The sequence below is a fragment of the Microbacterium sp. Leaf288 genome, assembly GCF_001422925.1.
Lineage (GTDB): Bacteria > Actinomycetota > Actinomycetes > Actinomycetales > Microbacteriaceae > Microbacterium.
This window is the reverse complement of the sequence record NZ_LMNI01000014.1, coordinates 115,344-172,390: the sequence shown is the minus strand read 5'-3', so window position 1 is coordinate 172,390 and position 57,047 is coordinate 115,344. Positions and strand designations below refer to the sequence as shown.

52 protein-coding genes (2 of these 52 cut by a window edge) are annotated in these 57,047 nt (G+C 70.9%); 28 read left to right on the top strand and 24 right to left on the bottom strand.

The genetic code is table 11. The features are described 5' to 3' along the window. Positions 1 to 358, bottom strand: partial view of a response regulator gene (locus ASF40_RS19705; protein WP_082497226.1) — the 5' portion only. It extends 299 nt beyond the left edge of the window; 358 of the gene's 657 nt are visible here — the first part of the coding sequence; it begins with the start codon at positions 356 to 358; the stop codon falls past the left edge of the window. Next, on the bottom strand, positions 355 to 1,545 hold the full coding sequence (locus tag ASF40_RS19700; protein WP_056372326.1) for a sensor histidine kinase: 1,191 nt from the start codon (positions 1,543 to 1,545) through the stop codon (positions 355 to 357). Before ASF40_RS19700 ends, ASF40_RS19705 begins: the two co-directional genes overlap by 4 nt. A gap of 178 nt (positions 1,546 to 1,723) precedes the next feature. On the opposite strand from ASF40_RS19700, the gene ASF40_RS19695 reads away from it, so the two are divergent. The 3 genes from ASF40_RS19695 to ASF40_RS19685 all read left to right on the top strand — a co-directional run bounded on the left by ASF40_RS19695 (position 1,724) and on the right by ASF40_RS19685 (position 5,501). After that, positions 1,724 to 2,452, top strand: coding sequence for a hypothetical protein (locus tag ASF40_RS19695; protein ID WP_056372324.1), 729 nt, complete (start codon positions 1,724 to 1,726; stop codon positions 2,450 to 2,452). A 150-nt stretch (positions 2,453 to 2,602) separates the two neighbouring features. Further along, positions 2,603 to 3,937 (top strand): aspartate aminotransferase family protein, encoded by a 1,335-nt coding sequence (locus ASF40_RS19690; RefSeq protein ID WP_056372322.1) that lies wholly within the window; start codon positions 2,603 to 2,605, stop codon positions 3,935 to 3,937. A 46-nt stretch (positions 3,938 to 3,983) separates the two neighbouring features. Further along, entirely contained in the window at positions 3,984 to 5,501 is a 1,518-nt protein-coding gene (locus tag ASF40_RS19685; protein ID WP_056372320.1) for a CoA-acylating methylmalonate-semialdehyde dehydrogenase, read from the top strand. Between the two features lie 96 nt (positions 5,502 to 5,597). Here the strand turns inward: ASF40_RS19685 and ASF40_RS19680 are convergent, their stop codons facing one another. After that, positions 5,598 to 6,557 (bottom strand): diacylglycerol/lipid kinase family protein, encoded by a 960-nt coding sequence (locus ASF40_RS19680; RefSeq protein WP_056372319.1) that lies wholly within the window; start codon positions 6,555 to 6,557, stop codon positions 5,598 to 5,600. An 84-nt stretch (positions 6,558 to 6,641) separates the two neighbouring features. Further along, positions 6,642 to 7,097, bottom strand: coding sequence for an Lrp/AsnC family transcriptional regulator (locus ASF40_RS19675; protein ID WP_082497223.1), 456 nt, complete (start codon positions 7,095 to 7,097; stop codon positions 6,642 to 6,644). Positions 7,098 to 7,205: 108 nt separating this feature from the next. Between ASF40_RS19675 and ASF40_RS19670 the strand changes: the two genes are divergently transcribed. From ASF40_RS19670 to ASF40_RS19660, 3 genes are all read left to right on the top strand, one after another. Then, positions 7,206 to 8,627 (top strand): DUF6421 family protein, encoded by a 1,422-nt coding sequence (locus ASF40_RS19670; protein WP_056372317.1) that lies wholly within the window; start codon positions 7,206 to 7,208, stop codon positions 8,625 to 8,627. A gap of 135 nt (positions 8,628 to 8,762) precedes the next feature. Further along, positions 8,763 to 9,494, top strand: coding sequence for an SDR family NAD(P)-dependent oxidoreductase (locus tag ASF40_RS19665; RefSeq protein ID WP_056372315.1), 732 nt, complete (start codon positions 8,763 to 8,765; stop codon positions 9,492 to 9,494). A gap of 114 nt (positions 9,495 to 9,608) precedes the next feature. Beyond that, positions 9,609 to 10,679 (top strand): threonine aldolase family protein, encoded by a 1,071-nt coding sequence (locus ASF40_RS19660; protein WP_056372313.1) that lies wholly within the window; start codon positions 9,609 to 9,611, stop codon positions 10,677 to 10,679. A 280-nt stretch (positions 10,680 to 10,959) separates the two neighbouring features. Here ASF40_RS19660 and ASF40_RS19655 read toward each other — a convergent pair whose 3' ends face one another. The 3 genes from ASF40_RS19655 to ASF40_RS19645 form a co-directional block, all read right to left on the bottom strand. Next, on the bottom strand, positions 10,960 to 12,543 hold the full coding sequence (locus ASF40_RS19655; RefSeq protein ID WP_235560299.1) for a hypothetical protein: 1,584 nt from the start codon (positions 12,541 to 12,543) through the stop codon (positions 10,960 to 10,962). Between the two features lie 215 nt (positions 12,544 to 12,758). Beyond that, complete coding sequence (locus tag ASF40_RS19650; RefSeq protein ID WP_056372311.1) at positions 12,759 to 14,672, bottom strand: M3 family metallopeptidase; 1,914 nt, start codon at positions 14,670 to 14,672, stop codon at positions 12,759 to 12,761. A 62-nt stretch (positions 14,673 to 14,734) separates the two neighbouring features. Next, entirely contained in the window at positions 14,735 to 15,322 is a 588-nt protein-coding gene (locus tag ASF40_RS19645) for an NUDIX hydrolase family protein (protein ID WP_056372309.1), read from the bottom strand. Positions 15,323 to 15,413: 91 nt separating this feature from the next. Here ASF40_RS19645 and ASF40_RS19640 point away from each other — a divergent pair, with 91 nt between their 5' ends. From ASF40_RS19640 to ASF40_RS19625, 4 genes are all read left to right on the top strand, one after another. Further along, entirely contained in the window at positions 15,414 to 16,085 is a 672-nt protein-coding gene (locus ASF40_RS19640; protein ID WP_056372307.1) for an alpha/beta hydrolase, read from the top strand. Positions 16,086 to 16,349: 264 nt separating this feature from the next. Continuing rightward, positions 16,350 to 18,098 carry an ABC-F family ATP-binding cassette domain-containing protein gene (locus tag ASF40_RS19635; RefSeq protein WP_056372306.1) on the top strand — a complete coding sequence of 583 codons (1,749 nt, stop codon included), beginning with the start codon at positions 16,350 to 16,352 and terminating at the stop codon, positions 18,096 to 18,098. Positions 18,099 to 18,215: 117 nt separating this feature from the next. Further along, positions 18,216 to 18,398: a PspC domain-containing protein gene (locus ASF40_RS19630; protein WP_056372304.1), complete on the top strand. Its 183-nt coding sequence runs from the start codon at positions 18,216 to 18,218 to the stop codon at positions 18,396 to 18,398. Positions 18,399 to 18,437: 39 nt separating this feature from the next. Further along, positions 18,438 to 18,620, top strand: a complete 183-nt coding sequence (locus tag ASF40_RS19625) for a PspC domain-containing protein (RefSeq protein WP_056372302.1) — start codon at positions 18,438 to 18,440, stop codon at positions 18,618 to 18,620. A gap of 15 nt (positions 18,621 to 18,635) precedes the next feature. On the opposite strand, the gene ASF40_RS19620 is transcribed toward ASF40_RS19625, so the two are convergent. Beyond that, on the bottom strand, positions 18,636 to 19,646 hold the full coding sequence (locus ASF40_RS19620) for a hypothetical protein (protein ID WP_157549832.1): 1,011 nt from the start codon (positions 19,644 to 19,646) through the stop codon (positions 18,636 to 18,638). Between the two features lie 119 nt (positions 19,647 to 19,765). Beyond that, a complete protein-coding gene (locus ASF40_RS19615) occupies positions 19,766 to 20,230 on the bottom strand; it encodes a hypothetical protein (protein WP_056372298.1) in 465 nt (154 codons plus the stop codon). Positions 20,231 to 20,341: 111 nt separating this feature from the next. Here ASF40_RS19615 and ASF40_RS19610 point away from each other — a divergent pair, with 111 nt between their 5' ends. The 9 genes from ASF40_RS19610 (at position 20,342) to ASF40_RS19570 (ending at position 33,175) form a co-directional block, all read left to right on the top strand. Continuing rightward, positions 20,342 to 25,252: an Lhr family ATP-dependent helicase gene (locus tag ASF40_RS19610; protein ID WP_056372296.1), complete on the top strand. Its 4,911-nt coding sequence runs from the start codon at positions 20,342 to 20,344 to the stop codon at positions 25,250 to 25,252. Further along, positions 25,245 to 26,033 (top strand): DNA-formamidopyrimidine glycosylase family protein, encoded by a 789-nt coding sequence (locus ASF40_RS19605; protein ID WP_056372294.1) that lies wholly within the window; start codon positions 25,245 to 25,247, stop codon positions 26,031 to 26,033. The genes ASF40_RS19610 and ASF40_RS19605 overlap by 8 nt, the downstream gene beginning before the upstream one ends. Before the next feature lie 308 nt (positions 26,034 to 26,341). Next, positions 26,342 to 27,547: an ABC transporter ATP-binding protein gene (locus ASF40_RS19600; RefSeq protein WP_056372291.1), complete on the top strand. Its 1,206-nt coding sequence runs from the start codon at positions 26,342 to 26,344 to the stop codon at positions 27,545 to 27,547. 110 nt (positions 27,548 to 27,657) lie between these two features. Further along, complete coding sequence (locus tag ASF40_RS19595) at positions 27,658 to 28,842, top strand: polyamine ABC transporter substrate-binding protein (protein ID WP_056372289.1); 1,185 nt, start codon at positions 27,658 to 27,660, stop codon at positions 28,840 to 28,842. Further along, positions 28,835 to 29,785 (top strand): ABC transporter permease, encoded by a 951-nt coding sequence (locus ASF40_RS19590; protein WP_056372287.1) that lies wholly within the window; start codon positions 28,835 to 28,837, stop codon positions 29,783 to 29,785. The genes ASF40_RS19595 and ASF40_RS19590 overlap by 8 nt, the downstream gene beginning before the upstream one ends. Then, positions 29,782 to 30,708 carry an ABC transporter permease gene (locus ASF40_RS19585; RefSeq protein ID WP_327037413.1) on the top strand — a complete coding sequence of 309 codons (927 nt, stop codon included), beginning with the start codon at positions 29,782 to 29,784 and terminating at the stop codon, positions 30,706 to 30,708. Before ASF40_RS19590 ends, ASF40_RS19585 begins: the two co-directional genes overlap by 4 nt. Before the next feature lie 28 nt (positions 30,709 to 30,736). Beyond that, complete coding sequence (locus ASF40_RS19580; protein ID WP_056372284.1) at positions 30,737 to 31,294, top strand: cysteine hydrolase family protein; 558 nt, start codon at positions 30,737 to 30,739, stop codon at positions 31,292 to 31,294. Positions 31,295 to 31,406: 112 nt separating this feature from the next. Continuing rightward, a complete protein-coding gene (locus ASF40_RS19575; protein WP_056372282.1) occupies positions 31,407 to 32,837 on the top strand; it encodes an NAD(P)/FAD-dependent oxidoreductase in 1,431 nt (476 codons plus the stop codon). Further along, positions 32,834 to 33,175, top strand: a complete 342-nt coding sequence (locus ASF40_RS19570; protein WP_235560298.1) for a cupin domain-containing protein — start codon at positions 32,834 to 32,836, stop codon at positions 33,173 to 33,175. Before ASF40_RS19575 ends, ASF40_RS19570 begins: the two co-directional genes overlap by 4 nt. An 8-nt stretch (positions 33,176 to 33,183) precedes the next feature. Here ASF40_RS19570 and ASF40_RS19565 read toward each other — a convergent pair whose 3' ends face one another. Further along, the gene (locus ASF40_RS19565; RefSeq protein WP_056372281.1) at positions 33,184 to 33,534 is read right to left on the bottom strand and encodes a DUF2695 domain-containing protein; all 351 of its coding nucleotides are present in this window, start codon (positions 33,532 to 33,534) and stop codon (positions 33,184 to 33,186) included. 67 nt (positions 33,535 to 33,601) lie between these two features. Here ASF40_RS19565 and ASF40_RS19560 point away from each other — a divergent pair, with 67 nt between their 5' ends. Further along, complete coding sequence (locus tag ASF40_RS19560) at positions 33,602 to 33,826, top strand: FitA-like ribbon-helix-helix domain-containing protein (protein ID WP_045301358.1); 225 nt, start codon at positions 33,602 to 33,604, stop codon at positions 33,824 to 33,826. Continuing rightward, a complete protein-coding gene (locus tag ASF40_RS19555) occupies positions 33,823 to 34,236 on the top strand; it encodes a type II toxin-antitoxin system VapC family toxin (protein ID WP_056372279.1) in 414 nt (137 codons plus the stop codon). Before ASF40_RS19560 ends, ASF40_RS19555 begins: the two co-directional genes overlap by 4 nt. A 5-nt stretch (positions 34,237 to 34,241) precedes the next feature. Here the strand turns inward: ASF40_RS19555 and ASF40_RS19550 are convergent, their stop codons facing one another. Continuing rightward, positions 34,242 to 35,825: a PucR family transcriptional regulator gene (locus ASF40_RS19550; RefSeq protein ID WP_056372405.1), complete on the bottom strand. Its 1,584-nt coding sequence runs from the start codon at positions 35,823 to 35,825 to the stop codon at positions 34,242 to 34,244. Between the two features lie 168 nt (positions 35,826 to 35,993). Between ASF40_RS19550 and ASF40_RS19545 the strand changes: the two genes are divergently transcribed. From ASF40_RS19545 to ASF40_RS19530, 4 genes are all read left to right on the top strand, one after another. Then, positions 35,994 to 37,562 carry a CoA-acylating methylmalonate-semialdehyde dehydrogenase gene (locus tag ASF40_RS19545; protein ID WP_056372277.1) on the top strand — a complete coding sequence of 523 codons (1,569 nt, stop codon included), beginning with the start codon at positions 35,994 to 35,996 and terminating at the stop codon, positions 37,560 to 37,562. A 111-nt stretch (positions 37,563 to 37,673) separates the two neighbouring features. Continuing rightward, a complete protein-coding gene (locus ASF40_RS19540; RefSeq protein WP_056372275.1) occupies positions 37,674 to 39,056 on the top strand; it encodes an aspartate aminotransferase family protein in 1,383 nt (460 codons plus the stop codon). Between the two features lie 146 nt (positions 39,057 to 39,202). After that, entirely contained in the window at positions 39,203 to 39,610 is a 408-nt protein-coding gene (locus ASF40_RS19535; RefSeq protein WP_056372272.1) for a transferase, read from the top strand. Between the two features lie 42 nt (positions 39,611 to 39,652). Continuing rightward, positions 39,653 to 40,219 carry a thermonuclease family protein gene (locus tag ASF40_RS19530; protein WP_056372271.1) on the top strand — a complete coding sequence of 189 codons (567 nt, stop codon included), beginning with the start codon at positions 39,653 to 39,655 and terminating at the stop codon, positions 40,217 to 40,219. Between the two features lie 21 nt (positions 40,220 to 40,240). On the opposite strand, the gene ASF40_RS19525 is transcribed toward ASF40_RS19530, so the two are convergent. Then, positions 40,241 to 40,639, bottom strand: coding sequence for a DUF1304 domain-containing protein (locus ASF40_RS19525; RefSeq protein WP_200919538.1), 399 nt, complete (start codon positions 40,637 to 40,639; stop codon positions 40,241 to 40,243). On the opposite strand from ASF40_RS19525, the gene ASF40_RS19520 reads away from it, so the two are divergent. Next, a complete protein-coding gene (locus ASF40_RS19520; RefSeq protein ID WP_235560297.1) occupies positions 40,638 to 41,432 on the top strand; it encodes a LysR substrate-binding domain-containing protein in 795 nt (264 codons plus the stop codon). The genes ASF40_RS19525 and ASF40_RS19520 overlap by 2 nt on opposite strands. Positions 41,433 to 41,641: 209 nt before the next feature. On the opposite strand, the gene ASF40_RS19515 is transcribed toward ASF40_RS19520, so the two are convergent. The 4 genes from ASF40_RS19515 to ASF40_RS19500 form a co-directional block, all read right to left on the bottom strand. Next, complete coding sequence (locus ASF40_RS19515) at positions 41,642 to 44,131, bottom strand: CHAT domain-containing protein (protein ID WP_056372268.1); 2,490 nt, start codon at positions 44,129 to 44,131, stop codon at positions 41,642 to 41,644. A gap of 73 nt (positions 44,132 to 44,204) precedes the next feature. Further along, the gene (locus ASF40_RS19510; RefSeq protein ID WP_056372264.1) at positions 44,205 to 46,172 is read right to left on the bottom strand and encodes a S8 family peptidase; all 1,968 of its coding nucleotides are present in this window, start codon (positions 46,170 to 46,172) and stop codon (positions 44,205 to 44,207) included. A 73-nt stretch (positions 46,173 to 46,245) separates the two neighbouring features. Then, positions 46,246 to 46,713 carry a hypothetical protein gene (locus tag ASF40_RS19505; RefSeq protein WP_056372401.1) on the bottom strand — a complete coding sequence of 156 codons (468 nt, stop codon included), beginning with the start codon at positions 46,711 to 46,713 and terminating at the stop codon, positions 46,246 to 46,248. After that, on the bottom strand, positions 46,703 to 47,320 hold the full coding sequence (locus ASF40_RS19500; protein ID WP_056372262.1) for an RNA polymerase sigma factor: 618 nt from the start codon (positions 47,318 to 47,320) through the stop codon (positions 46,703 to 46,705). The genes ASF40_RS19505 and ASF40_RS19500 overlap by 11 nt, the downstream gene beginning before the upstream one ends. 124 nt (positions 47,321 to 47,444) lie before the next feature. Here ASF40_RS19500 and ASF40_RS19495 point away from each other — a divergent pair, with 124 nt between their 5' ends. Then, positions 47,445 to 48,188, top strand: a complete 744-nt coding sequence (locus tag ASF40_RS19495; protein WP_056372261.1) for a glutamine amidotransferase-related protein — start codon at positions 47,445 to 47,447, stop codon at positions 48,186 to 48,188. Here the strand turns inward: ASF40_RS19495 and ASF40_RS19490 are convergent, their stop codons facing one another. The 4 genes from ASF40_RS19490 to ASF40_RS19475 all read right to left on the bottom strand — a co-directional run bounded on the left by ASF40_RS19490 (position 48,189) and on the right by ASF40_RS19475 (position 51,999). Continuing rightward, on the bottom strand, positions 48,189 to 48,989 hold the full coding sequence (locus tag ASF40_RS19490; protein ID WP_082497221.1) for a tryptophan-rich sensory protein: 801 nt from the start codon (positions 48,987 to 48,989) through the stop codon (positions 48,189 to 48,191). It lies immediately after the preceding gene. A 76-nt stretch (positions 48,990 to 49,065) separates the two neighbouring features. After that, positions 49,066 to 49,551 (bottom strand): hypothetical protein, encoded by a 486-nt coding sequence (locus ASF40_RS19485; protein ID WP_056372259.1) that lies wholly within the window; start codon positions 49,549 to 49,551, stop codon positions 49,066 to 49,068. Then, positions 49,548 to 50,750, bottom strand: coding sequence for a cation:proton antiporter (locus tag ASF40_RS19480; protein ID WP_056372257.1), 1,203 nt, complete (start codon positions 50,748 to 50,750; stop codon positions 49,548 to 49,550). Before ASF40_RS19480 ends, ASF40_RS19485 begins: the two co-directional genes overlap by 4 nt. A 118-nt stretch (positions 50,751 to 50,868) precedes the next feature. After that, a complete protein-coding gene (locus tag ASF40_RS19475; protein ID WP_056372254.1) occupies positions 50,869 to 51,999 on the bottom strand; it encodes a hypothetical protein in 1,131 nt (376 codons plus the stop codon). Positions 52,000 to 52,063: 64 nt separating this feature from the next. Here ASF40_RS19475 and ASF40_RS19470 point away from each other — a divergent pair, with 64 nt between their 5' ends. Next, positions 52,064 to 52,672: a TetR/AcrR family transcriptional regulator gene (locus ASF40_RS19470; protein ID WP_056372253.1), complete on the top strand. Its 609-nt coding sequence runs from the start codon at positions 52,064 to 52,066 to the stop codon at positions 52,670 to 52,672. On the opposite strand, the gene ASF40_RS19465 is transcribed toward ASF40_RS19470, so the two are convergent. The 4 genes from ASF40_RS19465 to ASF40_RS19450 form a co-directional block, all read right to left on the bottom strand. Further along, on the bottom strand, positions 52,669 to 53,466 hold the full coding sequence (locus ASF40_RS19465; RefSeq protein WP_056372252.1) for a GTP pyrophosphokinase: 798 nt from the start codon (positions 53,464 to 53,466) through the stop codon (positions 52,669 to 52,671). The genes ASF40_RS19470 and ASF40_RS19465 overlap by 4 nt on opposite strands. A gap of 104 nt (positions 53,467 to 53,570) precedes the next feature. After that, positions 53,571 to 54,410, bottom strand: coding sequence for a hypothetical protein (locus ASF40_RS19460; protein ID WP_056372251.1), 840 nt, complete (start codon positions 54,408 to 54,410; stop codon positions 53,571 to 53,573). A 184-nt stretch (positions 54,411 to 54,594) separates the two neighbouring features. Continuing rightward, positions 54,595 to 55,692, bottom strand: a complete 1,098-nt coding sequence (locus ASF40_RS19455) for an SAM-dependent methyltransferase (protein WP_056372399.1) — start codon at positions 55,690 to 55,692, stop codon at positions 54,595 to 54,597. A 127-nt stretch (positions 55,693 to 55,819) separates the two neighbouring features. Next, positions 55,820 to 57,047, bottom strand: partial view of a helix-turn-helix transcriptional regulator gene (locus ASF40_RS19450; protein WP_056372246.1) — the 3' portion only. It continues 395 nt past the right edge of the window; the window shows 1,228 of its 1,623 coding nt (coding positions 396-1,623); the start codon falls outside the window, past its right edge — the gene reads right to left on this strand; its stop codon occupies positions 55,820 to 55,822.

Sequence of the window (57,047 nt, the reverse complement as noted above, 5' to 3'; positions counted from 1 at the left end):
CCGCCACCGCGCGCACCGCGTCGACCAGCTGCTCGGGGGAAGAGGCCTTGAGGAGGAACCCGGCGACCCCGGTCGAGAGCGCCTCGTCGACGATCTCGTGCTCGTCGAACGTCGTGAGCATGAGGATGCCGGGGCCGGCGGCATCCTGACTCATCCGGCGTGCCGCTTCGAGGCCGTCCATGCCGGGCATCCGCACGTCGAGCAGCACGACGTCCGGAGAGTGGCGTGCCACGAGTCGCAGGGCATCCGCGCCGTCCGACGCCTCGCCCACGACCTCCACGTCGGACTCAGCGCTGAGCACCATGCGCAGGCCCGCCCGCACCATGGCCTGGTCGTCGACCAGCAGCACACGGATCACGGCGCGACCGTGCTCTCGGTCAGCGGCGTCGAGCTCTCGCGCACCGGCACCTCGGCGACGACGCGCCAGCCGCTGCCGAGCGGTCCGGCGGTGAGCGAGCCCCCGGCGACCGTCATGCGCTCCCGCATGATGCGGACGCCGTGACCACTGACGGCACCGGCGACGTCCGCAGACCGGAACACGCCGTCGTCGGTCACCGTGACCCGGACCCTCCCGTCGAGGTATGCCACCTCGATGGCGGTCGCGGCAGCGCCGGCATGACGCACGACGTTGGACAGCGACTCCTGGATCACCCGCACGAGCGCGGTGTCCTGCAAGGGCGGGAGCGCGACCGCGTCCCCCATCACGTCGAGGGTGATCGGCATGCCGGATTCCCGCAGCGGCGCGAGGATCTTCTCGAGGCGGCTGAGCGACGGGTGCTCGTCGGGGGCAGGCTCGCGCATCAGCCCGACGACCCGGCGCATCTCGTCGACAGCCTCGCGACCGACGCCTTCGAGGCCGCGCAGCACCTCCTGCGCATCCGGGCGCTCGGGCAGGAGGCGGCGGAGGCCACCGATCTGCAGCACCATGACGCTGACCTGGTGCGCGACCGAGTCGTGCACGTCCCGCGCGATCCGCGCCCGCTCGGCCATCACCGCCGCGGCCGCGGCCGCCTCCCTCTGCTCGGTGAGCTCGACGGCGAGCTCGCGCAGGCGCTGCGCCTGGCTGCGTTCGCGACGCACGAGCAGGCCGACACCGAAACCGGCGACGTACACCGACACCGTGAAGAGACCTTCCCAGAGGGCCGCCGAACCGAGCACGCCCGCGGCGAGCGCGGCGGCGGCACCGATGACGAGCGCCCACACCGCGCGGCGGGTGGGCAGCACGGCGGCGGCGCGCCCGATGAGCAGGATGATCGCGAGCAGCTGCACGCCGCCCGGGCCGGGCGCCCCCAGCAGGAGGTTGAACGGCGGCGACAGCGCCGCGACGATCGCGGCGGTGAGGGGCAGCCGCGGCGCCAGCATGACGACCACCCCGACCGCGATCGGAGGGATGAGCGCCTGCTGCGGCACCACCACACGGTCGTCGAGCAGGAACTCCATCACCGAGAGCGCGATCACGAGGGACCCGCCCGCGATGTAGAGCAGCGCTGAGCCGTACCGCGACAGCCATGAGGCAGAGGACAGGGCGGGATCGCGCGGCGTCATGCCCGAAATGCTAGGCCCCGCTCGGGGACGCCCGCGTCCGTCGTGAGACGGAACGCGCCGGCGACGCTTTCCACCGCGCGGCGCGGCGGAACGATACGGGCGGGCGATCCGCCGCGGGGTCGCCCGCCCGTAGCTTCGGTGACGGCTCGCAGCGAGCCCCTGAACCGGAAGGACCGATATGACCACCCACGACACTCCGCCCACCGCCGCACCGGTGCCGGCAGCGCCGGCCACCCTGCCCGCCACGGCGCCGGCCTCGGTGCCCGGCCGCCGCCTCGCCGCCCTCGGCGGGCTCGCCCTCATCGCAGGCGCGGCCCTGTACACCGCAGGCATTGCGACGTCGCCGCCGCAGGCCTCGGAGTCGACCGCGGACTACATCGCCTCCCTGGCCGCCGACCCGGCCCTCACCCAGCTGTCGGCCACGCTGCTGCACTTCGGGAATCTGTTCCTCGCGCTCGGCTTCCTCGCCGTCCCCGGACTCGTCCGTGGCGCCCGCGGCGGCTGGCTCGCGCTGGTCGGCGCATTGCTCGCGACGCTCAGCCACGCCTTGGTCTCGGGCTGGGTGCTCTTCGACTTCTGGACGATGACGATCGGCCTCGAGCTCGACCCCGCCACCGCGGTCGCCGTCTCGGAGGCGGTGCAGGGCGGTCCGGTCTTCGGTGTCCTGTCGATGCTCCCGATGCTCAACCTCATCGCCACCCCGCTCGTCACGGTCGGGCTCGCACGCGCCGGGGTCGTGCCGTGGTGGCTGCTCGCGTTCGCGATCGTGCCGACGCTCGTCATGTTCGTGGTGCCCTTCACGCCCGCACTGTTCGCCTCCGTCGCTGCGGTCGGGTTCGTGCCGGCCGTGTGGTTCGGTGTCGCGATCCTGCGGCGGGTCCGCGCGGAGCGCAGCATGGGGGTCTGAGCGCCTCGCGCCGAACCAGGGCATCTCCGCCGAGACCGGGGGCATCATCCTCGGTTTCGGCGGAAACCCTTTGTCCCGGCGCCGTCGCGGGGGCGTCGGGCGGGCCTCGCGGGTCTTGCGCCGACCGGCGCGATCCAGCAACGTGGCCGCATGACCGAAGACCTCGACGCCCTCGCGAAAGAACTCGACCGCGAGTTCGTGTTCCACTCGTGGTCCGCGCAGGCGGGCCTGGACCTCCCCGTGATCGCGGGCGGCTCGGGCACCGTCGTGTGGGACCACGCCGGCAACCGCCTGCTCGATTTCTCGAGCCAGCTGGTCAACGTCAACATCGGGCATCAGCATCCCGCTGTCGTCGCCGCCATCCGCGAGCAGGCCGGGCGTCTCGCGACCATCGGCCCCGCCACGGCGAACCTGCACCGCGGGCAGGCGGCCGAGCGAATCCTCGACAAGGCGCCCGACGGGTTCGCCAAGGTCTTCTTCACCAACGGCGGCGCCGACGCCATCGAGAACGCGATCCGCATGGCGCGCCTTCACTGTGCTGCTCGAGGAGACGTGGGCCGTGAGACGGTGCTCTCGACGTACCGCTCGTACCACGGCAACACCGGCGCGGCGATCGTCGCGACGGGCGACTGGCGACGGATGCCGAACCAGTTCGCCCGCGGACACGTGCACTTCTTCGGGCCGTTCCTCTATCGCACCGAGTTCTGGGCGACGACCCCCGAGGAGGAGTCCGAGCGGGCGCTGCAGCACCTCGAGCGCGTCATCCAGTCCGAGGGGCCGTCCACGATCGCGGCACTGCTGCTCGAGTCGATCCCCGGCACGGCCGGCATCATGCTGCCGCCGCCGGGCTACCTCGCAGGTGTGCGGGCGCTGGCCGACAAGTACGGGATCGTCCTGATCCTCGACGAGGTGATGGCGGGGTTCGGCCGCACCGGCCGCTGGTTCGCGTTCCAGGGCTACGACGTCGTGCCCGACCTCATCACCTTCGCCAAGGGCGTGAACTCCGGCTACGTCCCGGTGGGCGGCGTCATCATCTCGCCCGCGATCTCGGCGACCTTCGACGACCGCGTCTTCCCCGGCGGGCTCACGTACTCCGGTCATCCCCTGGCCGCAGCATCCATCATCGCCGCCATCGACGCGATGGAGTCGGAGGGGATCGTCGACAACGCCCGCCGCGTGGGCGACGACGCGATCGGACCCGGCCTCGCGGAACTGGCCGAGAAGCACCCGCTCATCGGCGAAGTGCGGGGCGAGGGCGTGTTCTGGGCGCTCGACCTCGTCTCGGACCGCGAGACCCGCGAACCGGTCGGCGCCGACGTGATCGGACGCCTCAAGAAGGAGCTCACCTCGCGGGGTCTGCTGCCCTTCGCCGCGGAGAACCGCATCCACGTCGTACCGCCCTGCGTGGTGACCGATGGGGAGGTGCAGGAGGCGATGTCGATCTACGATGAAGCCTTGACGAGAGTCGAAGACGACCTCGCGTGACACGTGCACGCCCTCTCACGAGGAGGGCTTCCGAAGGAGGAACACGATGACTGACACCCTGCCGCGCACCGAGACGGCGGTTCTCGACCACTGGGTGAACGGGGCCCCCTGGGCCGGGGCATCCGAGCGCACCGGCCAGGTGTTCAACCCCGCGCTGGGGACGGTCCAGAAGGAGGTGCGGTTCGCGTCGCGCGAAGACGTCGGAGAGGCGGTGGATGCTGCGTCAGCGGCGTGGCTGCAGTGGCGCGACGCGTCGATCGCCAAGCGCCAGGGCGTGCTCTTCGCGTTCCGCGAGCTGCTCAACGCCCGCAAGGAGGAGCTCGCCGAGATCCTCACCGCCGAGCACGGCAAGGTGCTCTCCGACGCGCGCGGCGAGATCGCCCGCGGCATGGAGGTCGTCGAGTTCGCGTGCGGCCTCGGGCACCTGACCAAGGGCGCGTACTCCGAGAACGTCTCGACCGGCATCGACGTGTACACGCTGCGCCAGCCGCTGGGCGTCGTGGGCATCATCAGCCCGTTCAACTTCCCGGCCATGGTGCCGCTGTGGTTCTTCTCCATCGCGCTCGCCGCCGGCAACGCCGTGGTCTTGAAGCCGTCCGAGAAGGACCCGACGGCGGCGAACTGGCTCGCCGGCCTGCTCACGGAGGCGGGACTGCCCGACGGCGTCTTCAACGTCGTGCACGGCGACAAGGAGGCGGTCGACGCGCTCCTCGAGCACCCCGACGTGCGGGCGATCTCGTTCGTCGGCTCGACGCCGATCGCCAAGTACGTCTACGAGACCGCGACCTCGCACGGCAAGCGCGTGCAGGCGCTGGGCGGCGCGAAGAACCACATGCTGGTGCTCCCGGACGCCGACCTCGACCTCGCCGCCGACGCCGCCGTGAACGCCGGCTTCGGCTCGGCCGGCGAGCGCTGCATGGCGATCTCGGTCGTGCTCGCGGTCGACACCGTCGCCGACGCGTTCGTCGCGAAGGTCGCCGAGCGCATGGCCGGCCTCAAGGTCGGCGACGGCACGCGCGGCTGCGACATGGGCCCGCTCATCACGGGCCAGCACCGCGACAAGGTCACGTCGTACCTCGACGTCGCCGGAGCCGACGGCGCCTCGGTCGTGGTCGACGGACGCGACGTCGAGATCGACGGCGACGAGAACGGCTTCTGGCTCGGACCGACCCTGATCGACAACGTGCCGACGACCTCCACGGTCTACACCGACGAGATCTTCGGACCCGTGCTGTCGGTCGTGCGGGTCGAGGGCTACGAAGAGGGCCTCGACATCATCAACTCGAGCCGCTACGGCAACGGCACCGCGATCTTCACGAACGACGGCGGCGCTGCCCGGCGCTTCCAGCGCGAGGCGACCGTCGGCATGATCGGCATCAACGTGCCGATCCCCGTCCCGGTGGCGTACCACTCGTTCGGCGGCTGGAAGGCGTCGCTGTTCGGCGACGCGAAGGCGTACGGCCCGCACGGCTTCGAGTTCTTCACGGCCGAGAAGGCGATCACCTCGCGGTGGCTCGACCCCTCGCACGGCGGCATCAACCTGGGCTTCCCCCAGCACGACTGACCCCGCTCACCCGGACAGCCCGCCGGAGTCCGTGAGACGACAGTTGCGGGACGAGACCCTGGGGTTCGCCCAGGGTCTCGTCCCGCGGCTGACGTCTCACCGCGGGGACGAGGGAGCGCCCGGCGTGCCGGGCGGCGCGAACACCGTCAGCGCCCGCGGCACGGCGACGCACCGGAGGGTGAAGCCGCCGGGAGCCCGCTCCTCGAGTTCGCCGTCATGGACGAAGACAGACGGATGCCCCGGCTCGGGGCGCACCTGGAGTTCGAGCTCTCGCACCACGAGCCGCTCGATGTCGGCGTCCCGGGGGAACAGCCCGATCGCGCGCAGCACGGCCGCGGACCGCTTGCCGAACGCGAGTGACGCGAAGGCGCGGACCTTGGATCCGCGTGCGTGGTGGATGCGCACATCCAGCACGGCGGCATCCGTCTCCTGCCGCTGCATCGTCGCGACACGGTCGGGATCGTTTCGGCCGACGCTCACGAAGACCGACCAGACCCGGGCCCGCCTGCCGTCCCGGACGATCGTCAGCGGCTCGGCGCGACGCAGCGCGACCGCCGTGGCCACTGCACCGCCGATCCACTTGCCCAGGCTGCTGCGACGCTCGCGCTCCTCGATGAGTTCGGGGTACGCACCGATCGACACCGCGTTGAGCACCGTCACCGGTTCGCCGGCGTCGGCCGTCGCCTCCACCACACCGACGGCCACGGCGGAATCCGCGTCGTAGGCATCGATCGCATCGTCGACGCCCTCGACGCCGAGCGCCCGGACGAAGTGGTTGAACGTCCCGCCGGGCATCGCCAGCAGCCTGCGGTCGTGCTGCCGGGCAAGGTGCGCCATGCGCGACACCGAGCCGTCGCCGCCGTAGATCCCCAGCACGTCGGGAGCGGCATCCGACTTCATCGCCTCCGCGACGACCTCCGCGAGGTCCTCCCCCTCCGCGAGCTCGTGCACGACGGCGCCCGGCAGGCGCTCGGCGAACGTCGTCGCCGGATCCGACCGGATCACCGCCGTGCCGGATTGCGCGTTCCGCACGATGAGCACTCCACGGCCGTCCATGGGCAGAGGCTACCGACGCTCACCGGCTGCAGCAGAGGTCTTGCGCTGAACCACGATCTGCCGAAGCCGCGAGCCGGTGCCCATTCAGGCGGGCAGGATGGGGCGGTTCTCGTAGAACGTCTGCAGCACGACCGTCGTCCGGGTGTTGACCGACGCGGCGGCACGGATGTCGCGGATCAGCGACTCCAGGTGGCGCGGCGACGCGACCCGCACGAGCAGGATGTAGCTCGCGTCGCCGGCGATCGAATGGCACGCCTCGATCTCGGTGAGGTGCTCGAGCAGCTCGGGCGCGTTGTCGGGCTGGGCGGGGTCGAGCGGCGTGATCTCGACGAAGGCCGCGAGCGGCTTTCCGACGGCCTCGGCGTCGACGAGCGTGCGGTAGCCGGTGATGACGCCGCGGCTCTCGAGGCGACGCAGTCGTGCCTGCACGGCGGACACCGACAGCCCGACGGCTGCAGACAGGTCGGCGAGGGTGGCGCGGGCGTCCTGCGACACCTCGCGCACGATGGCGGCATCGATCGCGTCATCCAGTGCAGGCATGACTCGACTCTAGGTGCGCGAGCAGGAACTTTTCCTGTCGAATCCTGGAATGAAGGGAAGTTCTCTAGAATCAGGAGTGAAACCGCACTCGAAGATCGGAGGTTCACCATGTCCAGCAGCACCCTTCACACGTCGAAGGCGATCGTCGGCGAACCCGAGGTCGTCGAGGACGCCCGCATGGCCGAGACGAGCGACGCCTGGCTGCGGCTCAAGGCCGCGGCGACCGCGATCCAGAGCCTCCAGGTTCAGGACGGATCGATTCCGGATGCTGGGGCTCACACCGAGGCCCGCGCTCTGGTCGCCGAGATCACCGCCGGCATCCGCGCCCTCTCCCCTGCTTTCCCGCACGACGCCGAGTACCTCTCCGCATCGGTGCGCGACTTCGAGCGCTGGATGGACCAGGGGTTCGGCGTCCCCGACTTCCTCGAGTCGCTCGAAGCCTTCCAGCCGCAGCAGCAGCGGGCCGACGGCATCCGTCATCTCGTCGTGTTCCCGATGTACACGCAGAACGGCTCGAGCGACCGCCACGTCGAGGCCGTGCTCGTCGAGGTGATCTGGCCGGAGTTCATCGCGCAGCTCGAGGCCGGCGACTACGGCAACAAGCTGTTCGTGTCGCTGCGGTTCGTCGACTTCACGCCCGGGTACGACACGAACTCCGCGGTGCTGTTCCCCGAGACCGTCGCGATGCGCGAGGTCCCGACGTTCACGTGGGGCGCGATCTTCCAGGACCGCGAAGCCGCGCGCTATCGCCGCGTCGTCCGTGCCGCCGCCGACATCACGAAGCTCGACCTCCCCGCCGACGCCGCGCGCATGCTCGACGACCAGGAGCTGACCGAGAAGACGTTCGTGATGTGGGACATCATCCACGACCGCACGCACATGCGCGGCGATCTGCCGTTCGATCCGTTCATGATCAAGCAGCGCATGCCGTACTTCCTGTACTCGCTCGAAGAGCTGCGGTGCGACCTCACCGCGTTCCGCGAGTGCGTCGCGATCGAGAAGCGACTGTCGGCGCAGGAGTCGCTCACCGCGGCCGAAGCCGAGATGCTCGAGCACGCGAAGCTCGTGCAGTACGCGGTGATCTTCGACCGCATCTTCCGCTTCTCGATCACGGGCTCGCGCGTGCGCAACTATGACGGGCTCGGCGGCCAGCTGCTCTTCGCGTGGCTGCACCAGCGCGACGTGCTGCACTGGACCGACACCGCGCTCGCCTTCGACTGGGACGACGTGCCCGCGGCCGTGATCGCGCTCGGCGAGGCGATCGACGAGCTGTACTGGCGCTCGATCGATCGCCCGAAGACGGCGCACTGGCTCGCGGTCTACGACCTGGTGCGCTCGACGCTGACGCCCAACCCCGCTTCGCGGTGGGCGCGGGGCCTCCCCGACGAGATCCTCGCCGGCGCCCCGAAGGGCTACACCGACGCGGTCCTGGACGACGAGTTCCCGCTGTCGATGTTCTTCGAGGCGCTCGACAAGAAGATGAAGCCGGTCATCGAGTCGACCGCCGGGATCACCGGGCGCGATTCCTGACGCGCGACGTGCTGTTCTCGGCGACATCACGTGATCTCGCCGAGAACACACGCCAGGTGCGGCCACAGCGTGTGCGTTCGGCGAGATCATGTGAACTCGACGGAAACGCACGCCATCGACGGAAGGAGGGGGAGCATGAGCGTCTCAGGCAGGCTCGTGATCATCGCCGGCGCGACCAGCGCGTCGGGCCTCGCGGCCGCGCGCGTGCTCCGCGACGCGGGTGCGCGCGTGGTCGCCGTCGGGCGCGACGCCGGCCGGCTGCGCGATCTCCTCGATTCGCTCGAGACGGTCCCCACGTCCTCTCGGCGCGGGGCTCCCGCTTCACCCCTCGCCGCCGCGGCCGGAAGCGTGCGCACCGACGTCTGCGACCTGGGCGACGAGACCGCGGTCGCTGCGCTCGCAGAGCGCATCCACGCGACGGACGGACCCGTCGACGGCGTGCTGCACCTCGTCGGAGGCTGGCGCGGCGGAGGCGGGCTCGCGGGCCAGACCGACGCCGACTTCCGCTTCCTGGAGGGCTCCCTCACGGCCCTGCGCCACGTCAGCCGGGCCTTCGACGGCGATCTGCGCGCCTCCGGGGCCGGTCGCCTCGCAGTGGTGTCGTCCACGGCGGTGGCGCGTCCGCTCGCCGGCGCCGCGAACTACGCCGCGGTGAAGGCCGCGACCGAGGCGTGGGCGCGCGCGGTCGCGCAGGGCTTCGCGAAAGACGCCCGGGATGCCGGCAGGCCGGTGGCCGCGGCATCCGTCATCTTCCGTGTGAAGAGCCTCGACGGACTCGAAGAGGCGCTCGCGCACCGGTTCGCCGACCTCTGGCTCGCCGATGCCGCCGACATCAACGACACCATCATCGACCTCGGCGGTGCATGACTCAGGCAATTCGCGGTCGCACAGCGACCTCGGCGCCGGAATCCCGAGGGCGGCACCCGGTTGACGCCTCCCGCAGCCTGAGTCATGCGCCGCCGCGAACTAGATTGGACACCCGTGACCACGATCCACGACCCGAACCTGCGCGGCTTCGCCAGCGACAACTACTCCGGCATCCACCCCGAGGTGCTCGCGGCGATCGCCGCTGCCAACGACGGCCACCAGGTCGCGTATGGCGACGACGTCTACACCGAGCGTCTGCGGCAGGTGATGGCCCGCCACTTCGGCGAGGGCGTCGAGGCGTACCCGGTGTTCAACGGCACCGGTGCGAACGTCGTCGGGCTGCAGTCGATGCTCCCCCGCTGGGGCGCGGTGGTCACGGCCGGGACGGCGCACATCAACGTCGACGAGGGCGGCGCCCCCGAGCGCGTGGCCGGCATCAAGCTCCTGACGGTGCCGACCGACGACGGCAAGCTCACCCCCGAGCTCATCGACAGGGAGGCGTGGGGCTGGGGCGACGAGCACCGTGCGCAGCCGCTGGTGGTGTCGATCACGCAGTCGACCGAGCTCGGCACGCTGTACACGGTCGACGAGATCACCGCGATCGCGGACCACGCGCACGGCCTCGGCATGCACGTGCACATGGACGGCTCGCGCATCTCCAACGCCGCGGCATCCCTCGACGTGCCGTTCCGCGCGTTCACGCGCGACGCGGGCGTCGACGTGCTGAGCTTCGGCGGCACCAAGAACGGCGCGATGCTCGGCGAGGCCGTGGTCGTGCTCAACCCGTCGGCGTCGGAAGGGCTCAAGTTCCTCCGCAAGCTCGACATGCAGCTCGCGTCGAAGATGCGCTTCGTGTCGGCGCAGCTGCTCGCCCTCCTCGAGGGCGACCTGTGGCACCGCAACGCCTCGCACTCCAACGCCATGGCGCAGCGCCTGCGCGCCGGCATCGAGGCGGGGCTCGCCGACGGCTCGATCTCGGGCATCGAGTTCACGCAGCCGACGCAGGCGAACGGCGTCTTCGCGACCCTGCCCGAGGGTGTGGCGGAGCGCCTGCGCGCCCACTTCCGCTTCTACGACTGGGATGCCGCGAAGAACGAGGTGCGCTGGATGTGCAGCTTCGACACCTCCGAGAACGACATCGACGCCTTCCTCGCGGCGATCGCCCGCGAGACCTCGGCCGCCTGACTCCGCGCGCCGACGCCGCTCAACAGGTCAACCGGGCTTCTGCAGGAGAATGCGCCGTAGGACGCTCCTGCAGAACCGCGGTTGACCTGTTGAAGCCGTGGGACGGATGCCGCACACCCGGGCATCCTCGGTCGCCTCAGCGAGCGAGGAACGCGGTCGAGCGAGCTTGCGCGTCGAGACGCAGAGACGAAACGCCTCGAACCCGGCGCAAGCCGCGGGTTCGAGGCGTTTCGACTTCGCGCGCCAGAGCGCGCTTCGCTCAACGAGCGGGGAGAAGGGGTCAGCCTTCGTGCTGCTCGCGGCCGTGCTCGTCCTCGGCCTGCGCGTCCTCAGACTGCCCGCCGGCCTCGCCGGCCTCGGCCTCGGCGACCTCGGCTTCGACGTCCACAGCAGCGGCAGCATCCGTGTCGTCTGTCTCGATGTCGTCGCTCGCGGCAGCGTCTTCGGCTGACGTGAGGGGGGTCTCGGGGCGGATGAGCTCCTTGACCTCGGCCATGAAGCTCATGAGCTGGTGCTGCTGCCAGCGCAGCTGACGCGTGCGGTCCTCGGCGTCGCGGAGCACGGACTGCGAGTGGGTCGTCACGAGGTCGATGATGCGCTCGGCCTTCACGTGGGCGCGGTCGAGGTGCTCGCGCGCGCGCAGCTGCGCGTCGGCCTCGATCTGCTGCGACTGGGCCCGCATGAGGCGCTCGAAGTCCTCGGCCTTCACCGACACGCGCTGGGCGTGCTCGAGCGATGCGGTGACCTGCTCGTTGGCGTCCTGCGTGATGCGCTCGGCGTGGGCGACCGCCTGGTTGTGCAGCACGAGGAACTCCTGGTGCGCGTCGTCCTGGCGGCGGGTGAGGGATGCCTCGAACTCGAGGGCGCGCAGACGCAGCTCGCGCACCGTCTCCTCGGCCTCCGCGCGGTCGCGGGCGGTCTCGCGCGCCACGGTCGAGCGCAGCACGGCCGCGCCCTTCTCGGCCTCGGAGCGGATCGCGGCGGCCTCGCGCTCGGCCTGCGACACCTTCTCGACCGCGTGCGCGGCTTCGCGCTCGAGGCGCGCCTCGTGCGCAGTGAGCTCGGTGTCGATCTTCAGCCGGATCTGCTGCGCGTCGTGCTGGGCCTGCGAGACGATGCCGTCGGCCTCGGCCTGCGCGGATGCGCGGCGGTTCGCGATCTCTTCGCGCGCGGCCTCGAGCAGGCGGTCGCCCTGGATCGTGGCGTTGCGGATGAGCAGGCTCGCCTGGTCCTCGGCGACGCGCAGCACCTCTTCGAACTGCTGACGGTTGGGCGACTCCGTGGTCGCGCCGACGAGCTCGTCGCTCAGGGTCTGCACGCGCTGCTCGGCGTCGGCGATCTTCGCGTTCGCGAGTTCGAGCTCGCCCCGCAGCCGCTGGACGGCGTCGCCCTCTTCCTCGCGGGCGGCCGATGCCTCGGCCGCGACGCGCTCGAGGTCGGCCTGGCGCGTCTGCTCGGCTTCGGCGAGCGCGGCTTCGAGGCGCTCGACCTCTTCCTGCCGAGCGACGAGGGTGGCGTCGATCTCGGCCTGACGTTCGGCGATCGCGGCATCGATCTCGGCCTGGCGGCGCTCGTTCGCCGCCTGGAGCTCGGCCTCGAGCCGCTCGGCCTTGGCGCGGCTCTGCGCTACAGCGGCACCGGCGCGGCGCTGGTGCTGCTTGAGCTGCGCGACCTCGTCGCTGGCGGCGCGCATGCGCGCGTCGAGCCCGGCGATGGCGGCGTCGACCTCTTCCTTGTCGTAGCCGCGGAAGGTCGTCGTGAAGCCCGATCCGAACGCGGTGGTCGCCGTGTCGCCGATCAGGTTGTCGAACGGGGTCGGGTCGTCCTGACCCGTGTTTGCGGCACTCTGGGCGTGGTCGGACATCGGTATCTCCGCTTTCTGTGGCGAGGTTGGTGCAGCTTCGGCGAGTGCTCGCGGCGGAGGCGTGCGGTACCGGGCTCGACGCGCCGGCGAACGGATCGCCGCGCGCGCGGGCAGCGGTGGCCGCACCGTCCTCGACGACACCGGGGGGTGTGTCGCGGGTGACTGCGCTTCGGGGGTAGGTGAACCCTACAACGCCGCGCTGTGCGCGAGAAACGTCACTCGCCGGCGAGCCACTCGCGGTACGCGTCGAACGACGACGGGCGCCCCAGGAACGCTTCGACGAGGTCTCGCGCGTCCCGCGATCCGCCCCGTTCCAGCACCTCCGTGCGGTAGCGACGTGCGGCTTCCGGGTCCATCAGTCCCGCGCCGAAGCCGCTCAGCAGGTCGCGCGCGATCACCAGGCTCCACTGGTACGTGTAGTAGCAGGCGCCGTACCCCGTGAGGTGCCCGAAGCCGGCGTACGAATGGAGTCCGCTCAGCGGCTGGACGGGACTGGATGCCGCGTACAGCCGCTCCGTCTCGGCCTGCAGGTCGGCGGGCCGGTCGACGTGCAGGTGGTACGACACATTGGCGTGCCCCAGCTGGCGGCGCACCTCGAGCGCGCGGCCGAAGGCGTCGGCGGTGCGCATGCGCTCGACGAGATCGGCCGGGATCGGCTCGCCGTCGGCGTTCGCGCTGAACGAGGCCAGGACCTCGGCGTCCCACGCCCACTCCTCGAGGAGCTGGCTCGGTGCCTCGACGAAGTCCCACTCGGTCGCGACACCGCTGAAGCGGGCGAAGCGCTGCCGGCCGCCCAGGATGTCGTGCACGAGATGCCCGAACTCGTGGAAGAACGTCACGACCTCGTCGTGCTCGAGCAGTCCGCGTGAGAAGTTGCACAGCAGCGCCGCCTCCGCAAGCACGCGTCCGGAGACGCCCGGCGCGAGCGGGAAGCACGCGGCATGGCTGAACTTGCCCTCGCGCGGATGCAGGTCGAGGTGGATGCGCCCGAGGCGATCGGCGCCCCGCATCACATCGAACGACTGCACGTCGCTGTGCCACGCCGGCACGTCCACGGGCACGTACTCGACATCGAGCAGGCGTCCGGTGACGTCGAGCACACCCGCGACGACGCGCTCGAACGGGAAGTACGACCGCACGAGCTGTGCGTCGACGTCGTACTGCTCGCGCTTGATCGCCCCGAGCAGGTACCAGAAGTCGGCGATCGACACGACGTCGGCAGCGGGGATGTCGCGGCGCAGGCGTTCCAGCAGGATCGGGTACTCGGCATCGGTCGCCGCCCGTGATGCGTCGTCGAGCCGCGAGAGGAATGCCGGGATCTCGGCCCCGGACCCGATCATGCGGGTCTCGGTCTCGTAGTCGGCCCAGTCCGGGTAGCCGAGGAGGCGGGCGCGCTCGGCGCGCACGTCGAGCAGCTCGGCGAGGATCGCGTCGTTCTCGGGCCACGCGAGGTCGTTGTAGGCGCTCACCAGCGCGACGCGGGTCGCACGGTCGTGCGCGTAGTCGCGGACCGGCATGAGGTCGGGGTAGTCGGTCGACAGCGTCACGCGTCCCTGCGCGTCGGCAGGGTGGGCGTCGATGAAGTCCTGCGGCATTCCGGCGAGGCCCTCGGCCGGGACGGTGATCTCGCGGCGGCCGTCGCGGATGTTGCGCGAGAACGCCAGCGACAGCTCGGTGTCGCGGTCGGCCAGCTGCCGGGCACGCTCGCGGTCGGCTTCGTCCAGTTCGACGCCACCGCGGCGGAAGTCGCGCAGCAGGTGCGTGAGCAGGCGCGCCTGGTCTTCGTCGAGACCGTCGGTCGAGGCATCCGCGAACGAGTTCCACAGATCGCGGTTCAGAAGGCGCCCCGCCGACAGCGACTCGACCGCCTGCACCTGCGACTCCGCGGTCTCGCGCACCTCGGCGTCGGGGTGCGCCTCGCTCACGACGTAGGCCTCGCTGAGCGCCTCGGCGAGGGCGATGTCGGCGTCGTTCCAGAGGTCGAGGCGTGCCGCGGTCGTCAGCTCCGCGTCGGAGGTCAGGCGTGCGTCGATCTCATGCACGCGGGCGATGCGCTCGGCAGGACGCTCGGTCGCGAAGGCCGCCCAGCCGGCGGCGTCGGACGGGAAGGGCAGGGGTGCGAGAGTCACCCTGTGAGCCTATGCGCGGGCGGCGACACCGCGCGAGGGCGGGATCCGGGCGGGCGCGAGCGTCAGCGCAGGGCGCCCACGCTCGCGAGCGCCATGCGCACGAGGGTGCCGCGTCCGCCCTCCATCTCGGCGGAGAGGGCATCGGATGCCGCCTCCTCCGGTGTCAGCCAGGTCACCTCGAGCGCGTCCTGACGCGGCTCGCACGTGCCGGTGACGGGGACGACGAACGCGAGCGACACCGCGTGCTGCCGGTCGTCGTGGTAGGCGCTGACGCCCGGGAGCGGGAAGTACTCGGCGACGGTGAAGGGCGTCGGCTGCGGCGGCAGCATCGGGAAGGCCATCGGTCCGAGGTCGTTCTCGAGGTGCCGGAACAGCGCGTCGCGGACGGTCTCGCCGTAGCGCACGCGACCCGACACGATGGTGCGCGAGATCTCCCCGATGGGGGTCGCCCGCAGCAGGATGCCGACTTGTGTGACCTGCCCCATGCCGTCGGTGCGCACCGGAACGCCCTCGACGTAGAGCATGGGCAGCCGTCGACGAGCCTCTTCGAGCTCGATGTCGCTCAGCCACGCGGGGTTCGAGACATTGCCGGCCGGCGGGCCGAACGGCTCGTCGCCCGCAGGTTCGGGGTCGGGAGTGCGCACGGACATGCCTCTTGTATACCCCGCGCGACCCACCCGCGACGAGGACCGCACCCGTTCGGGCCTCGGCCGTGTCGGCGCCGCATGTCAGGATGAGGGCATGCCGGAAGCGCTCGTCCTCGACGCCGACGCCGTGCTGTGGTCGACCGAGCGGTCGGCCCTCGCAGGACGCCACCTCCTCCTGCTCCTGCACGGCTACGGTGCCGACGAGCACGACCTCTATCCCCTGCGCGGCTACCTTCCCGACGCCTTCGTGGTCGCGAGCCTCGCTGCCCCCCTGGTTCCGCCGTGGCCGGCGCCCGGTCGCTCCTGGTACCCGATCGACGGCCTCGACGGCCGCGATCCCTCGCACGTCACGCGCGCGGCAGAGGCCGTCATCGCCTGGGTCGATGCGCACGCGGCGGGCGCAGCATCCGTCGGCCTTCTCGGTTTCTCGCAAGGCGGCGCGGTGTCGCTGCAGGCGATGCGTCTCGACCCTCAGCGGTTCGCGTTCGCCGTGAACCTGTCGGGCTACGTGACTCCCGGGGAGCTGGCGAAGGATGCCGAGCTCGCCGAGCGGAAGCCCCCGGTGTTCTGGGGCCGGGGCACCAACGACGACGTCATCCCCGGCTTTCTCGTCGAGCACACCACGCAGTGGCTGCCCGAACGCGTCGACCTGAGCGGCCGCGTGTACCCGGGCCTCACGCACAGCGTCTCCGAGCAGGAGCTCGACGACGTGCGCATCTTCCTCGACAAGCAGCTCGAGGAGCTCACGACAACCCCAGGTGGTTGAGCGAGCCTGCGAGCCGAAGCCCTGGCCCTGTCCAGGGATGTCGGCTATGGTGGCTGACGGCCTTGTCCCCTCCGTGAGGAACTCCCTTGAAGCTGATCGACGCGACCGCGCTGTAATCGCGCTGCTCCGTCGACTCTCGACGCGCCAGCGCTTGAACCACTTCGCGCTGCCGTCGATCCGCCGCTTCCTCATCCCGCTCCGGCATGCCCGGACGCCGGTCCTGCGGCCCCTCGGTGTCAGCGCACGTCTGACACAGGAGGCCTCATGCCCGCTCACACCCTCACCCCTGCCATCGTCCTCGACCGGGTCTCGTTCGCCTGGCCCGACGGCTCCGCCGCGCTCACGGATGTCTCCGGATCGTTCGGCACCGGCCGCACCGGTCTCGTCGGCCGGAACGGCTCCGGCAAGTCCACGCTCATGCGGCTCATCGCCGGCGAGCTCACGCCCTCGGGCGGTCACATCGCTGGGGCGACGGATGCTGCGTACCTTCCGCAGCGCCTGACGCTCGACGTCGACCGGCCCGTCGCCGACCTGCTCGGCGTGGGCGACACGCTCCGGGCGCTGCGCGCCATCGAGTCCGGCGACGCCGACCCGCGTCACTTCGACGCGGTCGGCTCCGACTGGGACATCGAGGCGCGCGCACACGCGGCCCTCGCCGAAGCCGGTCTGGTCCCCGACATGCTCGACCGCAGCGTCGGGCAGTTGTCGGGCGGCGAGGCGGTGCTCACCGCGATCGCCGGCATCCGCCTGCTGGGCGGAGCTGGGCCCACGCGCCCGGAGGCTCCGCGCGGCGCGCCAGCGCCGCGTGGAGGGGGCGTGGGGACCATCGCGCTGCTCGACGAGCCCACCAACAACCTCGACCGCGAGGCGCGGGCACGCCTGCACGACATGGTGCGCTCGTGGCGCGGTGCCCTCGTCGTGGTGAGCCACGACACGGCCCTGCTCGACCTGATGGACGACACCGCCGAGCTGTACGCGAACGAGCTGTCGACCTTCGGCGGGCCCTACTCCGAGTGGCGCGCGTGGCTGGATGCCGAGCAGGGCGCCGCGCGCGACGCCGAGCGTGCCGCCCGCCAGGCGTTGAAGCGCGAGAAGCGCCAGCGCATCGAGGCCGAGACCACCATCTCGCGCCGAGCCGCGATGGGACAGAAGGCGCAGCTCGAGAAGCGGGTGCCGCCGATCGTCGCGGGCAACCTCAAGCGGGCGGCTCAGGTCTCGGCGGGCAAGCTGCGCGGCGAGAAGGCCGACCGCGAGGCATCCGCTCGGGAAGCCCTCGATACCGCGGAGCGCCGCGTGCGCGACGACGACATCGTGAAGATCGACCTGCCCGACCCGGGTGTTCCGGCCGGGCGCCGCATCGCCACCCTCGGCGACGGCGAGCGCTCGTGGATCATCCAGGGACCCGAGCGGGTCGCGCTGATCGGCCCGAACGGCGCCGGCAAGACGACTCTGCTCGAGAAGCTGGTCGGCTCCGACACCGACCCCGAACCGTTCGCAGGACCACCCACGGACGACGAAGGACAGGGGCCCGAGGATCCGGGCTCGACCGCCGGCCGGTCCCCGACGGTCCTGCAAACGGCGCGCGCCGAGCTGCACACCGACCGTGTCGGGTACCTGCCGCAGCGTGTGGACGGGCTCGACGACGCGGCATCCGTGCTCGACAACGTCGCCCCGTCCGCGCCGAGCGTCACGATCGTGGAGCTGCGCAACCGGCTCGCGCGGTTCCTCATCCGAGGGGCTGCGGTGGAACGCCCGGTGGGGACGCTGTCGGGCGGCGAGCGGTTCCGGGTCGCGCTCGCGCGGCTCATGCTCGCCGACCCGCCGCCGCAGCTGCTGGTGTTCGACGAGCCGACGAACAACCTCGACCTCGACACGGTCGACCAGCTCGTCGACGCGATCGCGGCCTACCGCGGCGCGGTGCTCATCGTGAGCCACGACGACGCGTTCCTCGAACGCCTCGGCGTGAGCCTCGTCCTCGAGCTGGACCGCGACGGCACGCTGACCGAGCGCTGACGCCGGGTCGCGGCATCCCTCTCTCCGGAAGGGGAGACGGATGCCGCGGCCCGGCCCCGCGCGAAGCCGGGGGCTCGCACCCGTGCGGGCACTCACCGACGCGAGCAGGATGGAGCCATGAACGCACTCGTCAGACCTCAGCAGGGCCGATGGATCGCCGGCGTCTGCGCCGCCATCGCAAACCGCTTCGGGTGGAACGTCACCCTCGTGCGCATCCTCACCCTGATCGCGGTCGTCTTCTTCGGCCTGTCGCTGTGGATCTACATCCTGCTGTGGATCGTGGTCCCCTCCGACCGCTGACCCCTGGTGCGGTCGGGCGCGTGAGGCCATGATGAACGCATGCATCGCCTGGTCCGCCCGCTGAAAGGGCGCATGATCGCGGGAGTCTGCCAGGGCATCGCCGACCGCTTCGGCTGCAGCGTGGTGCCTGTGCGTGTGCTCTGGATCGGCTCGACCGTGTTCTTCGGCGTCTCGATCCTGATGTACCTGCTGTTCTGGATCCTCATGCCCGACGAGCGCTGAGTTCGCGTCCGCCTCTCACTGCCAGTCGGCCACAGCACGAGCAAGCGCGCGGACCGCGTCCTCCGCAGACCACGGCGCATCCGTCGGGACGTATGCCGAGAGCATGTTGACCCCGTCGGTCATCGTGTACCCCGCAGCGGTCGTCGACCAGAATCCCGAATCGATCCACGCGGTGATCCCGGGGACCCCGGTTTCAAAAGCCTCGTCGTCGGGGCTGCTCGGCAGAGCCCACGCTCCGCCGGAAGACGAGGAGATCTCCAGCGCTCGAGTTTCGTCTTGCAGGTAGCAGTTCGACCACTTCGACGCTTCGGCTGCCAGCAGGACCCCGGGCAGCGGGGGATCGATGTATCCGCCCTTCGCGCCCGTCAGCTCCGCGCCGAGCTCGCGAGACATGACGCCCGCCAGCGCCTCGCAGTCGAGATCGCCCCACCAACCGGTTCGATCGCGTGTCCAGGGGCGGGATTCTGTCGCCGCAGCGTTTGCGAAGACGACCCCGGCCAGGTCCGACGTCCACGCGTCGATCTGCGCGCGATCCGTCCCAGGGAAGTACTGGAACGATGCGCTCAGCCAGAGCTCAACCGTCTCGGTGCGGCCGGAGCACACCCACTCCGCGACGCAATCGTCGAAGTAGTAGGCCGCCTGATCGACGGGGAACTGAGCGTCGCCCAGCCCTGCGCGTGGGAGGATCTCGATCCGCACCGCGGTGCCCTCTGCCTCCCAGCTGCAGGCGAGTCCACCAACGTTGCCCACCTGTCCCGCGCTGTCAGAACTTGCGAGGGAGAGTTCAGCGCCGGTGACTCTGCGCACATCCTCCGGTGATAGCGCGGAGCCGCAGTCCTCGCCGAACAACGTTGGCGGCTTGTCCCCAGGGCCGACGAGCAGCGCCTCGACAGTGGGGGTGGGCGTGGGGGTGGGTGCCTTCGGGGTCGGCGTCGAAGCCGCCTCGGGCTCGGCCTGCGGTGTGCACGCGGTGAGCGCGCCGAAGGCGACCAGCGCAGCGAGGGCGAGGGAAATTGGTCGTCGCACGTCGTCTCCATCGGGGGGGGTGCAGCGACTCTATCGACAGTGTGCGGGCCTCCCCTCGCGCGTCCCGCAACGATTCGGATACGGACCCTGAACCGCAGGTCTGCCCGGCGGCGGGGCGGTCAGGGCTGCTTCTTCTGGCGGCCCGGGGCGTTGTCGCTGTTGCCGGGGCTGTCCGTGGACTCGTCGGCCGGAGGCTGGGTCTGGGTGGGCTCGGGCGCCGGCGCAGGGACCGCGACCACCGGCTGCTCGGCGGGTGCTTCCGGCTCGGTGGCGGCATCCGTCTCCTCCGCCGGCCCGGTCGTCGGCGTGGAGGACGGCGACGGCGTGGCGGGGATGGATGCCGAGGGCCGCGGCTCCGAGACGGGCGCCGGGTCGGCGGGCACCAGCGGCGCCTGGTTCTGCGATGCTCCGAGGATCGTGGTGACGACCACCAGCAGCGAGAGCCCCAGCGCACCGCAGAGCGCGCCGAGCCCGAACGTCTGCACGCGCCGTGAGCGCATCCACGACCGGTCGGCGAGTGCCGGGTCGGTGCGGCGGGTGAGCGGAGCCGGGGCCGTGGGCTCGCTCGAGGGCATCGGTTCCATCACGGTCCTCGGCGGTGAGCGCGTGCCGGGGGTGCACGCACGGAGGGAGCCTACGCGACGGTCCTGGACGGAACCTGGCCCGATGTCGGCGATCACGACGAAGATGGAGTGATGGGCGACGTCCTCGAGCGATTCGGTCCTGCCACGCAGGACTGGTTCCGCGGCGCCTTCCATGCTCCGACCGACGCCCAGAAGGGCGCGTGGGAGGCGATCTCCGCCGGCAAGCATGCGCTCGTCGTCGCGCCGACCGGTTCGGGCAAGACGCTGTCGGCCTTCCTGTGGGCGATCGACCGCGTCTTCCACGACAAGGCCCCGGCGTCGCCGGCACCCGAGGGCAAGAAGAAGCGACGGGATGCTACGGCCCCCGCCACGCGGATCCTCTACATCTCCCCTCTCAAGGCGCTCGGCGTCGACGTCGAGCGCAACCTCCGGTCGCCGCTCGTCGGGATCGGGCAATCGGCACGGCGCCTCGGCCTCAGCGTCCCCGATGTCACCGTCGGCGTGCGGTCGGGCGACACCCCCGCGGGCGACCGGCGCAAGCTCGTGCAGGCGCCGCCCGACATCCTCATCACGACCCCCGAGTCGCTGTACCTCATGCTCACGAGCCGCGCGGGCGAGACGCTGCGCGACGTCCACACCGTGATCGTCGACGAGGTGCACGCTGTCGCGGCCACGAAGCGCGGAGCGCACCTGGCGGTGAGCATGGAGCGTCTCGATGCGCTGCGACGCTCGTTCGCACCAGATGCTCCGCCCGCGCAGCGCATCGGCTTGTCGGCGACCGTGCGTCCGATCGACGAGGTGGCGCGGTTCCTCGGCGGTGCGGAGCCCGTCGAGATCGTGGCGCCGCGCGCGAGCAAGGCCTTCGACATGAAGGTCGTCGTGCCCATCGGCGACATGCTGAACCCGCCTCCGCCGCCGAGCCCGTTCACCTCCGACGAGCCTGACCCCCGGTCGTTGAGCGAGCGAAGAACGAGCGAGTCGAAACGCCCTGGACCGACGGACGACCTCGATGACGAGCCCATCGACGAGGACTGGTTCGCCGACGGACAGTCCTCGAGCGCGCCACCGCGAGCCTCCGGAGCCGGCGAGACGGAGATGACGGGGTCGGTCTGGCCGCACGTCGAGGAGGCGATCGTCGATCGCATCCTGCTGCACCGCTCGACCATCGTGTTCTGCAACTCCCGTCGCCTCGCCGAACGGCTGACCGGCCGGCTGAACGAGATCTACTCCGAACGCCTCGGACTCGACCTGCCGGATCCGGCGGTGCCCGCCGCGATGATGGCGCAGGCCGGTGCGACGGCGGGGGCAGATCCCGTCCTCGCGAAGGCGCACCATGGATCGGTCTCGAAGGAGCAGCGGGCGCAGGTCGAGGAAGAGCTGAAGTCCGGCATCCTGCGCTGCGTGGTCGCGACCTCGAGTCTCGAGCTCGGCATCGACATGGGGGCGGTCGACCTCGTGATCCAGGTCGAGGCACCGCCGAGTGCGGCTTCGGGACTCCAGCGCATCGGCCGCGCCGGTCACCAGGTCGGCGAGGTGAGCCGCGCCGCCCTCTTCCCGAAGCACCGCGGCGACGTGCTGCACACCGCGATCGTCACCGAGCGCATGCTCGCGGGTCAGATCGAGGCGATCGCGATCCCCCAGAACCCGCTCGACATCCTCGCCCAGCAGACGGTGGCCGCCGCCGCGATCGGTCCCGTCGACGTCGAGGGCTGGTACGAGACGCTCAAGCGCAGTGCGCCCTTCCGTTCCCTCCCCCGCTCCGCCTATGAGGCGACGCTCGACCTCATCGCCGGCAGGTTCCCGTCCGACGAGTTCGCCGAGCTGCGTCCCCGCGTCATCTGGGACCGCGACCTCGGCGTGCTGACCGGTCGCCCGGGGGCACAGCACATCGCCGTGACGAGCGGCGGCACGATCCCCGACCGCGGCCTCTTCGGCGTCTTCATCGCGGGCGAATCCCAGAACGCGCGGGTCGGCGAACTCGACGAGGAGATGGTCTACGAGTCGCGCGTCAACGACGTCTTCACCCTGGGCACCACGAGCTGGCGCATCGTCGAGATCACCCACGATCGCGTCAACGTGCTGCCCGCGTTCGGGCAGCCCGGCAAGGTGCCGTTCTGGCACGGCGACGGCATCGGCCGTCCGGCCGAGCTCGGCGAGGCGCTCGGCAGGTTCTCGCGCGAGGTGTCGGCGGCGGCGCCTGCCAAGGCCGAGTCGCGGCTGCGCGAGGCGGGCCTCGACGAGTTCGCGCAAGACAACCTGCTGGCGTACCTGGCCGAGCAGCGCGAGGCCACCGGCACGCTGCCGACCGACCGTCAGCTCACTGTCGAGCGCGGCAGGGACGAGGTCGGCGACTGGCGCGTGATCCTGCACTCGCCGTACGGCATGCAGGTGCACGCGCCGTGGGCCCTCGCGGTGAACGCCCGCATCCGTGAGCGACTCGGAGTCGACGGATCGGCGGTGGCGAGCGACGACGGGATCATCGCGCGGATTCCGGATGCTGCGGCCGAGCCGCCGGGCGCGGACCTCTTCGTCTTCGATCCCGACGAGCTCGACCAGATCGTCACCGAGGAGGTCGGCGGCTCAGCGCTGTTCGCCTCCCGGTTTCGCGAGTGCGCAGCGCGCGCGCTCCTGATGCCGCGCCGCAACCCCGGCAAGCGCACGCCGCTGTGGCAGCAGCGGCAGCGATCGGCGCAGCTCCTCGAGGTCGCGCGGCGCTATCCGACCTTCCCGATCATCCTCGAGACGCTCCGCGAGGTCCTGCAGGACGTCTACGACGTGCCGTCGCTGCTGCGTCTCATGCGCGGGATCGGCGAGCGGCGCATCCGGCTCATCGAGACCGAACCCGCGCAGCCCTCGCCGTTCGCGCGCGACCTCCTCTTCGGCTACGTCGGCGCGTTCATGTACGAGGGCGACTCGCCGCTCGCCGAGCGCCGCGCCGCGGCGCTCGCCGTCGACCCCGCTCTCCTCTCCGAGCTGCTCGGCAAGGTCGAGATGCGGGAGCTGCTCGACCCTGACGTGATCGCGCAATTCGAGCGCGAGGCTCAGCGCCTCGACCCCGAGCGCCGCGCGCGGGGGCTCGAGGGCGTTGCCGATCTGCTCCGCCTCCTCGGCCCGCTCGACGCGTCGGAGGTGGCGGAGCGCCTCGACCCGGACACCGCCCCCCGCTCGTCGAGCGAGCGAGGAACGAGCGAGACGAAACGCCCCGACCCGACGGGCAACCTCGACCACGCGACCGAGGCCGAGGCATCCGCTCTCCTCGACGCCCTCGTCTCGGCGCGGCGCGCGATCCCGGTGACCATCGCCGGCATCACGCGTATCGCCGCGATCGAAGACGCGGGGCGACTGCGCGATGCCCTCGGCGCGGCGCTGCCTGTCGGCATCCCGACCGCGTTCCTCGAACCTGTGGCCGATCCCCTCGGCGACCTGGTGGCGCGGTACGCGCGCACCCACGCACCCTTCCCGGCGGATGCCGCGGCCGACCGCCTCGGCATCGGCGTGGCCGTCGCCCGGCTGACGCTGCAACGCCTCGAGTCGCAGGGACGCGTCACCAGCGGCTTCTTCCTTCCCGCCCCTTCGACGGGCTCGGGAGCGTCGGGGGCGACGCGCGCGGATGAGACGGAGTGGTGCGACACCGAGGTGCTCCGCCGCCTCCGCATGCGCTCGCTCGCGGCGATCCGCGGCAGCGTCGAGCCGGTGCCGCAGCATGCGTACGCCCGGTTCCTCCCGGTGTGGCAGCACGTGACGCGGCCGCTCGAGGGGATCGACGGCGTCGCCGCGGTCGTCGAGCAGCTCGCGGGCGTGCCGATCCCCGCGAGCGCGTGGGAGTCGCTGGTGCTCCCCGCCCGTGTCGCGGACTACACGTCCGGCATGCTCGACGAGCTCACGGCCACCGGCGAAGTGGTGTGGTCGGGCCACGGCAGTCTCCCCGGCCGCGACGGCTGGATCGCCCTGCACCCCGCTGACGCGGTGCCGCTCACGCTGGCACTCCCGGATGAGGCCGAAGAGGTCGCACCGGGCTCTCTCGACGCGCAGCTGCTCGCGGCGCTCGGCGGCGGGGGGGCGTACTTCGCCGCGCAGCTGCGGCAGACCACCGGCGCCGAGAACGAGCAGTCCGTCGTCGACGCGCTGTGGCGTCTGACATGGGCGGGCCTCGTGACCAACGACACCTTCGCGCCGGTCCGGGCGCTCGTGTCCGGCGGCTCGCAGGCCCATCGGGTGAGCCGCCGCACACCGCGGGCGCGGCTCTACCGGGGTGCGGCGGTGCGAGCGGTGGCAGCATCCGTCCCCGCTCGTCCACCGGCGATCGGCGGCCGGTGGTCGCTGCTTCCGGCGGCCGAACCCGACGCCGCCTTGCGGGCGACCGCGACGGCGAGCCAGCTGCTCGACCGGTACGGTGTGGTGACGCGCGGCGCGGTGCAGTCGGAGGGCGTGCCCGGCGGGTTCGCCCAGACCTATCGCGTGCTGGCGGGCTTCGAGGAAGCGGGCCACTGCCGCCGCGGCTACGTGATCGAGAAGCTGGGCGCCGCGCAGTTCGCGGCCTCGGCCACCGTCGACCGGCTGCGCGAGTTCGCCGGACTCTCCGACCCGCCACCGCTGCGGGCGGTCACGCTGGCGGCGACCGATCCCGCGAACCCCTACGGGGCCGCGCTCGCGTGGCCGGCCCTGGAGGGCGTCTCGCACCGCCCCGGTCGCAAGGCGGGCGCCCTGGTCGTACTGGTCGACGGCGCGCTCACGCTCTACCTCGAGCGGGGCGGCAAGTCGGCCCTCGCCTTCACGGACGACGAAGCGGCGCTGGCCGCCGCCACGCGCGACCTCGCGGCGACCGCTCGCGCACGGCGCCTCGACACCCTCACGATCGAGCAGGTGAACGGCGCGTTCGTCTACGGCACCTCTGTGGGCAGGACGCTTCGCGATGCCGGCTTCGTGGAGTCGCCGCGCGGTCTCACGCTGCGCCGCCTCACCGCGGGCGACGCCCTTCGACAGGCTCAGGGACCGGAGGACAGGGCAGGCGCACGTGCCTGAAGGTGACACCGTCTACCGCGCTGCTCGGCGGCTCGACGCAGCGCTCGCAGGGGCGACGGTGACGCGTTTCGAGCTGCGGGTCCCGCAGCTGGCCACCGCGGACCTGCGCGGCGAGGTGGTGCACGAGGTCGTCTCGCGCGGCAAGCACCTGCTCCACCGCATCGGGTCCTGGACGCTCCACACGCACCTCAAGATGGAGGGCGAATGGCATGTCTACCGGCGCGGCGAACGCTGGCACGCCCCGGCCTTCCGCGCGCGGGCGATCATCGGGGCGACGGCGCCCGACGGCGTCGAGTGGGAGACCGTCGGATTCGACCTCGCCGACATCAAGCTCGTCCCGACCAGCGACGAAGACGATCTCGTCGGCTATCTGGGCCCCGATCCGCTGTCCGACTCGTGGGATCACGAGGAGGCCGTCCGCCGCCTTGCCGCCGACACCCGCGCGGTGCATGTCGCCGTGCAGGACCAGCGCAACATCGCGGGCTTCGGCAACGAGTATGCGAACGAGATCCTGTTCGTGCGCGGCGTCCTGCCCACGACGCCCGCGAATGAGACGGATGCTGCGGCCATCGTGGACCTCGGAGCCCGCATGATCCGCGCGAACCGCAACCGTTCGGGACGCACCTTCACGGGTGACGCGCGCGCCGGCCGATCGACGTGGGTGTATCGGCGAGAAGGGCGCCCGTGCCGCCGATGCGGCACTCTCATCCTGGGCGGCAGCCTCGGGGCGGATCCGACGCGCGAGCGCATCGTGTTCTGGTGCCCGACCTGCCAGCGCTGAGTCTCGGTGCCAACCCACCTGAACCCCGGTTCCCGCACGGTTTGATCACGATCCCCGGCGGACGAAGTGTCGCACGGGGGCGAGGCATCCGTTTCCCCCACGTCGTGCCACCGCGGAAACGCCGCGGTTTCCTGACCGTCACACAAGCCCGGACGATCTGTCCCACTGGGCGGCGGCACCGGCCCGGATCGTCCGGTTCGGCCGCGGCTCCGTTGCGGGCGCCTACGTCGCCATATTGAATACCTCCACACCCGATAGGCCGTGCATCGTCGCGCGGCCCGCACCAGAAGGACCCTCACGAGGTGACGATGTCCACAGGCACGGCGACCGCAGCGCAGGCTTCGGCGGAGCAGGTTCCCCCCGACGGCGACGGCGCACGCGGGGCCGTCACCCTGTCGGGAATCACGAAGTACTACGGCGAGCAGCTCGCGGTCGACGACCTGTCACTCGAGATCCAGCCCGGCGAGTTCATCTCGCTGCTCGGGCCCTCGGGCTGCGGCAAGACCACCACACTGCGGATGATCGCGGGGTTCGAACACCCCGATGCCGGTGACATCCGCATCTCCGGCCGCTCGGTGCTCGCCGCGCCGCCGTACAGGCGCGACGTCAACACGGTCTTCCAGGCCTACGCACTCTTTCCGCACCTGTCGGTCGCGGAGAACGTCGCCTACGGGCTGCAGCAGCGGCGCACGCCGAAGGCGGAGGTGCGCGATCGCGTCACCCAGGCCCTCGACATGGTGCAGATGCGGCAGTACGGCGACCGCAAGCCGACGCAGCTGTCAGGCGGACAGCAGCAGCGCATCGCGCTGGCCCGCGCCCTGGTGAACCGGCCTGCGGTGCTCCTGCTCGACGAGCCGCTCGGGGCGCTGGACCGCCAGCTGCGCGAGGAGATGCAGCTCGAGCTGAAGCTGCTGCAGTCCCGCCTGGGCATCACGTTCGTCTTCGTCACGCACGACCAGGGCGAAGCCCTGTCGATGAGCGATCGCATCGCGATCATGCGCGCCGGCCGCATCGAGCAGCTCGCCGACGCCGACACCGTCTACGCGCGACCGGCTTCGGCGTATGTCGCCGCATTCGTCGGGCAGCAGAACTTCTTCCGCGGACCGGCCGCGGAGGCCGGGGCGGCGATCACCTCTCCGCACGCGCTGGTGCGGGCCGCGTCACCCGTGCTCACGACCACGAACCTCGGCGAGGCCGCGGTGCGGCCCGAGTTCATCCGCATCGAGAAGGCGCCGTCGGCGGACTCAGCGACCGCCGGCCAGAGCTCTCCGGACCCGAACACGGCCCGCGGCGAGCTGATCGGGGTGTCGCACCTCGGCGACACGATGCAGTACCTGGTGCGGCTCGGCGCCGACCAGAGCCTCATCGTGCGGCGGCCGACGCCGGACGCCCCGCCCCTCGCGATCGGGGACCCGGTCCTCTGCACGTGGGCGGCGCATCACGTGCTGCTGTTCCCCGCCGCCGACGAAGACGCGGCGCAGCAGGGCGGCTACGTCGCACCGCCGACCGCCTGACCCGACGACTCGACCCGCACCCGACGCTCCTCCGCACGACCTGCACGCCCGCCGCACGCCCGCAGCCGCAGCATCCGTCTCGGCTCCCGACCCGACTCCAGGAGTACCCGATGACCCAGCCTCGTACGCCGCTTCGCATCCTCGCCCCCGAGGGTGCGGCGCCTCTGATCGCCCGCGAGCTGTCCCGCCGGCGCTTCCTGAGTCTCGCCGCGCTCGCCGGCGGCGCAACGGTGCTGGCGGCCTGCACCCCCGGCGGCGGCGGAGCGCCCGCCCCTCAGGCGACCGGCGGGGCCCTCGAGGACAGCCTGTCGGTGTACACGTGGGCGGAGTACGACGCACCCGAGGTCGTCGAGGCGTTCACCGCCGATCTCGGACCGAAGGTCACGCTCGACTCGTATGGATCCAACGAGGAACTCATCGCCAAGCTCGTCGCGGCGAAGGGCACGTCGGGCTACGACATCGTCGTGCCCACGGGCGTCTTCATCCCGCAGATGATCGAGCAGGGGCTGCTCCAGAAGCTCAACAAGGACCTGCTCCCCAACCTCTCGAACATGGACCCGGCCTTCCTCGGCCGCGCGTGGGATCCGAACAACGACTACTCGATCTGCAAGGCGTGGGGGACGACGGGCTACGTCTACGACAAGACCGTGATCACCCGCGAGCTGACGACGTGGGCCGACTACTTCGATGCCGCGCAGAACGAGGCGAGCGGGAAGACCGCCATGTCCGACGATCCCGCCGGCGTCGTCGGATCGTACTTCTGGGCCAACGACCTGGACTGGAACACCGACGACCCCGACGAGCTCGAGGCGGCACGCGCCTTCCTCGTCGAGAAGATCGCCCCCCACGTCGCGGCGTTCGACTCCGCCGCCGGCGCCAACACGATTCCGCAGGGCACACACGCCCTGCTCATGGCCTGGAACGGCGACGCGCGGCTCGGCATCCAGGAGTCGTCCGACCCCGACCGCTGGCAGTGGGTGCTGCCCGGCCCGCAGACCGAGCTGTGGATGGACAACTGGGCGATCGCGACCGGGGCGGCCCACCCTGAGGCCGCCCACGCCTTCATCGACTTCGCGATGATCCCGGAGAACCAGCTGCTGAACCTCGAGTGGGTCGGCTACAACGTCGGCGGCAAGGACATGCAGGGCGCGGCCGAGGAGGCCGAAGTCGAGCGTCTCGACATGATCTTCTTCACGCCCGAGCAGCTCGAGAGCATGCACGAGCAGGTGCTCAACGACTCGCTGAGCACTCGGGTCGAGATCTACAACGAGGTGAAGGCTGCCGCCGGTGCGTAATCGCGCCACCGGTGCGGTGGGGCCCGCGCTCGCGGTCCCCGCCTGGGCGTGGCTGCTCCTCTTCTTCGTCGCGCCGGTCGCCATGGTCGTGTGGTTCAGCTTCGGCTACAAGCCCGGCGTGTTCGGCACCCACGCCAACGACGTCCTTTCGTTCGACCGGTACGTCGAGGCCATCTCGCCGACCTTCTTGGCGACCTTCCAGAACACCCTGTGGGTGGGGATCATCGGCACGGTGCTCTGTTTCGCGATCGGGGCGCCGGTCGCGTACTGGATGGCCTTCAAGGTCAAACCTCAGCGCCGCGGCATCCTGATCGCGCTCGTCCTCGTGCCGTTCTGGACCAACTTCCTCGTCCGGACGATCGGCTGGCAGGTGATCCTCGCTCCCGAGGGGTGGCTGTCGACCGTGCTTCAGGGCATCGGCGTGCTCGACGGCCCGCTCGAGCTGCTCTACACGCGCGCGGCCGTGATCATCGGCGTGGTCTACAACTACCTGCCGCTGATGGTCCTTCCGCTGTTCGTCGCATTCGACCGCGTCGGGCCGGCACTGCGCGAGGCATCGAAGGACCTCGGCGCCGGCAAGATCGTGACCTTCTTCCGCGTCACGCTGCCGCTGTCGCAGCCGGGCATCATCGCGGGCGTGCTGCTGGTCTTCATCCCGCTGATGGGCGACTACATCACCGCCACGGTGCTGGGCGGCGCCAAGGGCAACATGGTGGGTCAGCTCGTCGCCGGACAGTTCCAGACCGCGCAGAACTGGGCGCTGGGATCGGCGATGGCGGTGCTCCTCATGCTCTTGATCATGGTGGCGATCGGGGTGTGCGCCGTGATCATCTGGCTCGTCGCGCTGCCGTTCCGCTCTCGCAACCGGCTGGTTCTCGGGCCGGTTCCCGAGAACGCGAAGACGGATGCTGCCCCCGCCGCGATCCTGGAGGCCACGACGTGACCACGCAGACCGAGACCGAGACCGAGACGATCCTTCAGGCAGAGACGCGGGCGGCGCGCCCGGGCGCCGCGCCGCGCCGGCGCCCCCGCAGGTCGTGGTCGGACGTCGCCTTCGGCGTCTGGGGCCTGATCGTCATGCTGTTCCTGTTCCTGCCGATCATCGTGATCGTCGTGCACTCGTTCAACACCGGCCGCCTGCTGGCGGTGTGGGACGGGTTCGGCTTCGACGCCTTCACCTCCATCCTGGTCAAGCCGGCGATTCAGAACGCCGTGCGGGTATCGCTCATCACGGCGCTGATCGCGGCGATCATCGCGACGGTCCTCGGCACCCTGGCCGGGATCGCGATGGCGCGGCACCCCGGCAAGTGGGTGTGGTGGTTCCTGGGGCTCCTTCTGCTGGTGTCGGTCACGCCCGAGATCGTCGACGCTGTGGCGCTCCTCCCCTTCATGGTCTTCCTCGGTCAGGACCTCGGCCTGTCGATGTTCAACGACGGCATCGTGCGCCTGTCGGTCGGCTCGTCGCTGTTCGCGACCGCGGTCGTGTCGTACATCGTGCGTGCGCGGCTGGTGGGTCAGGACGCGCAGCTGGAGGAGGCATCCGCCGATCTCTACGCCACGCCCCTCACGACGTTCCGCCGGATCACCCTCGCGCTCGCGATGCCCGCGGTGCTCGCCGGCTTCCTGCTGGCGTTCACGCTGAGTCTCGACAACACGATCGTGGCGGCCTTCGTGCAGGTGTCGGGCACGACGCCGTGGCCCGTGTACGTGCTCAGCGCACTGCGGACCGGGCTGCGTCCCGAGATCGCGGCGGTGTCGACGATCATGCTCCTGCTGACGCTCGTCGCGCTGGCCCTCGTCGCGCTCGTGCTCAAGCGCGCGGGCGACTCCGCGACGCAGATCGCGCGGACGATGACGGGCGGCTGATGCGTTTGTGCGACCCTATGCTGTTGCGGTGACCCGACTCCTGCTCCTCATCGACATCCAGCGCGACTACTTCCCCGGCGGGCGGCACCCGCTCGTCGACCCGGACTCCGCCGCCGATGCCGCCGCGCGACTGCTCGCCGGTTTCCGCACGTCGGGCGAGCGGGTCGTGCACGTCCAGCACGTGTGGGACGCACCGGATGCCGCGTTCTTCGCCCCCGCAACCCCCGGGGTGGAGTTCGATCCGCGGGTCGCACCCGACGGCGAGGAGCACGTCATCGTCAAGCACGAGCCGAACGCGTTCCTCGGCACGGGGCTCGAGTCGCTGCTGCGCGCAGCAGACGCCGACGAGATCGTCGTCGCGGGCATGATGTCGAGCATGTGCGTGGACGCCACCGTGCGGGCGGCGTCCGACCTCGGCTTCACCATCGCCGTCGCGCAGGACGCGTGCGCCGCTCCCGACCTCGCCTACGACGGCCGCACGGTGCCGGGCGCCCAGGTGCACCTCGCCTTCATGGCGGCGCTCGACGGCACGTATGCCCGCGTCGCCGACGTCGATGCGCTCGTGGGCGAGCTCGTCTCCGGCTGAGGCCGCGACAACCTGTCCGACCCGCCGGACAACTTCCGACACGCAAGCCCCGCATCGACCCGGCAGACGCGTGAGGATGGGAGCACCACACACCGCATCGGAGTTGATAACCGTGGGCACGACCGTCTTCGAACGACAGCGGCCGGCAGCATCCGTCGTCCGGCATTCCCTCGCCGACACGAAGCACTCGGTGTTCTGGCGCGACGACCTTCCCGACAGCCTCCTTCCCGACAGGCCCGCGCTCGTCGGCACGCACCATGCCGACCTCGTCGTCGTGGGTGGCGGATACACGGGGCTGTGGACGGCGCTCCTCGCCACCGAGCGCGACCCCGACGCGAAGGTCGTGGTCGTCGAGGCGCAGCGCGTCGGCTGGGCGGCGTCGGGCCGCAACGGCGGCTTCTGCGAGGCCAGCCTCACCCACGGCGACGAGAACGGCATGGCCCGCTGGCCGAAGGAGATGACCACGCTCGACCGGCTCGGGCACGAGAATCTCGATGCGATCGAGGCCTCCGAGGCCCGCTTCGGCATGGACTTCCAGTTCGAGCGCACCGGGCAGCTCGCTCCCGCGATCGAGCCGCACCAGGTGGAGTGGCTGAAGGAGTGGGCGGCCGAGGGCGAAGAGGGCGTGGTCTATCTCGACCGGACCGAGGCCCAGGCATCCGTCCACTCCCCCACGTACCTCGCTGCGGTGTGGGAGAAGAACGCGTGCGGCATGGTCCATCCCGCGCGTATGGCCGCCGAGCTCGCCCGGGTCTGCGAGGAACGCGGTGTCGTGATCTTCGAGCGCTCCCACGTCACCGGCCTCGACACGAGCGGACCGGGCGTGGTCGTGACGACGCCCGAGGGCCGGGTGGAGGCCTCTCGGGCCGCGCTCGGCACCAACGTGTTCCCCTCGCTCATCAAGCGCAACCGGCTCATGACGGTTCCCGTGTACGACTACGTGCTCATGACGGAGCCGCTGAACGACATCCAGCTCACGTCGATCGGCTGGCAGGACCGCCAGGGCATCGGCGACATGGCGAACCAGTTCCACTACTACCGGATCACCAAGGACAACAGGATCCTGTTCGGCGGCTACGACGCGATCTACCGGTACGGACGCAAGGTGAATCCCGAGTACGAGAACAGGCCCGAGACCTGGGCCAAGCTCGCGAGCCATTTCTTCACCACCTTCCCGCAGCTCGAAGGGCTGCGCTTCACGCACCAGTGGGCCGGCGCGATCGACACCTCGACCCAGTTCACGGCGTTCTTCGGCACCGCCCGCGACCGCCGTGTCGCGTACGCCGCCGGTTTCACCGGGCTCGGCGTCGGATCGACCCGCTTCGCCGGCGAGGTCATGCTCGACCTGCTCGACGGTGTCGAGAACGAGCGCACTCAGCTCGAGATGGTGCGCAAGCGCCCGCTCCCGTTCCCTCCCGAGCCCGCGGCGTCCATGGGCATCAACGCCACCCGCTGGTCTCTGGACCGTGCCGACCACAACAAGGGCAAGCGCAACCTGCTGCTGAAGACGCTCGACGCGCTCGGTCTGGGGTTCGACTCGTGAACCCCGCGATCGTGACGGATGCCGCGTCCCTCGAGCTCGACCTCGAGCCGCTGCCCGCCGACCAGGTGGTGCAGGGCACCCCTGCCACGGGGTTCGCCGAACTCGGCGGGTTCGGGGGGACCGAGCTCGGCGTGTGGGAGCACACGCCGGGCGCGTCGACCGACGTCGAGGCCGACGAGGTCTTCGTCGTGCTGTCCGGCTCGGCCACCGTGGCGTTCGACGACCCGACCCTCGAGCCGATCGAGCTCCGAGCGGGGTCGATCGCGCGCCTGACAGCAGGCATGCGCACGGTGTGGACGGTGCGCGAGACGCTCCGCAAGGTCTACATCGCGGGCTGACTCCGGGCTCACCACCGATCCCCGCGTCTGCGGCGCAGCCAGAGGTCGCACGGCTTCGTGGACCCGCGCCTCGCGCCGCGGCAGGGTCTCACCTCGTCGGTCTTCGACCAGTAGACGTTCATCAGCACCTCGCAGTCGCAGAAGCCGCCGCCGCTCTCGAGGCGCCCCTCGAGCGCGACGGCACGCGGCGCCAGTGCGTCGCGGTAGGTGCGCGCCAGGCGCAGCGAACCGTCGCAGGGGGCGTCGCGCAGGACGCGGTCGAGATAGCACGCCAGGCATTCACCATCCCGCGCAGCGATGATCGCGGCGGCGAGCTGACGGACGAACGATTCGGCTTGGATATCGATGGCTGTTTCCATGGCGAGAGCATGGCTGGGGCCTCCGACATCGAAGTGCTAGCATTGCCAGCAGTCGAAGGGAGCAGCCGTGGGTGCCATCACCGTCCGCAACCTCGATGACGAGGTTCAGCAGCGCCTGAAGGAGCGAGCCGCCGCGCACGGCCGGTCGATGGAGGCGGAAGCGCGAGCGATCCTGACGAGCGCGGTGTCGCCCAGCAGCATGATCGTCGATTGGATCGACGCGGCGAGCAGTCTCGCCATCGACCTCGAACCACCCGCGCGCAGCCTCCCCCGCGAGCTCGATCTGTCGTGATCATCCTCGACACGAATGTGCTGTCCGAACCGCTGCGCTCGACGCCTGACACCGCTGTCGTCGCCTGGATGAAGTCGCGGACCGATGCCGCGATCACCGCGGTCTCCGTCGCGGAGCTCCTTGTCGGAGCCAGGCGGCTTCCGGAGGGTGCGCGCCGCGAGCGACTGATCGCGGCCATCGACTCGATCCTCTCGGGGAGTCGCGTGCTGCCATTCGACGAGCGAGCCGCCCGGAGCTACGCACGCCTGCAGGAGGCGCGCCGGATCGCCGGACGCCCGTTGTCTGTGGAGGACGGGATGATCGCCGCGATTGCGGCCGCACACGGTGCGACGCTTGCGACGCGCAACCCGAAGGACTTCGAGGATCTCGGCATCGACCTCGTCGACCCCTGGGAGCCCGCGGACGCGTAGACGCGTCAGCGTCCGGCCGACCTCCGCACGAGCAGCGCCAGATGCAACGCGGTCTGGGTCTCGCCGTCGTCGAGATCGGTGCCCAGCAGCTCCTCGATGAGCGCGATGCGCTGATAGAACACCGAACGCGAGAGATGGGATGCCGCAGCCGCCGCGGTGCGATTACCGGGGTGGGCGAGCATCGCCTCGAGGACGTCGAGCAGGTCACCCGACCGCGAGAGGTCGTAGGCGATGAGTGGGGCGAGCATCCGTTCGCCATGCTCGAGCACGCGATGGTCATCACGCAGGGCGGTGACCAACTGCACGAGCGGACGGTTCTCGGCGCGTCGCAGATGCGGACCGCGCCCCGAGCGCCGCCTCCGACCGCCCGCGAGATCGACCGCCTCGTGCACCGAGGCGAGCGCGGCATCGATGCCCTCGGCGCTGCGCCCGACCGAGACGGTGACGCGCTCGACGTCCGCGGCGTCGACGAGCGCGCGCACGAACGCGACCACGGCCGCATCGTCGAACACGGCGTCCGGCGGCAGCGACACCAGCATCGTGGTCGCCGGCGCCACGACGCCCGCCGGCGCCGAGCCCGCCAGCGCGCGCCCTCGCAGGGCGCGGGCGGCAGCATCCGCCCGCTCCACCGCGACCGGCGCGCCCGACACGACCAGCCCGTGGAGCTTGGCGCCCCGCAGCGGCAGGCCGGCCGCCTCGAGGCGCGCGGCGGCGCCGCCGACACCGGCGAAGCGTCCGGCGAGCAGCCCGTCGACCAGGCGCCGCCGGCCGATGCGCGCCCATTCGTCGGCGTCGCCGTCGGCGAGACGGCCGACCGCAAGGGCGATCGCGCCCTGCTCGAGCACGGCGGCCCGCCCGGCCGCGTGCTCCGGTCCGGGCAGCGCGATGAGATTTCCCCAGCGGATGCCTCGTGCCTCGACCGGGACGATCAGCCAGTCGTCCGCTCCGGCCGGGATGCCGCGCTCCCGGCGATGCTCGGAGCGCCGGTGCGCGGAGCGCGATCGCAGCTCCCACTCGGTGAAGAGCTCCTCCTCCATCGCGAGCGGCACCTCTGCCGCGACGACCTCGTAACCGAGGTTCTCGAGCACGATGGGCGCGCCGAGCGTCTGCGCGAGCTGGTGGACGATGAAGTCCGCGGGCGATCCGCGCAGCACCAGCGCCGTGAACCGCTCGCGCACCTCGTCGCGCGCGCGCAGCGCGTCGGTCTGTCCTGTGATGATGCGACTGTGGACGGCCTCGGTGACCGTGACGAACTTCAGCTCCCGGTGCAGCACGACCAAGGCGAGGCCTCGTTCGCGGGCGGCCTCGATGACCACGGCGGGGACGTACCGGTAGTGCGTGCCCAGCTCGAGCACGAGGCCGGAGAGCCCCGCGTCGGCGAGCTCGTCGATGAACCGGCGCAGATCTCCCGGCTCCACCGGCCACGACGAACCGGTCGACAGCAGCATCTCGCCGCCGTCCAGCAGGCGAGCAACGCCCGCACTGTCGGAGACGTGCAGCCAGCGCACGCGCGCATCGAGCGCATCGTCGCCGACGAGCACTTCGGGAACCCCTTGCGCGACCGCTTCGAGCGCGATCACTTCGCGCACGGTCGGGAGGATCTCATCTGCGGATCGATCTACCGGACGATCCGTGTGGATCGTCCGATCTTCGCGACGGTCGGGCACCGTGGCCGCCTCTTCTTCTCTGACAGGCTGGGACCCGTCCAGCCTAGGGGATCACCACACGATCTGTCCGACACCGAGAAGGAGCCACCCATGAGCATTGCCGAGAGCGCCGTCGCGCCCGCGACCACGGACGCCGACGTCCGGGTGATTTCGCATTGGATCGATGGGGCGGAGCGTGCGTCGTCCTCGGGTCGCACGGCCCCGGTGTACAACCCAGCGACCGGTCAGGTGTCGGCGCGGGTCGCGTTGGCCGATCAGGCGGAGATCGATGCGGCGATCGCGTCCGCGGTGGCCGGGTACCGGGTGTGGAAGGGGTACTCGATCGCGCGGCGGCAGACGGTGCTGTTCGCGTTCCGGGAGTTGCTGAATGCCCGCAAGCGGGAGTTGGCCGAGATCATCACCGCCGAGCACGGGAAGGTGCTCTCCGACGCGATGGGCGAGATCCTCCGCGGTCAGGAAGTGGTGGAGCTCGCGACCGGGTTCCCGCACCTGATCAAGGGCGCGTTCAGTGAGAACGCGTCCACCGGTGTCGACGTGTACTCGCTGAAGCAGCCGCTGGGTGTGGTGGGCATCATCTCGCCGTTCAATTTCCCGGCGATGGTGCCGATGTGGTTCTTCCCGATCGCGATCGCCGCCGGCAACGCCGTGATCCTCAAGCCCAGCGAGAAGGACCCGTCCGCGGCACTGTGGCTCGCCGAACTGTGGAAGGAAGCCGGCCTGCCGGACGGCGTGTTCACGGTGCTGCAGGGTGACAAGCTCGCCGTGGACGGCCTCCTCACCAGTCCGGACGTGCAGTCCATCTCGTTCGTCGGGTCCACGCCGATCGCGCAGTACATCTACGAGACCGCGTCGCGTCACGGCAAGCGGGTGCAGGCGCTCGGTGGCGCGAAGAACCACATGCTGGTGCTTCCCGACGCCGACCTGGACCTGGTCGCCGACCAGGCCGTGAACGCCGGCTACGGCGCCGCCGGGGAACGCTGCATGGCCATCTCCGTCGTGCTCGCCGTCGAACCGGTCGCCGACGACCTCATCACGAAGATCTCCGACCGCATCGCGAAGCTCAAGATCGGCAACGGCGCGGGCGTCGACGGTGTCGAACCCGACATGGGACCCCTCATCACCGACGTCCACCGCGACAAGGTCTCCTCCTATGTCGACATCGCGGAGGCGGATGGCGCGAGGATCGTCGTCGACGGCCGCGGCTACACCGTCGAGGGTCACGAGGACGGGTTCTTCTTCGGCCCCACCCTGATCGACGACATCCCCACCACCAGTCGGGCGTATCAGGAGGAGATCTTCGGCCCCGTCCTCTCCATCGTCCGCGTCCAATCGTACGACGAGGGACTGGACCTCATCAACTCCGGTCAGTTCGGCAACGGCACCGCCATCTTCACCGACGACGGCGGCGCCGCCCGCCGCTTCCAGAACGAGGTGCAGGTCGGCATGATCGGCATCAACGTCCCCATCCCCGTCCCCGTCGCCTACCACTCGTTCGGCGGCTGGAAGGCCTCGCTGTTCGGCGACGCGAAAGCCTACGGCGTCCACGGCTTCGACTTCTTCACCCGCGAGAAGGCCATCACCTCCCGCTGGCTCGACCCCGCCAGCCGGAGCCTTTCAGAAACCCGCGGCATCAACCTCGGCTTCCCCCAGAACAACTGACATGCCTCGCAATCAGGGTCGCCCGGACTCCCGACGCGATTCGCCTCTGCGTTTCGACTCGCAAGCTCGCTCAACGACCCCGTTCCTCGCTCGCTCAACGACCGGAGCAAAATGACTGACACACTCACTCCCGCCCCCGCCGTCTACACCGATCCTGAGGCCGACGCCCGCGTTCGCGCAGACGACCGCGGCCACGTGTTCCACTCGTGGAGCGCGCAGGCGCTCATCGATCCGCTTCCCATCGCCGCGGGTGAGGGGTCGACCTTCTGGGACTACAACGGCAACGCGTACCTCGACTTCAGCTCCCAGCTGGTGAACCTCAACCTCGGGCATCAGCATCCGGATCTCGTCCAGGCGATCCAGAATCAGGCTGGTCGTCTCACGACGATCCAGCCGTCGATGGCCAACGACGTGCGCGGCGAGCTCGCCCGCCGCATCGCCGAGGTCGCGGGCGACGGCTTCGAGAAGGTGTTCTTCACCAACGGCGGCGCCGATGCGAACGAGAACGCCGTGCGCATGGCGCGCCTCGTGACGGGCCGCCGCAAGGTGCTGTCGATGTACCGCAGCTACCACGGCAACACTACGACTGCGATCTCGCTGACCGGCGACCCGCGCCGCTGGCCCAACGAGCCCGCCGACGGCTCGACCGCGAAATTCTTCGGCCCCTACCCATACCGCTCCGCGTTCCACTCGTCGAGCGCCGAGGAGGAGACGCAGCGCGCGCTCGAGCACCTCGAGCAGACCATCGTGCTCGAGGGCGCCACCACGATCGCGGCGATCATCATCGAGACGATCGTCGGCACGAACGGCGTGCTGGTGCCGCCGCCGGGATATCTGACCGGCGTGCGCGAGCTGTGCGACCGCTACGGCATCGTCTACATCGCCGACGAGGTCATGGTGGGCTTCGGCCGCGTGGGCGAGTGGTTCGCGTTCCAGGCGTTCGACGTGAAGCCTGACCTCATCACCTTCGCGAAGGGTGTGAACTCGGGCTATGTGCCGCTCGGCGGCGTCGTGATCTCCGACACGATCGCCTCACACTTCGACACCGTGTCCTTCCCCGGCGGGCTCACGTACTCGGGCCACCCGCTCGCGTGCGCGGCGGGCGTCGCCACGTTCGAGGTGTTCGAGCGCGACGGCATCCTCGAGCGCGTGCGCGACCTCGGATCGCGCGTCGTGGAGCCGCGCCTGCGCGACCTCGCATCACGGCATCCGTCCGTCGGCGATGTGCGGGGAATGGGCCTCTTCTGGGCGATCGAGCTCGTCAAGGACCGCAAGACCCGCGAGCAGCTCGTTCCCTTCAACGCGAGCGGGACGGATGCCGCACCCATCGCCGCGGTCGCCGCGGCGTGCAAGCGGGAAGGGGTGTGGCCGTTCACGCACTTCAACCGCGTTCACGTGGCGCCTCCGCTCGTGATCACCGAGGACGAGCTGGTGCGTGGACTCGACGTCATCGACCGGGCCCTCTCGACCGCCGACGAGTACGTCACGCGCTGATCAGCACCCCTTTCCGGCCCCGCGTCCACTCCGGGCGCGGGGCCGCTGCACGCCCGTCACCGAATCGTTCCGATGCGCGGGAATGAATCACCCCTCGCCACCGTTATTCCTGTACTCAGCACCATGTGCTGCTCCAGGAGGGGACCGTGGGAAAGAACTACATCGACATCGAGAACGACCAGGGCGAGATGCTGCGCTACCGCAAGCACGTCAACGGTCGGGGCCTGATCGCGCACGGAGCGAAGGTGCACCCCAGCGCCATCGTCGAAGCGGGGGCGTATGTCGAACCGGGCGTGCAGATCGCCGCGGGCGCGCACGTCGGCCGGGGCGTATGGGTCGAGACGGATGCCGTGATCGGACCCGACGCCGAGATCGCACCGCACGCCCACATCGGGCCGCGCGCGGCCATCGGCCCGCGCGCGAAGATCGGCGTGCGCACCCAGGTCGGGCACGACGCCCGTGTCGCCGGAGGCTCGCTCATCGGCGACGACGAGACGATCGCCGACGGCGAGCGCGTCGCCACCGACAAGCGCGGACTGCGCCTGGCTGCCTGATCGTCGCGGTGGCGCGTCGGCGCCACCGCATAGGCTCGCGTCGTGCTCAGACGCGTGCTCATCGGAATCCTGCTGCTCGTCATCGCGGGCACGGCCTACTGGTGGTTCGTCGGGCGCGACGCGGGCGCCGAGGTCGCACAGCCGGCACCGGGCATCTCTTCCACGATGCCGGCGATCCCGGCCGACGCATTCGAGATGACCGTCGAGAGCGTCCACGACGGCGACACGCTGCGCGCTCGCGTCGCCGTCCCCAACGCCGTCGTCGGCGATCTCGAATCCACGCGCGTCCGGCTGCTGGGCATCGACACCCCCGAGATCTCCCCCGAACTCGACTGCTGGGGTGCGGAGGCGACGAGGAAGCTGACGTCGCTCGTCCCCGTGGGATCGACGATCTGGGTCGCCGCCGACCACGAGGTGCATGACCAGTACGGCAGAACCCTGCTCTACGTCTGGACGCCCGACGGCCGCTTCGTGAACGGCGAGCTCGTCGCGCAGGGCGATGCGCGGGTCGAGGTCTATTCGCCCAATCGCAGCCAGGAGACCCTGCTGCGCTCACTCGAATCCGCGGCCGTCGCCGCGGCGGCCGGGCAGTGGGGCGCGTGCGACTGAGCGGTCACGCGGGTTGAGCGGTCAGGCGAACAGGAACAGCACGAACCCGATGAGGGGCAGCGTGCCCTGGAGGAGCGCCGCCCGCAGGTACCGCAGCCCGGTCGTGAGCAGCACCAGCGCGGCGGCGACCATCGACCCCAGCGCGAACAGCGCGAGCGCGAGACCCGCCGCGTGGACGGGCGCGGTGTCGCTTCCCGCGAAGAGCAGCACGAGCCCGATGACGACGCCGATCGCGAGGAACAGGTTGTAGAAGCCCTGGTTGTACGCCATCGGCTTCGTCGTGTCGGCGGCCGCCTGGTCGGCCACCCCGAACCGCTTCCAGATCTTCGGTTGCGTCCACTGGACGCTCTCCATCACGAAGATGTAGACGTGCAGGAGCGCCGCGAGCGCCGCGAAGACCGTTGCCAGAATCGCCACCATGAGCGAACCATATCGCCCCGGCTACGCTGAACGCATGGCGAAGGGCGGGTCGCGCACAGGCGGACGAGGTCGTGGCGCATCGGGCAAGCGTCCGGGCGCAGCATCCGCGTCGTCCTCGAAGGCGAAGCCCGCCAAGACGCGGCGGCCGCAGCCGTCGCCCGGGCCGTCGCCGACGCCGCCCGTCGAGCCCGCCATGCCCGCGACTTTCACGCTCGGCGCGATCCCGGGTGCGACGCCCGGCAAGTGGATCGACATCTGGAACGAGCGGATGCCGCGGACCAGCCTCGAGCTCGTGCCCCTGGCGGTCGCCGATCAGCGTCGCGCGCTCCTCGACGGCGAGGTCGACGCGGCGCTCGTGCGGCTGCCGCTCGACAAGGACGGCCTCCACGTCATCCCGCTGTACGACGAGCTCCCGGTGGTCGTGTGCGCGAAGGACTCGCACCTGACCGCCGCTGAGGACGAGCTCGACGCGGCGGACCTCGTGGGCGAGGTGCTCATCGTGCCGCAGGACGACGTGCTCGCCATCCAGCTCCCCGGCAGTGTCGCGCCGCGGTTCGCGCCACCGGCCGACACCGGCGAGGCGATCGCCACCGTCGCGGCCGGTGTCGGGATCGTGGTGGTGCCGATGTCGGTCGCACGATTGCATCATCGCAAGGACGTCGAGTACCGCGCACTCAGCGGGGGTCCGCTCTCGACGGTGGCGCTCGCGTGGACGGCTGAGCGGACCACTCCCGCGGTCGAGGCCTTCGTCGGCATCGTGCGCGGGCGCACCGCCAACTCTTCGCGCGGCTGAGCGCGCCTGCGCCGAAGCATGGAATGAGGGGTGCCGCCCCAGTCCCATGCAGCACCCCTCGAGGATCGGCGGCGAAGACCCACAGCCGATTCTGCGTTCCCCAAGAAGGTCTTCTGTCAGCGCCTCCGACCCCCGTCGGCTGGGCGCAAGCCGTTCCGATGACCAGGAGCACGCAGCATCCGTCCTGATACACGGAACGCGAAGAAACCTCAGAACCCGGCGCCGTGCACCTGGAACGGGGCGATGATGCCGGTGCGGACGGATGCCGCGGCCAGCGCTTCCGAGGGGGCTACGCCCGCGGCGAGGCCCTCGTGCATGGCCGCGAGGAGCTCGCATGCCGCGTCGTCGGCGACGATGACGGGCGCGGCGATGACGCTGCGAACACCCGCGTGCAGCCACACCCTCGTCATACCCAACGCCTCTTCGCCCCACCTCACCGAGGAACGACCGACCTCGCACGCCGACAACACGACAGTGTCGGGGACGACCGGGATGAGGTCGATGTCGTAGCCGAACAGGGTGCCGTCGGCGAGTTCCAGACCGGAGAACATCGGGTTGTCGAGTGCGTGACGGCCATGGGCGGCGACATGCAGCACGTCGACCTCAGAGGCCAGAGCGGTGACCTCCGTGACTGTCGCTTCGGTGCCGGTTCTCACCTGGGCTCGGCTCCACGCGGTCGAAGCCGCGGACACCTCCTCCTCTCCGCGGGCGACGCGGGGGCCGGCTGCGAAGCCGGCGGACCTCGGCGCGCGCGCAGCACTCGAGCGCTGAGCGATCCAGGAGGTGACTGACGTCGCCACCGACAGGGGGCGACGGCCGATCGCGGGGAGCATCATCCACGGGACACCGGAGAGGACGCCCGCGGCCGTGACGAGGATCCGTTCCGCGCCCGAGAGCGCGCGAACGGGAGCGCAGAGGATCCGCGACAGGGTCGCCAGCCGCTCGTCGAGCCCCCGGCGGACCACCGCCGCCATCGGCCCCGCGGTCACCGTCGCCGCCATGTCGAGATCGGCCCGCAGGCCCCGCAGCGCGAGCCTCACGGCATTCCAGTCCAGTGCGATCAGTTGTCGGCTCCCGCGTGTGATGGCGAGTGCAGCGAGCTCGACTCCGTCGAACACGTAGGACACGAGCGCATCGCCGTCACCCAGTTCTGCGACGGCGTCGTCGAGCGTCGCGCGGACTCTGAGTTCACCGGCGGCGGTGTGCGACCACTGCCGCTGACGCGCGCGGTCGCTGAGGAGAGCGGCCCGCGGTGTGGCGAGCCATTCACCGTCCGGCGCCGCGGCGCGCAGCACCCGCAGCTCCGCGAGATCTGCCGCCAATTCGGGGTCGGGCGGAGGGCGAAGCGGTGGGAAGGATCCCATCACCGAGCGTGCACGCTCAGACCATTCGAAGACGGCGGCATGGTTGCCTGATCTGAGGGCCGAGGCCAGCCCGGTCGTGATCAGCCCCGCACCCTTCATCGCCGCGGAGACCTGTATGTCGAGGCTCCCCACGGCATGGCGGGTGCGATCCAACAGATCGAGCCCGGCGGCAGCGTGACGACGGGTGTCTGCCTCGCGGCCCTGTGTGGCGGCATGTGCCGCGCGCACCTCGTGCGCGAGGAGCCCCACCTCCAGCGGAGTGCGCCGTCCGATACGCATGACCGGCTGAGCGCCGCCGTGGCCGCTCCTGATGCGCGCCAACGCGTCCGTGAGCCGGAGCGCCTCCGCCTCGGAGTTGAATCCGTGCGCCTTGAGGCCCGCCGTGACATCCAAGACTCTCGTGCGCGCGGGCAGCCGCTGTCCCGCCCTCACCGGACCCCCGGCGCGGTCGACCCGCCCGACCGTGAGCCTGGCACGCAGACCGATCGCCTCAGCACGCACAGCCCAGCCCGAGCTGCCGATCGTGGCGAAACGCCGCGCCGATGCGGCGGCCACCCGTGCCGCGCGCGCCGGATCGTGGCTGAGCAACGATCGAGCGAGGTTGTAATCCGCCGTGGCACGGTCGCGCGGAGCACGATGGCGACCGAACGCTTCCGACACCGCTGCGAGACTGCGCTCGGCCTCTGTCACCAACCCTGCTTCGCGGAGCACCTCCGCGCGGTCGAGCTCGTTCACGGCCGCCCACATCGCTGACTCCCCATCGAGCGGTTCCCGGACGGACTGCATCGTCTGCAGGGCCGCCACGAGATCCCCGCCGAGCATGAGCGCATAGCCGCGGTTGTGCACGGCGAGGTTCGCCTCGGTGTCCATGCCCGCTGCCCGATAGGCACCCTCCGCCAGGTGGAGATCCGAGACAGCCGCGTCGAGACGGCCGCGCTGCATGTCGACGAGACTGCGGTTCATCCGCATGTTGGCCTGACGCACCGGCTGATCACTGAGCCCACGGATGCTCTTGTCCAGCCACCCTGCCGCGTCATCGAGCAGCCCGCGTTCCAGCGCGAGCGACCCGAGCTGACCGTGCAACTGGGCGATCGCGGCCTCCGACAGACCGTCCCGCCCGAGGGCGTCCAGGCACAGCTGCTCGCCACCATCCACGTCGCCGAGGCGAGCGAGCACGTAGGCCGTCGTGCCCGCGATACGCGCACCGAGCTCGATGTCGCCCTCGGCTTCGGCGCGCGCGGCACCGGCCGCGAGCACGCGCCGAGCGTCTATGAAGCTCCCTCGGGTCGCGAGATGCCAACCCCGCTGGTAGAGCTGTTCACCGGTCGCCGCCACACAGCCATGATGGACCCACCCGGCAGACGAGTGCGACCGGCAGGCCCCGCCAGCCGCACTCTTCTCTCCCTGGCTAGGGGGCCGTCTGACCCGGGAGCGGTGTCGACTTGTCCCGCACCTTCACCCATTCGAGCGCCTTTGTGACGGGGTCCTGCCCCGGAGCCGCAGTCTTGGCCGCACCGGGATCCATCAGGGATGGAGCGAGAGCCCGTGCGATCCGACCCGAGACGTACGGTGCGGCGAACGAGGTCCCGCTCCAGATCGCGTAGCCACCGGAGAAGTCGTCCGGGTCCAGGCTCTGCCGTCGACGGTTGTCGCGGTCGGCGCGTGTGCCGGCCTGCACGCCGCCCTCGAACGACGGGAACGCGCTCACGACAGAGGTGCCGGGAGCGAAGGCTGTCACCCAATCGCCGACGTTGCTGTACAGCGCGACGGATGTCGCTTGAGGATTCAGCGCCCCGACGGCGATGTGCTGGGCAAGCCCCGGCGGCTCCTCGAGTTTCAGCTCGGGATCGCCGTCCTTGGACAGCGCGGCGGGAAACGCCGGTCGTTCCGTCGCATCGTTTCCGGCGGAGCACACGACGACGCACCCCCGGCGGCGCAGCGCCACGAGTGCCTTATGGAGTCGCAGGCTGAAGCGTCCATCCTCGGGAGTCTCGTGGTAGTAGCCGAGCGAGAGGTTGACGACGTCGACGACGTTCTTCGCCTTGTCCGAGTCCATCCAGAGCGCGAGGTCTTCGAGCGCATCGATGAGCTCGCTCTCGAGCACTGCGCCATTGCTGTCGGCGACACGGATCGAGATGAGATCCGCCTCCGGGCAGACCTGACGGATGATGCCGCAGACGAACGTACCGTGGCCGGCGGCGGCGTCGAGGAACCCATCGAGAGGTCCGGACTGGTCGCCGTGGATCTCGGGATCCGTGAGGGGATCCTCGACACCGATCACGTCCCCGGTTCGGCTCGGCCAGGGGATCCTACGCCGGACGATCACGGGGTCGACCGTGTCGATCGCATCGGCCGGCTCGTCATCGAGGTCGTCGAAGCGCTCCGGCCTCGACGGCGCGGGCGTGGCCGGCTGTGACGGCGTGGTCTCGGCCGGGAGCCACGGGTGGACACCGCACCCGGTGTCCACGACGGCGACGACGGGCCTGCGGCCGCCTTCGGCGACGACGCGTGTTCGCCGCGGCGCCGTCCCGAGGAACGACACGAGCTCGAGGCCCCCCGTCCCGGGATAGGCGTAGCCCGCGGTTCCGCTCGGGTTGGTCATACCGTGAGGGTTCGTCATGCCGTGCGGGTTCGTCATGCCGTGCGGGTTCGTCATGCCGTGGGGGTTCGTCATGCCGTGAGGATTGACGCCCACCGGATCGATCGTGAGCACGTGATCCAGCCCGACATTGCGCAGTGCATCGATGTCGACGGACGGCACCTCCACCAGCGGCTGCTGCGGGGCCCGCGATCGGGACTCCGCCCGGATGGGCTCCGCAGCCCGCGCCGCGGTCTTGGCGACGTCGCGACGCACCTCGCGGCGGATCTCCTGACGGCGTTGCTCGCTCACCTCGCTGGGGGCGCCTTGTTCAGAAAGGCCGCGCGCTGCGGGCTCAGGGCGCTGCGACGCGCCCTCCTGTCCGCGATCGGCCTGCTGCTCCGCGGCCAGACGTCGCTGGTATTCGGCTTCCTCGAGGGCCACCCGACGCGCGTGCTGCAGCAGCCGCCAGGCGTCGACGGCGGGAACCGGTTCGTCGTCCCGTTTGTCGCTCGGAAGCTGGATGATGCGCGCCCGCGTGAGAGCGGGCTCGTTCTCCGCAGATGGCCGGATCTCATCGAGGTCGACCTCCCACCCGAGCTCCTGGCCCGCAGCGAGCAGCGCACCCTTCGCGTCGGCGGTCTCACCCGAGATCACGAGATGGCCTGGCGCGTACGCCGAGGGGAACGCCTCCACTCCCGGCACGATGTCCCGACCGGGATCGAGCGGAACGCCGAGCGGGGCGCCCGCCTTCACTCGCGTACGCCACGATCCACCGGCACGCTCGTCTTCGGCCATGTCATCTCCTCACACACGTGGGAGCCGCGGCCCCCAGGCCGCGGCATCCGTTCTTCGTATCTCGAACTGGTTGTCAGACTTCGAACTGCGGGGTCTGGAAGTCGCGCAGCGCGCCGTCGGCGTCGCGCACCACCAGGCGAAGCCGCGCCATCCCGGGCGTGACCTCGTCGAAGGCGAAGCGTCCGTGCTCGCCCGGTTCGGCCGACCACTCGCGGTCGCCCTGGATGAGACGGATGGCGAGGGCCGTGGCGTCCACCCATCCGTCCACGCGCCGGTCGCCGCCCTCGGTGGCGGTCACGTGCAGCAGCACGCTGGTCGTGCCGTCGCTGAACTGGAGAGTCGCCGTGTCGGTCTCGCCGCGCACGGCCGCGAACGTCCCCTCGACCAGCGTCAGGAGCGCGTACTCCCGCGACAGGTCCTCGACGGCGACAGCGGCGACCATCTGGTCCACCAGGTCGGCCGGCACGGGGTCGACGTCCTCCCACATGCGCCGCATCCGTGCGAAGAGCGCGGCGTCGGCCGCAAAGTCCTCAGTTTCCATCGTCGTCACCTCTCCATCCGTCTCCCTCGAGTACGGCGCGTAGCTTCGCGAGGCAGCGCTGGCGGGTCGGTCCGATCGATCCGATGGGCATCGCAAGGTCTTCGGCGATGCGGGCATAGTCGGGGCGGTCCTCGAACGCGACGATCCGCAGCAGGCGCTGGCATCGTTCGTTGAGCGTTCCGACCGCTGTCCAGAGGCGACGGGTCTCGTCGTCCTGCGCGGCGGTCTGCTCGGCGGATTCGTGGACGGGAAGGTGCGGTTCGAGCGACTCGGCCTCGGTGGCATCGGCACGCCGGTGCTGTTTGCCGACTCGCCACGCCTCACGGCGCGCGCACATCGTGAGCCACCCCGACACCGCGAGCGGGTCGTTGATGGTCTCGTGACGGCGCACGAGCGTCAGCCAGGTCGTCTGCACGACGTCCTGCGCCAACGAATGGTCGAGCCCGTACGCCCTCACGACGTGCCATAGCGGCGGCGTCATCAGGCGGACGAGTTCGTCCATCGCACGGCTGTCGCCTTCACGCCACCGCACGAAGAGTGCGGCGGCGCGCTCCCATCGCGCCGGCTCCACGGAGTCGACGGATGGTTCGGCGTCAGCCTGCGTCATAGCGCCCATTCTGTCCACACCATGCCCGAGCGCGATAGTGCGGGTTTGATACACGCACGCCGCCCGAATACCGACGATTTCAGCCGTCTCGCAGGGTCCGGGAGTGGAGACCTAGAATTCGTGCATGACGACCGCGCCGTTGCTCTATGTCTGCGTGCGCCCGCAGCTGGGTGCGGCGGCCGCCGAATACGAGTCCTTCCGCACCGCGATGCACCTCGACGAGAGCCGCCTCGCCCGCCACGACCTGGTGCGCGAACCGCTTCCCGACGACGTGTTCGAGCGCTACTCCGGCTTCCTCGTGGGCGGCAGTCCGTTCAACGTCACCGACCCCGAGTCGACGAAGACCGACGCGCAGCGGCGCCTCGAAGCGGCCCTCGCCCGCATCGCAGAGCGCACCGCGACCGGCGACGGTCCGGCCGCCCTCTTCACCTGCTACGGCATCGGCATCGCGACCCGCACCCTGGGCGGCACGGTGAGCCGTGCCTTCCCCGAGGACACCGGCCCCGTGGCGGTGGAGCTCACGAAGCGGGCCTCGGCCGACCCGCTGTTCGGCGCCCTCGCGAATCGCTTCACGGCGCTCACCGCCCACAAGGAGGGGACCGAGAACCTGCCGCCGGGAGCGGTCCTGCTGGCGAGCAACGACGGATGCCCCGTCCAGGCGTACCGCGTGGGCGACCGGCTCTACGCGACCCAGTTCCACCCCGAGCCGACCACGAAGGCGTTCACCGAGCGCATGGCCGTGTACCGCGACGACGGCTACTTCGATTCCGCGGACTATGACGCGATCGCCGGACGCGTGCTCGCAGCATCCGTCACGGAGCCCACGCGGCTGCTGCGGGCGTTCGCCGACCGCTTCGCGCCCGCCTGATCACACCTCGGCGTTGCGGACCGCGGTCAGCGCGCGCACTGCGGTGCCGATGAGCGCCGTACCGAGGATCAGTGCGGCGACGACGATCGCCGTCACCCCGATCGCGGTGCTGTGCGGCTCGCCCTCCAGCCGGCCGACCGAGAGCCAGATCAGCCCCCACGCGAGCGCGAGCGCCGGCCCGAGGCGCCAGCGGCTCGCGATCTCGATTCCGAGCCCGATGACGGCGACGGCGATGAGGACGACCACGCCCCACAGGTCCGCCGACGCCTCCCACTCGGGCGATCCGATCGAGGTCAGCCAGGCCGTGATGTTCGCGACGGTGGCGAGCGTCACCCAGCCCAGGTGCAGGCCGGTGACCCCGTCGACCAGCAGCCGATCGGCCCAGCCGTCGGCGGGCTCGATGACGGTGCGGCTGAACGTGACGCCCAGCAGCGCGAGCAGCACGATGATGGCCAGCACCGTGAGCCCGAGCGAGCCGAACTGGGCCGTCACGAGCCACAGTCCGTTGAGCGCCATCGTGCCGGCGATGAGGTATCCGAGCGCCCGCTGCCGCTCGCTGCCGCGCTGGCGTGGCAGCGCCTGCCACACCGTGTACGCGAACAGCCCGACGTAGATCGCGGTCCAGATCGAGAACGCCGGCCGCGCCGGCGCGAGGTACGAGCCGTCCTGATCGAGCGCGCCGTCCTGCAGCGCCTGCACCGGCGTGCCGCCGAACAGGCCGGTGCCGACCATGGCGGCCACGATCATGAAGCAGAACGCGCTGATGACGATGATCTGCCGGGCGAGGTCCTTGGCGGTCATCCTCACACGGTAAGGCGCACGCCACCCCGCCACGAGGGCTCTTGACATCCCGTCCCACGGCAGATAGCGAGCGATCTCACGCGCCGCCCGGTGGGTCGAGCAGCAGAGCGACCCGCTCCGAGAGATAGGCCTCGAGCGGCATGAGTCCTCCGGCGGCACTCCATCTCACGCTGGGCACGCCATCGGCAGGGAACAGCGGAGCGGATGCCTCGCCCCTGTCGACCGCGCCGGGCTGCAGCATCCGCCATCCGATGTGCACGGTCTCGCCCTCCGCGAAGCCGCCGCGACGTGCGGCGGCGGCGAGTTCGGCGCGCTGCCGCTGGGACTCGGCGGTGTAGCCTCGCCGGGCTTCGTGCCGGGCACGGAGGATGTCGCCCGTCGCGAAGACGGCGTCGTCGGTGAGGAGCAGCACTCCCAGGTGCCACGCGTCGCCGCGCCGTTCGATGCGGGCGGCGCGCGCCACCCCCAGGAAGCGCTTGGGCACGATCAGTTCGCCGAGCGCTTCGCGGGGCACGCCGGTGAGCCGCGAGCGGGTGGCGTCGAGGAGTTCGAGGGTGCTCACGCCATGTCGTCCAGGAGGGAGGGGCTCGCCGTCAGCCGCTCGCCGCGCAGCGCCATGCCGACCAGCGGGAACAGCAGCACCGACAGCATGCCGCCCGCGACGAGCACGGTCTGCTGCGTCGTGTCGAGGATCTTCTCGTCCACGCCGATCTGGGTGACGGCGACGATGATCGGAAGCCCGGTCGCACCCAGGAGCGCGATCGACAGCCGCTCGCGGCGCGAGGACCCTTCGGGTGCGGCAAGCGTCGACGGCAGCCCGCGGACGACGAGAAGCGCGACGAGCACCAGCGGCACCAGCCAGAACAGCACAGGGTCTTCGAGCAGGCCCTGGAGGTCGAACGTGATGCCCGTGTAGATGAAGAAGATCGGCACGAGGAAGCCGAACGCGACGCCCTCGATCTTGCTCTCGACGGCGTCGCGGTCGTGCTCGGAGGCGTCGCGCATGAGGAGGCGCCAGATGATGCCGGCGGTGAAGGCCCCCAGCAGCATGTCGAGGTCGAGCACGATGCTCAGCGCGACGAGGGTGGCGAGGATCACGAACACCACCCGGATCGCGAACTGCCCCGAGGTGTGCAGCGTGGAGTTCACGAACGAGTGCATCGCGCCGCGCGGCACCCGGAACGCGAGCCAGATCGCGAGCGCCGCGAACGCGGCGAACAGCGCCAGGACGATGGTGGACAGGCCCGGCTCGCGGCCGCCGAGGAAGATCGAGATCGCGATGAGCGGCCCGAACTCGCCGACGGCGCCGACGGCGCCGACGGCGCGGCCGAACGGGGTGCGCAGCTCGCCGGCGTCCCGCAGGATCGGCAGGAGGGTGCCCAGCGCCGTCGAGCACAGCGCGACGCCGATCACGATCGCCGCCTCCCCGGGCGCGAGCAGCCAGCCGGCCGCGATGCCCGCGGCGAGGCTGATGATCCACCCGAGCGACGCGCGACGGCCGAGGCGTCCGCGGAACGATCCGAACTCGATCTCGGTGCCGGCGACGAAGAACAGCATCGCGAGTCCGAAGTTGGCCAGGACGTCGACGAAGGCGTTCGGCCCCGCCCAGCCGAGAACCGCGGGCCCGATCAGGATGCCGAGCACGAGCTCGAACACCACCACGGGCACGCGCACCCACCGCCCGAGACCTCGGGCCAGAATCGGGGCGAGCACCCCCAGCAGCGGAATCAGCAGGAGCGTCGAGGGTGTGAGACCGTCCACGCGAACAGACTAGCCAGCCCGGGTCACCCCGCCGAGACCCCGTCGAGCCAGCGGAGCATCGCCGGACGAAGTTCATCCTCGAGGCCTCCGGGTCGCCGATGGTGCGTCCGCAGGCGGCTCAGTGCTCCAGCTGCCGCTCGGGCGGGGCCAGCTCTGCGCGGCTGCGCTGGTGGCCGATGAGCGCGAGGATCATGCCGCCCACGAGCCACGCGCCGAGGATCGTCCACTGCGCCCAGGTGGAGGCCTCCGGGAAGTACATCACCGAGCGCAGCAGGTTCGCCGATGCACCCGGCACGAAGAACTGGCCGACCGCGCCCCACGGCTCGGGAAGGAACTGCGGCGGCAGGGCGGCGCCCGCGATCGGGTTCGCGATGAACATCGTGATGACAGCCCCGACGGCGATCCCGGGAGGGCCCATCAACGCTGCCAGCCCGATGATCAGCGCGGAGGTTGCGGCGACGCCCACGCCGAGCACCGCGGCGTTGAGCAGCCAGTCCCCGGTGAGGATGCCGAACCACGTCTGCATGACGAGCGCGATCAGGGCGCCGGCGGCGAGGCCGAAGACGACCAGCCCCACCAGGCGACGCACGACCCCCTGCACCAGCAGCGTCAGCAGGATTCCGCCGAGCATGCCGCCCAGCACCATCGGGAAGACGGATGCCGCGAGCCCTGACCCGGCGCTGTCGCCGTCGGCCAGAGGCACGACATCGGTGACGGTCACCGTGGGGATGGCCGGCGGGGCCCCTGCGGCACCGTCGGGCAGCGGTGGCATCTGTCCCGCGTTGAGCGCCCCGACGATCGCCGTGAGCTGGTCCGTCAGCGCGGTCTTGGCCGCGGTGTCGATCTGCGACTGCAGCTGGGTGGCGACGCCGCGCAGCGCCTGCGCGGCGACGGGGCTCGCCGCCGTCGCGATGAGCACCTCGGGCTCGTCGCCCAGCAGGATCGCGCCGTACAGCTCGCGGGATTCGATCTGCGACACCGCGTCGTCGCGCGACTCGACCTCGTGGAGGACGAACGGCGCGGGGTCCTGTTCGGCGAGCTTGTCCTCGACGGCAGTGACGGCCTCGGTGGGCCCGGAGATGCCGACGGGCAGGTTCTGCGGCTGCGAAGCGGCTGCGGGCCAGACGAACGCCATCACGATGACGGCGACGATCACTGAGCCGAGCAGCCCGAACAGCGCGGCGACCCCCCACTTCGTGGGGCGTGCGGGTGCGGCATCCACCGATACCGCGTCACGATGAGTGTTCATCGCGTCCTCCTAAAAAGAACGAACATTCTTTTTGCGAGGATAACAGAATCGCTATTCTGTTTCCATGCCGAAGGTTTCGGAGGAGTACCGGGAAGCCCGTCGCGACGAGATCGCCCGCGCCGCGCTACGCGTGCTGGCGCGCAACGGCGTCCGCGACACATCGATCGCCGACATCGTGGAGGAGTCCGGACTGTCGACCGGCGCGATCTACTCGCACTTCTCCAACAAGGCCGAGCTCGCGCGCTACGTCGTCGGGCGGTTCCTCCTCCCCCGCATCGACGCCCTCGAGGCGGCCGGGCAGAGCGGCGCGGTGGTGACGCCGCGCCAGGCGCTGGAGGGAATGCTCTCGATGTTCGCCGAGGTCGGGCTTTCGCCCTCGCTCATCCTGCAGTTCTGGGGGGAGGCGATGGTCGAGCCGGGCCTGCACGAAGAGATGCTCCGGACGGCGGGCCGTCTGCGCGCTTCCCTCGCTCTCGCGATCGGACCGTGGACGCGCACGCAGACCACGGATGAGACGGATGCCTCTTCCCTCGCCGCCGAGACTGCCCGGTCGATCGCGGCGCTGGCCCAGGGCTACATCGCGAACAGTGCCGTGTTCGGTCCGCGGGCGGTCGACGAGTACCTCGAGAGCGCGGCCGCCGTCCTCGCGAGCGAACCCCCTCCGCCCGTTTAGACGGGACGCACTCCGGGGTCGTCGACGGGCCGGGTCGCAGCATCCGGAGCCGTCTCGACAGGGGCGGGCACGGCGGCGATCTCGCGGACGGCGACCGGAGCGACCTGGCCCGCGCCGCCGCCTCGGATCTGCCGGTGCAGACGCTCCATCCGGGCGTCGAGTTCGGCGGCGGTCTCGGCCGCGTCCTTGAGGCTCTCGAGCAGTTCGTCGGGCACGCGCGTCGCGTACTTGTAGTAGATCTTGTGCTCGAGGCTCGCCCAGAAGTCCATCGCGATGGTGCGGAACTGCACCTCGACGGGCACCTCGATACGCCCCGTCGACAGGAACACCGGCACCTCGAGGATCGCGTGCAGGCTCTTGTAGCCGTTGGACTTCGGCGACGCGATGTAGTCCTTGACCTGCAGCACGCGCACGTCGTCCTGGGCGGTGAGCAGGTCGAAGAGGCGGTACACATCGGCGGTGAAGCTGCACGTGATGCGGATGCCGGCGATGTCGGTGATGCTCCGGCGGATCGAGGCGAAGTCCCCGTCGATGCCCTTGCGCTGCACCTTCTCGACGAGGCTGTCGGGCGATTTCACGCGGCTCGAGACATGCTCGATCGGGTTGTAGTCGTGCGTCAGCAGGAACTCGTCGCGCAGGATGCCGATCTTCGTCTCGACCTCCTGCAGGCCGAAGCGGTACTCCATCATGAAGCGCTGCAGCTCGTCCCGCAGCTCCCGGAGCTCGCTCGGTGAGACGGTGATCTCACCCTCGTCGGACGCCGTCGCGGGCACCAGAGGTGCGGGAGTCGCCATGCCTTTCACGTTAGGCGGCAGTTCTACGAGAGTCCTGTGAGGAACGGTCCCCACGGCCCCTCCGGCCGCATGGGCCCAGCTGCGCCTTCGGCGCCACAGGAGGGTCAAGCGTCGTCGAGGGCGCGCTGGGCGCGCTCGTTCGCCTGGGCGGCGTCCTGGGCCTTCGCCGCCGCGTCGGACCGCTCGTCCTCGACAGCGTCGAGCTTCTCCACGGCCGCCCGCTCGTCGGCTTCGAGCGCGGCGAGGTCGCGGCGGAGGTCGTCGATGCGCTCCCGCACGTGGTCGACCCGCTCCTGCGCCTTCGCGCGTCGCGCGTCGATGCGCGCGAGCTCGCGCTCGGCCTCGTTCGCGAGGCGCTCGGCCTCGCGCGCCGCCTTCTCCGCGGCCTTGCGGGCCCGGCGCTCGGCGAGGTCGTCGCGCGGGGGTTCGGACACGGCTCCGGGGAGCGACCCGCCCACCGCGTCGGTGAGCGCGGCCGGGTCGATGTCGCCCGCCTCCAGGGGCTTGGTGAGCCGGGCCGTGAGGACGGCGGCCGCGGCCGAGGCATCCATCACCGCCGCATTGATCGTCTTCTCGACATCGTCGCGTGCGGCCGTGCTCAGGGTGCCGCCCGCCTCTTCCGCGAGCCCCACCGCCTGCTTCGCGAGGGCGGCCACCAGCTGACGCCGCTGGCGGCCGAGGCGCGCCAGCTCGGCGGCGTCGAGGTCGTCCTGAGCTTCGCGGAGGGCGGTCGACAGCTCCACCGCGTCGGCGAGCTGCCCGTCGCGGGCGAGCAGGTTGACCGCCCACGCCGAGACGGTGGGCTTGCGCAGCGCCTTGAGCCGCTTGGCGAGCGCCGGCGCCGCGAGCCCGGCACGGGCGTTGCGGGCGGCCGTGAACTCCGCCGGCGGGAGGGCGTACAGCTCCGCGGCGATCGCGTCGAGCTGTTCGTCGGCGTCGGCCATGCGCCCATTGTGTCCCATGGCCCCGACCGTTCTCAGGACCGACCGCGGCGAGCGCGACCAACGCCGCGTTGCCGCGGTGGCCGAGGCGCGCGGCATCCGGAGCGGTCCTGCAAACGGTTCGGAAGGCCGCGGGATCGCGATCCCGGAAGCCCCGCCGCGAAGAGCTCGCGAGGGGCCGCCAGGGTCAGACGATCTCGTAGAAGCGCCAGAGGCCGAACTCGGGGACCAGCACCTGGACGTCGGACCACCCCGCCGAACGCGCGTAGCCGCGGAGGGTCGAGGGGCGCATCACCGTGCCGGTGCCGGCGCTCGGTGTGTGCGAGCGGGCGTCGGGCAGGCAGACGAAGAGGCTGAATCCGTAGAGCAGTCGTTCGAGCTCGCTCGCGTTCGCGGCGAAGCGTTCCTCGGTGGCCTCATCCATGATGACGACCATGCCGTCGTCGCTCACCGCGCCGCGCGCCGCCGAGAGCACCTCCACGGGATGCGGCATGTCATGCAGGCACTCGAACGCGAAGACGGCGTCGAACGGGCCGTACTCGGCGACGAGCGCCGCGTCGCACAGCAGGAACTCGACGCGGTCGGCGACCCCGGCTTCAGCGGCGTTGTGCCGGGCCGCCTCGACGGAGGCCTCGTCGATGTCGAGACCGACCACGCGCAGCTGCGGGTACGCCTTCGCCAGGGCGATCGAGGACCAGCCGCCGCCGAAGCCCAGGTCTGCGATGCGGGCATCAGGGCGCCGGAGCACGGCATCGAGCCGATCGATCCCCGCGAAGAGGTCGGGCAGATCGTCGAACCACGGCCGGTTCATGTCGGCCTGCGCCTCGCGAGCGTGCCGGCCCAGCTGCTCCCAGCTGACGCCGCCGCCGGTGCGGTAGGCGTCGAGGAGGGCGTCGATCTGGGTTCCCGAGGCCGCCATCATACGAGCGAGCGGTTCGAGGTAGGACAGACTTCCCCGGTCGAGCAGCACCTCGGCGACACCCGGACCGAGGCGGAACCTCCGAGCGGCGGGATCAGCGTCCTCATCCGCGCGCAGGATGCCGGTCGCGCACTGCTGCTCGAGCCACTCGCGGGCGTACCGGGCGTCGGTGTGCGTGCGCTCGGCGAGTTCGTCCGCGGTGAGCCCGTCGGCCCGCGACAGCTCGGCGTACCAGCCGAGCTGCGAGCCGAGGTGGACGGCCATGAGGTCCATCCAGCCGAGCGTGGCATCCATGATCCGGTCGGCGAAGGCCGCGGTGGCCTCGGGCTCGGTCGTCACCTCGGACTCGGTGGTCGTCGTGGACATCTTGTTCTCCTTCACGAGTGCTCCGTCTGGTGTCTGACCCCGACGCTACGGAGCGTGAGGGAGCCGCCACGTCCGCAGAACCGCGCAGATCCGCCCGGTGCGTCTGCACCATTCGATGCAGGACCCATCACCGAACGAGCCTCCCCGCGTGCTCGCGCCACCATGCGGCGGCGGCGGTGCGCGATCCGACGTCGAGCTTCACGTAGATGTTCGCGAGGTGCCGGCTCACGGTCTTCTCGCTGATGAAGAGCTCGTCGGCGATCTGCCTGTTGGCCCTGCCCTGCGCGACGAGCTCGACGATCTCGCGCTCCCTGGCGGTCAGCGGGCCGCCGTCTTCGGCAGCCGCGGATCGCACGACCACCGGTGGCGCGCCGAGGCGCTCGAAGATGGCGCCAGCCTGCTCCCGCAGCTGCGCGGCCAGCGCCGGCTCTCCGCGGAGCTCATGGGCGGTGGCGAGCCAGCAGAGCACGTTCGCCTGCTCCCAGGGCTGCCCCAGGCGCCGGAAGAGGTCGAGGGCGGCGTGCAGCCGGCCCACCGCGCCCGCGGCATCGCCCGCCTGGATCAGGACCATCCCGCGTCCGTGGGCCGCCCACGCCTGGAACCCGTCGCTGCCGAAGGTGCGCGCGTCGTCCTCGAGCTCGTCGAGCAGGCGCTCGGCCTCCCGGGGCCGCCCGTCCGCGAGAGCGATCTCGATCCCCGGACGCAGCAGCCGCGCGCGGCCCATGCGATCGCGCTGCTCGAGCGCAGCGGCGATCATCGCCGCGGCCCGCTCGGTGTCGCCGTCCGCGAGCACCAGCAGCGCCTCTCCCGGGACCGGGTCGATGCCCGCCTCGCTCGCACGGCGGTAGGCCTCGCGTGCTCCGGCGGCGTCCCCCCGGAGCCGCCGGATCTCGCCGAGCTGGTTCCATCCCTCACCGGCGATCCAGGGGTGATCGGATCCGAGGTCCTCGCACGCGCGCTCGAGCGCCGCTTCCGCAGCATCCCAATCCCCGCTCGCGGACTGGAGCTCGAGTCGGTGCACGCGGCAGACGCCGGCGTAGAGGACGTGCGCGCCGCGTGCGGCGCACCAGGCCTCGGTCGCGCGGGTCCAGTCGGCCATGCGGCGGAAATCGGCGAGCTCATGGCACACGTGGATGGTGGTGCACAGCACATCGCCCGCCCACTCCGGCTCGAGTTCGTCCGACACGACGCAGAGCATCGCCTCGTCGAGCTGCGCGAACCCCTCGGCCGTGCGCCCCGCCCGGATCGCGTGCATCCCGGCCACGACCGCGCTCAACGCGGACACCGCGGGCCTGCGCAGCGCGTCGGCCAGCTCGCGCATGCGCGACACGCTCTCGGCAGGCCACAGCGCGCCG

Bases quoted from the DNA above. Each gene is read 5' to 3' on its own strand.
- ASF40_RS19700 (WP_056372326.1), bottom strand. From the start codon at position 1,545: ATGACGCCGCGCGATCCCGCCCTGTCCTCTGCCTCATGGCTGTCGCGG.
- ASF40_RS19695 (WP_056372324.1), top strand. From the start codon at position 1,724: ATGACCACCCACGACACTCCGCCCACCGCCGCACCGGTGCCGGCAGCG.
- ASF40_RS19690 (WP_056372322.1), top strand. From the start codon at position 2,603: ATGACCGAAGACCTCGACGCCCTCGCGAAAGAACTCGACCGCGAGTTC.
- ASF40_RS19685 (WP_056372320.1), top strand. From the start codon at position 3,984: ATGACTGACACCCTGCCGCGCACCGAGACGGCGGTTCTCGACCACTGG.
- ASF40_RS19680 (WP_056372319.1), bottom strand. From the start codon at position 6,557: ATGGACGGCCGTGGAGTGCTCATCGTGCGGAACGCGCAATCCGGCACG.
- ASF40_RS19675 (WP_082497223.1), bottom strand. From the start codon at position 7,097: ATGCCTGCACTGGATGACGCGATCGATGCCGCCATCGTGCGCGAGGTG.
- ASF40_RS19670 (WP_056372317.1), top strand. From the start codon at position 7,206: ATGTCCAGCAGCACCCTTCACACGTCGAAGGCGATCGTCGGCGAACCC.
- ASF40_RS19665 (WP_056372315.1), top strand. From the start codon at position 8,763: ATGAGCGTCTCAGGCAGGCTCGTGATCATCGCCGGCGCGACCAGCGCG.
- ASF40_RS19655 (WP_235560299.1), bottom strand. From the start codon at position 12,543: ATGTCCGACCACGCCCAGAGTGCCGCAAACACGGGTCAGGACGACCCG.
- ASF40_RS19645 (WP_056372309.1), bottom strand. From the start codon at position 15,322: ATGTCCGTGCGCACTCCCGACCCCGAACCTGCGGGCGACGAGCCGTTC.
- ASF40_RS19640 (WP_056372307.1), top strand. From the start codon at position 15,414: ATGCCGGAAGCGCTCGTCCTCGACGCCGACGCCGTGCTGTGGTCGACC.
- ASF40_RS19635 (WP_056372306.1), top strand. From the start codon at position 16,350: ATGCCCGCTCACACCCTCACCCCTGCCATCGTCCTCGACCGGGTCTCG.
- ASF40_RS19630 (WP_056372304.1), top strand. From the start codon at position 18,216: ATGAACGCACTCGTCAGACCTCAGCAGGGCCGATGGATCGCCGGCGTC.
- ASF40_RS19625 (WP_056372302.1), top strand. From the start codon at position 18,438: ATGCATCGCCTGGTCCGCCCGCTGAAAGGGCGCATGATCGCGGGAGTC.
- ASF40_RS19615 (WP_056372298.1), bottom strand. From the start codon at position 20,230: ATGGAACCGATGCCCTCGAGCGAGCCCACGGCCCCGGCTCCGCTCACC.
- ASF40_RS19610 (WP_056372296.1), top strand. From the start codon at position 20,342: ATGGGCGACGTCCTCGAGCGATTCGGTCCTGCCACGCAGGACTGGTTC.
- ASF40_RS19600 (WP_056372291.1), top strand. From the start codon at position 26,342: ATGTCCACAGGCACGGCGACCGCAGCGCAGGCTTCGGCGGAGCAGGTT.
- ASF40_RS19595 (WP_056372289.1), top strand. From the start codon at position 27,658: ATGACCCAGCCTCGTACGCCGCTTCGCATCCTCGCCCCCGAGGGTGCG.
- ASF40_RS19565 (WP_056372281.1), bottom strand. From the start codon at position 33,534: ATGGAAACAGCCATCGATATCCAAGCCGAATCGTTCGTCCGTCAGCTC.
- ASF40_RS19545 (WP_056372277.1), top strand. From the start codon at position 35,994: ATGAGCATTGCCGAGAGCGCCGTCGCGCCCGCGACCACGGACGCCGAC.
- ASF40_RS19540 (WP_056372275.1), top strand. From the start codon at position 37,674: ATGACTGACACACTCACTCCCGCCCCCGCCGTCTACACCGATCCTGAG.
- ASF40_RS19520 (WP_235560297.1), top strand. From the start codon at position 40,638: ATGAGCGAACCATATCGCCCCGGCTACGCTGAACGCATGGCGAAGGGC.
- ASF40_RS19525 (WP_200919538.1), bottom strand. From the start codon at position 40,639: ATGGTGGCGATTCTGGCAACGGTCTTCGCGGCGCTCGCGGCGCTCCTG.
- ASF40_RS19510 (WP_056372264.1), bottom strand. From the start codon at position 46,172: ATGGCCGAAGACGAGCGTGCCGGTGGATCGTGGCGTACGCGAGTGAAG.
- ASF40_RS19505 (WP_056372401.1), bottom strand. From the start codon at position 46,713: ATGGAAACTGAGGACTTTGCGGCCGACGCCGCGCTCTTCGCACGGATG.
- ASF40_RS19500 (WP_056372262.1), bottom strand. From the start codon at position 47,320: ATGACGCAGGCTGACGCCGAACCATCCGTCGACTCCGTGGAGCCGGCG.
- ASF40_RS19495 (WP_056372261.1), top strand. From the start codon at position 47,445: ATGACGACCGCGCCGTTGCTCTATGTCTGCGTGCGCCCGCAGCTGGGT.
- ASF40_RS19490 (WP_082497221.1), bottom strand. From the start codon at position 48,989: ATGACCGCCAAGGACCTCGCCCGGCAGATCATCGTCATCAGCGCGTTC.
- ASF40_RS19475 (WP_056372254.1), bottom strand. From the start codon at position 51,999: ATGAACACTCATCGTGACGCGGTATCGGTGGATGCCGCACCCGCACGC.
- ASF40_RS19470 (WP_056372253.1), top strand. From the start codon at position 52,064: ATGCCGAAGGTTTCGGAGGAGTACCGGGAAGCCCGTCGCGACGAGATC.
- ASF40_RS19465 (WP_056372252.1), bottom strand. From the start codon at position 53,466: ATGGCGACTCCCGCACCTCTGGTGCCCGCGACGGCGTCCGACGAGGGT.
- ASF40_RS19460 (WP_056372251.1), bottom strand. From the start codon at position 54,410: ATGGCCGACGCCGACGAACAGCTCGACGCGATCGCCGCGGAGCTGTAC.
- ASF40_RS19455 (WP_056372399.1), bottom strand. From the start codon at position 55,692: ATGTCCACGACGACCACCGAGTCCGAGGTGACGACCGAGCCCGAGGCC.